Below are 48,179 nucleotides of genomic sequence, written 5' to 3'. Positions count from 1 at the left end.
TAACAACTCTGTAACAGGGCTCCGGTAAGCTTTTGATTAAAGCCAATAGTGCAAAGGAGAGCACCCATGGGTTCCATTCCTACGCTCCTCGGCATCGAGTCCCGCATGGTCCAGACCCCCCGGCTCCACCAGCACGTCCTGCTGAGCGGCCCCGCCGACGGTATCCCGGTACTCTTGATCCACGGCAACGCCTCCTCCGCGACCTTCTGGGAAGAGAGCATGCTGGCCCTGCCGAAGGGTTATCGCGCCATCGCCCCCGACCTGCGCGGCTACGGCGACACCGAGGATAAGCTGATCGACGCTACCCGCGGCTGCATGGACTGGGTAGACGACCTGCTGAGTCTCATGAACGCCCTGGACATCCAGGAATTCCACGTCGCCGGGCACAGCCTGGGTGGGAGCGTGATCTGGGCCATGCTCGCCACCGCGCCCGAGCGGTTGCTGAGCGTGACGGTGTTTTGCCCCGGCTCCCCCTTCGGCTTCGGGGGTACCAAGGACCTGCAGGGCACCCCCTGCGCCCCCGACTTCGCCGGTTCGGGCGGGGGCATCGTCAACCCCGAGTTCGCCCGGCTGATGGGGGAAAAGTACCGAGGCACCGAACACCAGGCTTCGCCGCGCACGGTGATGAACAGCTTTTACTGGAAACCGCCCTTCCGGCACCCCCGCGAGGAGGAGTTGCTCTCGGGCCTGCTCTCCGAGCGGGTCGGGCCAAAGAGGTATCCTGGCGATTTCGAAGCCTCCCCCCACTGGCCGGGTGTGGCCCCCGGAAAATTCGGACCCGCCAACGCCATCTCGCCCAAGTACGTCGGCGACACGGTAGAGCGGATGCTGGCCGCCGAGGCCAAACCCCCCATCCTCTGGGTGCGCGGCTCCGACGACCAGATCGTGAGCGATTTCAGCCTCTTCAACCTGGGCACCTTGGGCAAGCTCGGCGTGGTCCCCGGCTGGCCGGGCGAGGAGGTACACCCGCCCCAGCCCATGGTGGGCCAGACCCGCTGGGTGCTCGAGCGCTACGCTGCTAATGGCGGCTCCTTCCGCGAGGAGGTCATCGCGGATACCGGGCACTCCCCGCACATGGAGAAGCCGGAGGTGGTGAACCCGCTATTTCACGCGCACCTGGAGGGTCGATAGCCGAACGCCCCACGCGAAACGCCTGTCTCCCTCCGCCTGCGAGGCAGGTTCTATCCCCCCAGCCCCCTTGCCAAAGGAGGTGGGGAAAAGGGCATCTTGCGTACGACGTAGGACGTACGGCTGGTGCCGTCAAGCCGACGCCGAGGACCACACCTGTGTGGGGTCCCACGGGTACACGATCCAACCGTCGGTCTCCTGGGCGAAGACATCCGGCCCGTCGCCGGGAAAGTGGCTGTGGCTGGGCTTGTAGTGCAGGGTACAGAGGGTGGGCTTGCCCCCGGCCTGGCGCACGCGCTCCCGCACCGCCACCGCCGTCTTGCCCGAGTCCCACACGTCATCGACGATCAGAATGCGCCTGCCTACCAACAGCGCGTCGCTGGGAAACTGCAAGAAAACGGGCTGCTCGAGGGTCTCCCCCACGTCGGTATAGAACATCACCGCCGCGGTGAGCACGTTGCGTAGGTCCAGGGCTTCGCTGATGAGGCAGGCCGGGACCATGCCGCCCCTGGTCACGCAGAGGATTGCGTCGTAATCGTCGCGGTCGAGCCTGGCCAGCAGCTTGGAAACCAAAGCGCTGATGTCGCCCCAGCTCAGGTAGTGCTTCTCCATGTTCCCTACGCTAACACAGCCAAAGGCAGGCCCTGGCTCAGGCGTTCACCGGCTTGTCCAACTCGAAGGCACTGTGGACCGCTCGCACCGCTGCTTCGGCGAATTGCAGCGGGATGATCACCGAAATCCTGACCTCGCTGGTGGCGATCATCTCGATGTTGGCTCCCACTCCGGCGATGGCACCGAACATGCGGGCCGGGATGCCGGGGGTCGAGGCCAGGGCCACCCCCACGATAGAAACCTTGGCCACGTCCCGACGCAGCCGGGCCTCACCACCGATTTCGGCCAGCACCGGCTCGAGGGCGTCCATGGCGTCGTCGGCGAAGTCCCGGCCCACCGTAAACGCCATCTGCTGGCGCGAGGCGTCGTGGCCGGGCACGCCCTGAATGATCATGTCCACCGCCACGCCCGCTCTGGCCAGGGCTTCAAAGACTCGGCCCGCGATGCCAGGGCGGTCGGGAATGCCCACCAAACCAATCTGCGCGATCTCATCATCCAAAGCCACCCCCGTGACCGGGCGTTCGAGTTCCATGCCGTCCTCCGTAACGATGGTTCCTGGGTTGTAGGAAAAGCTGCTGCGCACGTGGATTTTGACCCCGTAGCGCTTGCCGTAGTAGACCGCGCGGGGGTGCAGCACCCTGGCCCCGAGCGCGGCCATCTCGAGCATCTGGTCGTAGCCGATCTTATTGAGCTTCTGGGCTTCGGGGATGAGGTGGGGGTCGGTGGTGTAGACCCCCTCGGTATCGGTGAAGATCTCGCACTCGTGGGCCCCCAACGCCGCCGCGATGGCTACTGCCGTGGTGTCGGAGCCCCCGCGCCCCAAGGTGGTGAGCTCGCCATCCGGGGTGACGCCCATAAAACCGGCAATCACCGCCACCTCTCCCCGGTTCAGAGCCTCTTGGATCAGCCGGGGTTCGACCCTGAGGATGCGGGCGTCGCCGTAGCGCCCATCGGTGATGATGCCCACCTGGCTCTGGGTGAAGCCCCGCGCCGGGACGCCCATCGCGTTGAGCTGCATCGACAGCAGGGCCACCGATTGCTGCTCCCCGATGGTGGTGAGCATGTCCAGCTCCCGCTGGGGAGGCCGGGGATTGACCCGTCTGGCCAACGCGATCAGCTCGTCGGTCATGCGGCCCATGGCCGAGACCACCACCGCCAGGTGGTGGCCCTTCTCCCGGTAGTGCTGGATGCGCTGGGCCACCTTGTGGATGCGCTCGAGGTCACCCACGCTGGTACCGCCGTATTTCTGTACGACCAAGGCCATAATCCGGTGAATCCTATCATGTTTGGTACACCAAAACCAAGCGGGGCGAGGGGTATGCGCCGTGCCCACCGACGATCCGTCGGCTTCCCCGGATCGCCGGCATTCCCCCGGCAGGGGCTTATACTCGGGCCATGGACCTTTTCCCTGAGTGGTTCAAAGCGTTCAAGCATGTCACCCTCTGGCCTGGAATGGACATGCCCGTGCTCTCGGGACAGGGTGGGCAGATCGGCTTCGGACAGGTAAGCGAGGACACCGAGGTACCCGAGCACGCCCACGGCGGGCAGTGGGGGGTGGTGCTCGAGGGCCGCGTGGAGTTCGTCATCGGCGGTGAACGCAGGGTGTTTACCAAGGGCGACTACTACCACATCCCCGCCGGGGTGCCCCATAGCGCCCGGCTGGCCGCCGGGACCGCGTTCATCGACGTGTGGGAGGGCCAGCGCTTCGGCGAAGAGCGCATGAAGTAGGGGCGATGGGGAGACACTGCGATGAGCGTATTGCTATCCGAGCTCAAAGACGGGGTGCTGACCCTCACCCTCAACCGACCCGAGGCCATCAACGCCTTCAACACCGCCATGCTTCAGGGGCTGGCCCAGGCCATGCGCGAGGCCGCCGAGAACCAGGACGTACGCGTGGTGCTCATCCGGGGAGCCGGACGCGGCTTCTGCTCTGGACAGGATTTGCGCGAGTTCGAAGGCCAGACCATCTCCTACAAGGCCCACCTCAAGAACTACGCCGGGGCCATCGCGGGCATCGCCACGCTGGACAAGCCGGTGATCGCCGCCATCCACGGGGCCGCCGCCGGAGCCGGGCTCTCGCTGGCCCTGGCTTGCGACCTGCGGCTGGCCGCCTCCGACGCGGTGCTCACCACCGGTTTCAGCCGCATCGCCCTCATCCCCGACGCCGGGATGAACTACCACCTGCCGCGCATCGTAGGGCAGGCCAAAGCCTTCGAGCTCATGGCCCTCTCGCCTCGCCTAAACGCCGAGCAGGCCCTCGAGCTGGGCCTGGTGAACCGGGTCATCCCCGGCGAGCGCTTCGCCGAGGAAGTGGAAAAGCTGGCGCTCGAGCTGGCCCAGGGCCCCACCCGCACCTTCGGCCTCATCAAGCAGGCCCTGCGCAAGAGCGCGACCTCGAGCCTGGAGGAGATGCTCGAGGTCGAGGCCGAGTTGCAAGAGCTCGCAGGACAAAGCCAAGACCACAAGGAGGGCATAGCCGCCTTCTACGAAAAGCGTGCCCCACGTTTTATCGGACGATAGACGATTCGCCGTGATCCGCTACCTCAAAGGCACCGTCCTGCGCAAAACCCAAAACACCGCCGTGTTGCTGGTGGGGGGGGTAGGCTTTGAGGCGGGCTGCCCCACCTCGACCCTGGCCGAGCTCACCGAGGGGAAGGAAGCCGTTTTGCACACCAAGCTGGTGGTGCGTGAAGACGACCTCTCACTCTACGGCTTCGCCGATGAGCGCTCACTCGAGCTCTTCGAGCTGTTGCTGGGGGTCTCGGGCGTGGGGCCCAAGGTAGCGCTCAGCATGCTTTCCAGCCTCACCCCCTCGCTGCTGGCTCGAGCCCTGGCCGAGGGCGACCTGCGCCTGCTGACCGGAGCGCAGGGAGTGGGCCGAAAGCTGGCCGAGCGCATCGCCCTGGAGCTGCGCGGCAAGGTTCCGGCTCACCTGATGGGCGAGGGCGGGCCAATCCGGCAAAACCAGAGCGCGGAAGAAGCCGAGCTGGCCCTGGTCACGCTGGGCTTCCGCGAGAGCCAGGTGCGCGGCGTGGTGGCCGACATCGTGCAGAAAAACCCCGAGGCTTCTACCCAGGAGATCATCAAGCTGGCGCTCAAAGCCTTGCGCTAAGCGCCCCACGCAAGGCTTCGCGGCATAGCTGAGTTCGGTCGTCCCGATACGCTTCCCGCGGGAGCCCCAGGTGCGGGAAAATCAAGCGAAGGGCACCTGAGGAAATTGACGCCCCGGCACCGATGCCGCATCATAGAAGGGCGCTGTCCGCAGGAGTACCGTGGACATCCGCCCACAGCGAGTCGGGGACGGTGAGAGCTCGGCGGCAGGGGCCACGGGAAGGGCGGCGGAGATCAGCCGAAGGCAGAGGACCGATCCCCTTGCACCAGGGGGGCGAAGCCCGAAGCTCAGGCCAGCGCGATCGAGAGGGCTCGAGGGCAATCCCTCGGGAACTGGGGTGGAACCGCGAGTAGTGCAACTATTCGTCCCCAGGCATCATGCCGGGGGCGTTTTCTTTGGCTTCCCCGGCGGTCGGGTTAAATCCCCAAGCAGACCCTTGCGTTCTGCGCGACCGAAAGGAGCAAACCATGCCTGCTGAAACGATGGACGAACTGGTTTCCCTCTGCAAGCGCCGAGGCTTCATCTTCCAGGGCTCGGAGATTTACGGGGGCCTTCAGGGAACCTACGACTACGGCCCCTTAGGGGTCGAGCTCAAGAACAACCTCAAAGCCGCCTGGTGGAAGGCCAACGTCTACGAGCGCGACGACATGGAAGGCCTCGACGCCAGCATCCTGACCCACCGACTGGTGCTGCGCTACTCGGGCCACGAGGCCACCTTCGCCGACCCGCTCATCGACAACCGCATCTCTAAAAAGCGCTACCGCCTGGATCACCTGCTCAAAGAGCAAAAGCCCCAGGTGCTCGAGGCCATCGCGGAGGTGATGGGTCTGGGAGACTGGGACATGACCACCCTGGTGGCTGCCCTGATGGCGGATCCGGAGAAAGCCGCCGAAGCCATGACGTCCGCCAAGGTGATCGACCCCACCGACGGAGCCCCTGGCGACTGGACCCCGCCCCGGCCCTTCAACATGATGTTCCGCACCAACATCGGGCCGGTGGTCGATGAGGACTCGTACGGCTATCTGCGCCCCGAGACCGCGCAGGGCATCTTCATCAACTTCAAGAACGTGCTCGACTCCACCGCCCGTCGGCTGCCCTTCGGCATCGCCCAGATCGGCAAGGCTTTCCGCAACGAGATCACCCCGCGCAACTTCATCTTCCGGGTGCGGGAGTTCGAGCAGATGGAGATCGAGTTCTTCGTCAAGCCCGGCACCGACGAGGAGTGGCATCAGAGGTGGCTACAGACGAGGCTGCAGTGGTGGGAAGACCAGGGCATCCCGCGCCAGCAGATTCACGTGTTGGACGTGCCCAAAGCCGACTTAGCGCACTACTCCAAGCGCACCTTCGACCTCATGTACAACTTCCCCACCCTTGGCTTCGAGGAGATCGAGGGCATTGCCAACCGCAGCGATTACGACCTGGGCTCGCACACCAAGGCTCAGGGTGAGCTGGGCATCCAGACCAGGGTCATGGAGAACACCGACTCCACCGCCAAGCTGGCCGTGCAGGACCCCGATACCAAGGCCTGGTTCGTGCCCTACGTCATCGAGCCCTCGGCGGGGGTCGACCGGGGTGTGCTGGCCGTGCTCAGCGAGGCTTACACCAAAGAACAGCTCGATAACGGCGAGGAGCGCATCGTGCTCAAGCTCAAGCCCCACCTCGCACCCATCAAGGTCGCGGTGATCCCCCTGGCCAAGAACAAGGAGGAGATCACCTCCTACGCCAGGGGTCTCAAGGCCAGGTTGCAGGCCCTGGGCATGGGGCGGGTGCTCTACGAGGACACCGGCAATATCGGCAAGGCCTACCGCCGCCACGACGAGGTGGGTACCCCCTTCTGTGTGACCGTCGACTACGACACCATCGGCAAGAGCCACGACGGCAGCACGGCCCTCAAGGACACCGTGACCGTGCGCGACCGCGACACCATGCTGCAAGAGCGCGTCCACGTCAACGAGCTGGCGCAGTACCTGCTCGAGCGGCTACGGTGAGGGGTTTTCACTCGAGCCACCAGCCCTCCAAGGCTGACGGCCCTCCTATTTGGCTTGGTGAATATGCGTATACTTCGCTCATGTTGGCCAAGCGCATCATTCCCTGCTTGGACGTACACGCCGGGCGGGTGGTCAAGGGCATCAACTTCGTTAACCTACGCGACGCGGGCGACCCGGTGGAGTCGGCCAGGGCTTACAACCTAGCCGGGGCCGACGAGCTGGTGTTCCTCGACATCACCGCCACCCACGAGCAGCGCTCGATCATGCTCGATGTCGCGGCACGGGTAGCCGAGCAGGTGTTCATCCCCTTCACGGTAGGCGGGGGCATCAGAAGCCTCGAGGACGCCCGCCAGCTTTTGCTGGCCGGAGCCGACAAGGTCTCGGTCAACTCCTCGGCGGTCAAGCACCCCGAGCTGTTGCGCGAGCTCTCCGAGCACTTTGGTAACCAGGCGGTGGTGCTGGCCATCGACGCCCGCAAGCGCCCCGGCGGCTGGGAGGTCTACGTGGCCGGGGGGCGCATCCCCACCGGCCTCGACGCGGTGGAGTGGGCGGTGCGGGGGGCCGAGCTCGGCGCGGGGGAAATCCTCCTTACCAGCATGGACAAGGACGGCACCAAGGATGGCTACGACCTCGAGCTCACCCGCAGCGTCGCCGAGGCCGTGAGCATCCCGGTGATCGCCTCAGGGGGGGCAGGGCGCAAGGAGCACTTCGCCGAGGTACTCACCGAGGGCGGTGCCGACGCGGCGCTGGCGGCGAGCGTGTTCCACTTCGGGGAGATCGCCGTACAAGAGCTCAAAGGCTACCTCCAGCAGCGGGGTGTCCCCGTGAGAATCGAGGTCGTGGCGTGAATCTCGAGGCCGTGAAGTTCGACGAGAAGGGCTTGGTCCCGGTAATCGTCCAGGATGCGCACTCGGGCAAGGTGCTAACCCTGGCCTACGCCAACCGCGAAGCCCTGACCCAGACCCTGCTCACGGGCTATTCCACCTTCTTTAGCCGCAGCCGGGGCGAGTTGTGGGTCAAGGGGGCTACCTCGGGTAACCGCCAGAAGGTGCTCGAGGTGCTGCTCGATTGCGACCGCGACGCGGTAGTCTACCGGGTTGAACCCCAGGGCCCCGCCTGCCACACCGGGGCGGAGAGCTGTTTCCACAACCCCCTGACCGAGGCCGCCGAGCACCCACCGCTGGGAGAGGTGCTCGAGCAGGTCTACCGCACCATCCAGCAGCGCCTGCGCGAGTTGCCGGAGGGCTCTTACGTCGCCAGGATGCACCAAGAGGGCCTCGACCGCGTGCTCAAAAAGATCGGCGAGGAGGCTGGGGAGCTTATCATCGCCGCCAAGAACGCCAACGGTGAGGAGCTGAGCTGGGAAGCCGCCGACTTGCTGTTCCACCTGCTGTTTACCCTGGCCGAACTGGGCCTCTCGCCCGACGACCTGGCGCGGGTACTGTGGCAGCGCAATGTCGCCAAAGGCCGCTAGCTCCCCGCCCTCAGTCCCTTGGAAACGCTACCGGGCCCGCCGAAGCGCCAGGCTCTGGTAGGCTCAGGGCATGGACATCGTCATGGATATTGAACACCTGATGGTGCTCGAGGTGGTCCGCGTCACCGAGCAGGCTGCGCTCGCGGTGAGCCGTCTGGCGGGAATGGGCGACAAGGAAGCGGTGGACGCGGCCGGCACCGAGGCGATGCGCGAGGTGCTGAACGAGCTACCCATCTCCGGAACGGTGGTGATCGGGGAGGGGGAGATGGACGAGGCCCCCATGCTCTATATCGGTGAGAAGGTGGGCAAGGGTGGCCCCGAGGTGGATATCGCCGTAGACCCGGTGGAGGGCACCAACATCACGGCCAAGGGCCTCCCCAACGCCATCACCGTCATCGCCATCAGCGAGAAGGGCGGCCTGCTGCACGCCCCCGATATGTACATGGAAAAGCTGGTGGTGGGGCCCCCGGCGGCAGGTAAGGTCAACCTGGATTTCCCCGTGGAAGCCAACCTTCGCATCGTGGCCGATGCCCTCAGCCGTAAGGTCGAGGACCTGGTGGTGGTGGTGCTCGACCGCCCGCGCCACGAGAACCTCATTCGTGAAATCCGTCGAGCCGGGGCCAGGGTCAAGCTGATCACCGATGGGGACGTGGTGGCGGCGGTGGCCGTGGCCATCCGGGGCACCGGCGTTCACGTCATGATGGGCAGCGGCGGGGCCCCCGAGGGTGTGCTGGCCGCTGCGGCGCTGAAGTGCATGGGCGGTGAAATCCAGGGCCGCTTCAAACCTTCGAACGAGGCCGAACTCGAGCGCCTCAAAGCCATGGGTGGAGATCCCCATCGGATCTACCGCACCAGCGACCTAGCTCCCGGCAAGCAGATGGTCTTCGCCGCCACCGGCATCACCCACGGGGAATTGCTCGAGGGGGTGCGCTATTTCGGCGGCGGGGCTCGCACCCACTCCATCGTGATGGGCTACGCCACGCACGTGGTGCGCTTCATCGACAGCATTCACCTGCTCGAGAGCGGGGCGAGGGTGAACATTCGGGTCTGACCTGTGACGTTCGACCTCGCGGGAGTTCACCGCAAGAACCAGACGACCGAAGCCCCAGGAGTTCCCGCTCGTTTAGGGCCTCGAGGGTCATCGAGCTTGGCGCTGCGAAAAGCTGAACCCTCCGGTTCTCACCGGAGGGTTTCTTTGGTCCGACCCGCTCAGAAGCCGACGTTCACGCCGAAGGAGCCGCTGATGCCGAAGCCCGTGCTGCTGCCGAAGAAGACCATGGGGTGGGCTTCGATGAAGAAACCGATGCCCGGGAGGCCCAGGTTGAGCCAGGTACCCACCACGCCGCGCAGGCCAAGGTTGCCACTGCCCAGCATCGAGAGGGAGTTGCCATTTCCGAAGAACACCCCACCTCCGGCATAGAGATCGGTCAGGGGGATCTTGGCCAGCAAGTCGGCCCCGCCACCAAACACCAGGGCTCCGCCCGTTCCCACCGGGCCGCCCGAAACGTAGAGACGGCCATCGAGCAACAGGGGTACCAGGCCCAAGCGAATGCCCGCGCTCAGGCCAAAGGGGCCACCAACGCTGCCTTGCAGGCTCTGGGCAAAGGCCGGTGTCAGCAGAAGAACCAACAGCACGAAAAGTTTTTTCACACCATACCTCCTGAGTCAGAGTATATCGGCCATGGCGTGGTAAAGCCGCGGTTTGACCTTCGGTCGCGCTTCCCACCATTGCGCCTCACGCGGCGAGGCCAAACCCGCCGCAGTGGGTATGCGTGGGGACCGCTCAGGAAGCCTCGAGCCCTGCCCTCATGCGCTGTTGGACTTCCCGCAAAGCTCGGGCCCGATCGAGCAGTACTGCCTGGGGCCGACCCGGCTGGTAGCCCAGCACGAGCTGCCGGACACCCAGCAGGCCCAGGGCCACCAAAAAGGCTTCCTTGAGCACCAGGTCCTCCAGCCGCCCCACCTGCATCCCCCTCGAGGCCGGGCTCTGGCGCACGAAGGCTTCGGCCTCCTCCTGCGAGAGCCACAGCGGGGCCAGCTTCTGGCCTACCGACTCCATCACCAGGTGCTCGCCAGGAGCCTGGGGGTCTTCCAGAACGTACCAGGGGGCCTCGAGAATCGCGCGCATAGCTATCTTGCCACGGGCTCGAGCAGCAGCTCGGCGATCTGCACGGCGTTGAGCGCAGCCCCTTTGAGCAGCTGATCGCCTGCGATGAAGAAGTCCAGCCCGTTATCGAAAACCAGGCTCTTACGCAACCGCCCCACCTCGACGTTGAACTTGCCGGTGGCACTGTGGGGCAGCGGGTAACGCTTGTTGGCCGGGTCGTCCACCAGCTCCACGCCGGGGGCCTGAGCCAGCACCTCGCGGGCGGCCTCCGGGGTCACGGGCCGCTCGAACTCCACGGTCACGGCCTCGCTGTGCACCCGCAGGGTGGGCACGCGCACGGCGGTACACGAAACCCTCACCTCGTAGTCGCCCATGATCTTCTGGGTCTCCCACAGCACCTTCATCTCTTCCTTGGTGTAGCCATTGTCCTGGAAGCTATCGATGTGGGGGATGACGTTGAAGGGCAGGGGGTGGGCAAAAATTTGGTTGACGACCGGCTCGTTCTCGAGCCAAGCCCGCGTACCCTCCAGCAGCTCCTGCATCCCGCTGGCCCCGGCTCCCGAGCTCGACTGGTAGGTGCTCACGATCACCCGCTTGGCCTTGAAGGCTTTGTGCAGCGGGTAAAGCCCCATCAGCAGGATGGCGGTGGTGCAGTTGGGGTTGGCAATGAGGTTCTTGTGCCCCTTGATGGCGTGGGCGTTGACCTCGGGCACGATGAGGGGCACCCAGTCCTCGTAGCGCCAGGCCGAGGAGTTGTCGATGACGATGCTCTGCTTCGCCCAGATGGGGGCGTAGTGCTTGGAGAGGCTGCCGCCCGCGCTCGCGAGCACCACGTCTGCCGGCAGGGGGCCTTCGGGCAGGGCTTCGACGGTGTAGGATTTGCCCTGGAATTCCAAGCGCCTGCCCGCCGAGCGGGCCGAGGCGTACAACCTGAGCTCGGTCAGCGGGAAGTTTCGCCGCTCGAGCACCCGCAAAAGCTCCTGTCCAACTGCCCCTGTTGCTCCTACGATAGCGATTTTCACCCAGACCTCCTCACGTGCTAAACAAAAAACCTGCCTGGATAGGCAGGGGCAAGCGACGACTCGGAGGAGTCGCCGCCTAGGTAGTGGTGGTGCGAGCCAAGCTCACGCCAGCACCATAGCATCCCCGGCCCCGGCGATCAAGGGGTGTGTAGTCGGTCGTCTGCGCCTGTGGTTATACAGTTACGCACTGAGGACCTGCTGCATTCATTCAACATACCCAAGGACCTATCGCTGTTGACCCCAGACCCGAGCCCTTCACGAATTGATTAAAACGATGCAAATCCAGAATAGTCATTACCTAGGGATGAACCCAAGGTTGTGGGCTTGTGAAGAACCTACGCTCTAAGCGTGAGTTTGCACCCTTTCTCGATGGGTGCCTTCGCTTCTACCATGGGCCTATGCTTTTGCGAGGGTTCCTATTTGTGATTCTTGGAGGCTGGGGTTTGGCCCAGAGTGTCCCGCTAGGGTATGGGCTCGAAGAGGGTACCCGAATCCTCGTGTTCACCGCCCCCGAGTGTACAGTTTGTGAATCTTTGGCCACAATGAAGGGCTTTCCCCTAACTTTTGTCGGCCGAATCGAAAACCTTCCTTTTCACCCCTATTTGCACGACCGAGGCGACCTCCTAGCCCGTGCGCTGCGGATTCAATCCGCTCCCACGCTGGTGGTTTTAAAGGATGGTTGGGAGGTCAAGCGGCTTACCGGGAAGATCAATCCCTCCGCGAAGGCCCTTGCCTTGCTCGTCGATGCCGCCGAGGCGGGACTACTCAGCCCGGCGTATACCTTGGCAGTATCCCTAGGACAGATCGCGCCCGCACCCTACCAGGACTTCTCTGGCCTGTTGGTCTTCGGTTACGAGCAGTGCCGCTGGTGTGATCTCGAGAAAGAGAGCCGGCCATACTTTGTCAGCAGTCAGTCAGCCTACGGATCATTTATAGCGAAGGGAGGTGGCCGGAAGCCTGCAAAGGTGAGCTGAACACCAAACTCTTCAGCAGGTTTGGCGTACCCGGTACACCAACCCACGTGTACCTCCGGCAAGGCCGAATTGTGTGGATCGATGTGGGCTATCGCAGCGACCTAGAGCAGGTTGTCCAGGCGCTGAAAGCAATAGAGGTGAGGCGATGAAAGGTATTGCGGTTGTGTTTTTCCTTCTGACCATATCCTTGGTCAGCGGCCTTGCCCAGGCCCAAGAAACAGGGAGCTACTGGCAGGAGCCTGCAGATGGCTCGGGTAATCAAATCCAGCGCATTGACGATGGAGATGGGCCTGGAGGTGGGGGTGGTGGAAGCAGTGGCGGAGGTAGTGGAACATGCAGTAACTACACCACTGCTGGAACATGCCCTAAACTTATTTGCGAACCATCGGTAGGTTGCCAGCTTCCCGGAGGATGTGGAATCGGTGTTAGTTGTACAGTAAGGTACGTGCCTGGTACCATATACCACTACTGTCATAGAAGCAGCGTGGTGCTTGCGTATGTGAGAGCGATCGCAGTCCAAATTAGCCTCATCGCTTCGAGACTCGAGATATGACAGCCCCTCAGAAAGATGCATACAATGTGGTGGATGCCATGTTTGACTTCTCTTTTAGGAAGCTCCTACTGACAAAGATAGTCAACAAGCAGACAGTGAAATTGATTTATCTCTTTGTGATAGCAATAATATTCATAACTCAAATAAATAGTCTTATGCAACAAAGTAAGCACGCTGATCCGATGTCTTTTTTCACTGCCCACTTACCAATCTGGTTTCTAGTGATCATGCTTAACATCTTGCTAGTCCGGCTGGCGCTAGAGCTAATTCTTTTGATCGTTTCTTCATTGTCTCATAGTAATCCTGAATAACTGCCTATCTCTTGGGCTTTTGTCGTGTATATTACAGCGTCGTAGAGACACCTGTACCCATCCCACCCTACCCTCCCCTGCTAGGGGAGAGTAGGTGGAGTTTGGCGATGGAAGCTTGGCCCGCAAACTGGTTATCGAACACCACCCCCGTCAGACTATAGCCCTTCTTCCGGATGGCCTCGACTACCTGCTACATCGCTTCACCAATCGCGACTTAACTACGGTTCTTCTTTATGAAAAACTTTTCAGGAGTTGGTCAATCTCTTGATTAAAACGATGTAAATCCTGAATAATGTACGCAAGTCGGGGTAATAGCATGGTCTTCTCTGGAAATGAAACCTTGCGTCTTCATGGTCAAGCCCTTTGTGCTTCTCTACAGCGCGACTCTGACGTCCACCTAGTACTGGACGCACCTTGGGGTTACGCCCTCCTCACACTTGCCAGTTTGCCCCGTCCAGTGGTGGTAGTCACGGGCGTCGGCTCAGCTTCCTACCTCCGTGATTTGTTGGAACTCGAGCCTGAGGGACTTCTGGCCCGCCCAGCAGGACCACAGGACGTTCTCAACGCCCTTGCACGGGTTGCCAGGGGGGAGTGCTTCTACGAAGGTCCATTAGTGGACGACGGCCTTCAACCCTGCGAACGAGCAGTTCTTCGCGAGGTCGCCTTCGGCATGGAAAATAGCGAGATTGCTAAGAAGCTGCATATCAGCCCTCGAACCGTCGAAAACCGGCTCGTGGCCCTTAGGGAAAAGCTGGGGCTTCGCAACCGCGTTGAGCTGGCCCTCTATTACCTGGGGATGAACCCAAGGTTGTGGGTTTGTAGAGAACCTACGCTCTAAGCGTGAGTTTTCACCCTTTCTCGATGGGCACCTTCGCTTCTACCATGGGCCCATGCTTTTGCGAGGGTTCCTATTTGTGATTCTTGGAGGCTGGGGTTTGGCCCAGAGTGTCCCATTAGGGTATGGGCTCGAAGAGTATTTGTGAGAACATCTGTAGCGGGGGTAACTGATGCGTTTCGTGCGGCATCTGCCAGACTTGGCTGTACTGGCTTCATTAGCCCTGGTCCCTTTGATGGCCCATTGGGTATTTCCCAATCGGGGGGGTTTCTGATAAGTCCCTTGTTCTTTTTGGCTTGCCTTTGCTGTTCGGATCGCTTTTAGCAGTCCGTCCGGTAACCTGGCTCGTGACCTCCGTGTGGACCTAGCTTATTTTATTGCTCGCCATCGCTTGGGCAGCAATAACCCTCAGGCAACTATCCACAGCCGATCTGTCCCTGGCGCTGCCTCTATGTGGGCTGGGTTTTGCCGTTGGGCTGGTATGTGGGAAGTACTATAAATCAGTATATTAGACGGTGTCTAGTGATGCTGATTTGGACGGATAGAAGACGGCGAAGCCCGCTGACCTTCTTCCTCTATTTCTCTGGTGAAGAAGCCAGGAGGAGGGTTTTGCGGTACAGGTGGTTACGGCGGAGCAGGAAGTTCTATCACAGTTTGAGGAGAGCTGGAAAGGGCGGCAGGTGGTGGAGGAACGTGCAGAAACATACAATATTTGTCGCCTATCTAGTTTTAGGCTTCCTTCCAAACCCACATAAGTCTAGGTTTTCGTCAAGTACTACAGTGTAAGTCTCCATCCGCATGTTCAGGGCTTGTTAAAGAGGTCGGGGCTGAAGGTGGGGTTGATCTGATAATCCCTGTAAAGCAAGTCGGCGTAGGGAAAGCCCTCGCGGAATTCCAGGGCCTGCACGGGCACGGTGATCCCGTCCACGACCTGGGTTTTCTCGAAAGTGACGACATTCTGCTTGGGGGTGAAATAGCCCGCAAGGGTGCCATCGTCGAAGAACATGAAGCCCTGCAAGACGCCTTTGGTCTTGGTCAGGACCTGGTGGTAGCGCCGGTTCTTGTACATCACGTTTGTCACGTAGCTGGCCTCGTCGCGTTCCTTGCCAAAGCGCAGCCCCGGCCACTCGCCATACAGCAGGTCCCACATGAAGTTCCCCGGCTGGGTGACGTAGATCCCCTCCTCCACCTTGTCGCCGCGCTTGGTGAAGCTGCGCTCCTTGCTGTTGACCCGCACCGCTCCGTCGATCTCGACACGGCTGCGCAGGCCCACGAAGTCGAGGTAAACCTTCAGCACGCTCGCCTTTTCGGTGAAGGGCGGCTTGTACTCGAGGGTATAGCTCAGGCTTTTGAGGTTCCTTAGCGCCTCACCACCATTGGCCTTGAGGCCGAGCTCGAGCCAGTAAGCGGGATCCTTATTGACCTTTTCCTGGGCCAGGCCCAGCAGGGCTCCCATCGCCAGCACCACCAGCAGCAGCCGTTTCATGTGGAGGATTCTCCCATACCCGCAAGGAGAACACATGAGGCGAATGCGCTTCGTCGCGAAGCCTACCCATCAACCAATGCGATAGCGACAACAGCGCCCGCCCGACGCGATGCGCTCTTCCCGTACCACCGGCAGGCCCAGGAGCTGCTGGTAGAGTTCCTGCTCGGTTTGACAAAACTCGTAGTACTCGGTGGAGAGGGCCAGTTTTGGGCAGCGGTTTTGCTCGAGGTACCAGTAGCCATCCTGCTGGTAGCACCTGGCCTGATAGCCCTGTTCGGTGAGGTATTCCGCCAGGCGGCAGAGCTTCTCCCTCAGCGGCAAGCCTTCCAGCATGGGACCAAGGCGGGCCACCAGATCGGCGTTGCGCGAGGAGAGCACCCGGAGCAGCGCGCCCCTGCCGAAGAGGTCGTCGATGTGCTCGAGCAACTCGCTGCACAGCCGGACATACGGGGTCTGCTCGTCCACGGCGCTGAACACCTGGCGAGGACGGCCCCGACCCGCGCACTTCTCCTCCCGGCCCCTGACCAGCCCTTCACGGCTGAGGTCCTCGAGGTGACGGTGCACCGCCACCTTGCTGATGCCCATGCGCTCGGAGAGCTCGGCGACGGTAGCTGGGGATTGCCGCAGGTGCTCGAGAATTCTCAGCTTGGTGTCGCCCAGGCCTATCATCGCTCCTCCCCTTCCCAAAGCCACGACCGCATCTTCAGTCCCATCACGCCATGGGCAGGAGCATGTAGCTTTGTACCGACAGCTGTCCAGCCAGCGCCCGGGCCACCCCGCGCAGGGCCTGGGCTTCGGGGCTATGGGGAGCCGAGAGCACCACCGGAATCCCGGCGTCGCTGGCCTCACGCACGGCTACGGCGATGGGGATCTCACCCAGGAAAGCCGTCTTGTAGGCCTCGGCCATCCTGCGCCCACCCCCCTGGCCAAAGATGTGGATCCGCTCTCCCCCCTGCTCGAAGTAGGACATGTTCTCGATCACGCCCAGCAGTGGCACCTGCACCCGCTTGAACATGTCCGCCGCGCGCTCGGCGTCGATGCGGGCCACGTCCTGTGGCGTGGTCACGATCACCCCGCCCGAGACCTTGGTCAGCTGAGCCAGCGAGAGCTGCACGTCGCCGGTGCCCGGGGGCATGTCCACGATCAGGTAATCGAGCTCGCCCCAGGCTACCTCGTGCAGGAATTGCCTGAGGGTGCCGTGCAGGATGGGGCCACGCCACACCATGGCCTGCCCCGGTGGAACGATGTTGGCGATGGTGACGAGCTTGATGCCATAACGCTCGAGCGGCACGATGCGCTTTTGCTCGTCCACCATGAGCTTCTGGGTCTGCGTGCCGAACATCTGGGCCTGCGAGGGGCCATAGATGTCGGCGTCGAGCAGCCCTACCGCGGCTCCCTCCTGCGCCAAGGCCACCGCCAGGTTGGCGGCTACCGTGCTCTTGCCTACCCCGCCCTTGCCCGAGGCAATCGCCACCACGTGCTTGATGCCCGGCAGGGGCAGGTTCTGCGGGGCGCGCACGCTCGCACCGAAGTGCAGCTCGAGCTCATCCACGCCGATGCGGGCCAGAGCGGCCCGCACCTCGGTCTCAATCTGGCCCTTGAGCGGGCAGGCGGGTGTGGTCAGGTTGATCCTGACCCCTACCCTGTTCCCCTCGACCACCACCTTCTCGACCATCCCGAGGCTGACCAAGTCCTTGTGCAGCTCGGGATCATTTACAGTTCTCAGAGCCTCGAGCACCGAGGCTTCACTCACGCCACTCATCCTTCTAAGGATAGTGAGCAAAGGGACAACCGAAGGCGGGAAAGCTCACATTAGCCTCGATCCCACGCCACAGCCCCCTGGCTCATAGCCGAGGGGCTTCTGACGCTCCCCGGCCACACAAAGCCTCGTGTATACTTGAACCAGACGTTGACCGGGAGGAGTAGGTTTCCCCCGCACTCCCCAGAGAGGACCGCTCATCGGCTGGAAGGCGGTCTGGAGAAGGGAGGCCGAAGGTCGCCCGCGAGTCAGCAGGAAGAACGGCTTAGCGCCCAGTAGAGCCTGCCGGGAGTGCCCGTCACAGCACATCCGAGTGCCTGGCTGTGTGGCCGGGAAGCGCGGTGGTACCGCGGGGATTTTCCTCGTCCGTGCAGAAAGCTTGCATGGGCGTTTTTTGTTTGGCGGCCTAACCTACCGCCACCGCTCCACGCCCATCAAAGACTTTAAGGAGCGACTATGAGTCAAGCCACCAAGGAACTGCCCAAGGCATACGACCCCCAAGCCGTGGAGCCCCGCTGGGCCGAGGAGTGGGCCCAAAACCCCTTGCGGCCCGAGCTCAACGCGGGCAAGGGCAAAGGGCCCTTCACCATCGTGATCCCCCCGCCCAACGTGACCGGCAACCTGCACCTGGGACACGCGCTCGACAACACCATCATCGACACCCTCATCCGCTTCAAGCGCATGCAGGGCTACGAGGCGCTCTACCTCCCCGGCACCGACCACGCCGGCATCACCACCCAGGTGCTCGTCGAGCGCGAGCTGGCCAAGGAGGGCAAAAGCCGCCACGACCTGGGCCGGGAGAAGTTTTTGGAGAGGGTGTGGGACTTCAAGGAGAAGAACGGCGGCACCATCCTCTACCAGCTCCGCCGCATCGGGGCGAGCTGCGACTGGAGCCGCGAGCGCTTCACCATGGACTCTGGCCTCTCCCGCGCGGTGCGGCGCAGCTTCGTAGAGTACTACCACCAGGGCCTGGCCTACCGCGGCAAGCGCATCGTCAACTGGGATCCGGTGGCCCAGACGGTGCTCTCTGACCTCGAGGTCGACCGCGAGGAGCGTCAGAGCCAGCTCTGGGTGCTCGAGTACCCCTTCGAGGACGGCGAGGGAGGTATTCAGATCGCCACCCAGCGCCCCGAGACCATCTTTGCCGACGTGGCGGTGGCGGTGCACCCCGAAGACGAGCGCTACAAAGGCCTGGTGGGCCGTCGGGTGCGCATCCCCCTCACCGACCGCTTCATCCCGATCATCGCCGACGAAGCCGTAGAGCGTGGGTTCGGTACTGGCGCGCTCAAGATCACCCCGGCCCACGACCCCGCTGACTTCGAGATCGGCCTGCGGCACGGTCTCGAGATGCCCAGCGTCATCGACCTAAATGCGCGGCTGACGGGCGAGCTGGTACCCGAGGAGTTCCGCGGCCTCGACCGCTTCGAGGCCCGCGAAAAGGTGGCCCGGCGGCTCGAGGAGGAGGGCTACCTCAAGGGCGTAGAGACCCACACCGTGCAGCTTCCCCTCTCCGAACGCACCAAGGAGCCCATCGAACCGATGCTGCTTGAGCAGTGGTTCGTGCGCATGAAGCCGGTGGCCCAGAAGGTGCTCGAGGGGCTCGAGCGCGGCGAGATGCGCCTGGTTCCCGAGCGCTGGGAGAAGGTCAACCGCGACTGGCTGGAGAACATCCGCGACTGGGCCATCGGGCGGCAGATCTGGTGGGGTCACCAGATCCCGGCCTGGTACGACGAGGAGGGCAATATCTACGTGCCTGACCCCGAAAACCCCGATCTCGACTGCGACCAAGACCCCCGCTACGCAGGGCTCAAGCTCCGGCGCGATCCCGACGTGTTCGACACCTGGTTCTCCTCGGCGCTGTGGCCCTTTTCCACCCTGGGTTGGCCTGACGAGACCCCCGACCTCAAAAAGTTCTACCCCACCGACGTGCTGGTGACGGGCTACGACATCCTCTTCTTCTGGGTGGCCCGCATGCAGATGTCGGGCTATCAGTTCACCGGCAAAGCCCCCTTCCACACCATCGTGCTCCACGGCCTCTACCTCGACGCCAAAGGCCAGAAGATGTCGAAGAGCAAGGGCAACGGCATCGACCCGCTCGAGCTCATCGACAAGTACGGAGCCGACGCCTGCCGCTTCGCCTGGGACTACCTGGCCACCGGCGGACAGGACATCCGCCACGACGAGCGGCGCTACGAGCAGGGGCGTAACTTTGCCAACAAGCTCTACAACGCAGCGCGCTTCGTGCTGATGAACAAGAGCTCCATAGGTCAGACGCAAAGCGCAAAACACGAAAAGCTGACGCTGGCCGACCGCTGGATGAGCTCTCGCCTCAACCGTGGCATCGCTGAGATCACCGAAGCGTACGAGGCCTACGACCTAGGACGCGCGGCCCGCCTGATCTACGAGTTGGTGTGGAGCGAGTTCTGCGACTGGTACCTCGAAGCGGCCAAGCCCGCGTTGCGCGAGGGCAACCAGGCGACGATGAAGACCCTCGAGACCACCCTCGCCACGCTGCTCAAGCTGCTGCACCCCATCATGCCCTTCATCACCTCCGAGCTGTACGAGGCGCTGACCGGCGATCCCAAGCAGCTTGCCCTGCAGGAGTGGCCCACCCCCGGCGGGCGCGACCTCGAGGCCGAGCGGGCCTTCGAGACCCTGCAGCAGAGCATCACCGCGACCCGCAACCTGCGCTCAGAGCTGGGCATAGCGCCCCAACAGGAGATCCGGGTGCACCTGGACGGGCCTGGAGCCAGCTTGGTGATGGAAAATCTGCCCCTGTTCCGCTTTTTGAGCAAGGCCGAAGCCACGCTCGGAACCCCTGATAAAGCCATCGCCCAGGCAACCTCGGCCACAACGGTGTACCTGCGCCCCGAAGGCGACCTCGAGGGCTTCCTCGAGCGCCAGAAAAAGCGGCTTGCCGAGCTGGAAAGGCTGGTAGCCCAGGCCGAAGCCAAGCTCGCCAACCCAGGCTTCGTAGAGCGGGCCAAGCCCGAGGTGGTCGAGGCCGAGCGCGAACGGCTGGCTGAACACAAAGCCCAGCTCGAGCGCATCCGGACCAACCTCGAGCGGTTGGGCTAGCGGAAAAAGGATTCGTGGCGCTTTTTATCCTCGGCAACAGCGGGCGTAAGCGCCTCATCCGGCGCTGGAACGCTCTCATGCACACCCTGAAGGCCCCGGAAGAGATTCACTTCGACCTGCTCAACGACCTGCTGCGGCGCTACGGCGAGCCCCACCGCAGCTATCACAACCTCTCCCATATCGAGTCGCTGCTCAGCCTGCTCGAGCCCCATCCCGTAGCCGAGCAGGCCGCGCTGGAGCTGGCGGTGTGGTTTCACGACGCCGTCTACGACACCACACGCGGCGACAACGAGGAAAAAAGCGCCGAAGTGGCCTGGCGCGCGCTCGAGCCCCTCGACGCCGAACTGGCCCGTCGGGTCGGCGATATGGTGCTGGCCACCAAAGCCCACCTCTCCGACGATCCCACCACCCAGTTGCTCCTCGACGCCGACCTGAGCATCCTGGGGTCTGAGGGCAGGGTGTACCAGAGGTACAGCCGCGCCATCCGCCAGGAATATGCCTGGATGCCGCCAGAGGCTTACCAGGCTGGGCGTCTGAGGGTGCTTCGCTCCTTCCTCTCTCGCCCCAAAATCTACGTCACCCAGGTGTTCCGTGGGCTCGAGGCAGCAGCCAGAGCCAATCTCCGAGGCGAGGCCGAGTGGCTGGAGCGGATACAGCCAGGGCAACTTAATCCCCCCTAACCCCGCGTTCATGAAGCGCCAATAAGGTGAGATCTATGAGGAAATTTCTGGCCATCCCTGCTATGGCAGCGCTGATCAGCGGCTGCGGCATCATCGAAGTGCGGCCCGTGCCCCCCACGATCAGCAACCTAGAAACCCAAGCCACCTTCTGCACCGACCGCGACACCATCGTAGACTTCCGCTTCGATGCCAAGGGCCTGATCACCAAGCTCGAAGTATGGGTCACGGAGCCCGGCGTCAGCGATCCCAGCGCCGATCCGGCCAACAAAGCCGGTGAACTCGATGCCTTCGATCTCTTCTCAAACGGGCCGAAGTTGGTGGGGTTCATCGCGCTCGACACCAACGGGGACAACAAGGTGCAGCGCAAGGGGCAGGCTTTACCCGCCATCGTGGTCACGCCCACCGAAAAGCAGGTGTGGATAAGGGGTTATAACCTCGACCAGACCAACGGCTTCGTGAAAGCGAGCAGCACCATGCTTCCCAGCACTGCCAGCGACTGCGACCCCATCTTCCCCTACGGCCAACCCTGAAGCCCGCCAACTCAAAGCGGATCAGAGCGGGAGCAAGATGTAAGCGGTGCTCTCCCACCAGGGCTCGAGCAGCGCAACCAAGGCGGAGTCCCCGAGCTTCGCCCTTGGTTGCACGGAGGGGGAAGGCTGCTTGCTGGCATAGATCAGGGTACTGGCTTCATAAACCACGGCCTCATTGACGCGCAGACCGTAGGCCTCGAGCAAAGCCGCCGCCTCGGCCTTCTTGCGGCGCACGGTCTGCGGGTTGGGGTCGTAGATTTCGCAGATCACGGCTACGTTGGGATGCCGGGCCAGGGTGCGCTGCATGCCGTGTAGCACCTGGAGCTCCACACCCTCGGCGTCGATCTTGATCAGGTCGGGGGTCAGGTCGTGGCGCTCAAAATAATCGTCGAGCGAAACCATCTCCACCTCGAGGGCCTCCCCCGAAGCCCGCTCCCGCAACAGCGAGTGGATGCCGCAATCGCTGCCCAGGAAAAGCTCGGCCCGCCCTGAGCGGTCGCTCACCGCCATCTGGCATAGCGTCACGTTGCGATGGCCGTTGGCCTCGAGGTTGCGCCGAATGCGCTCACAGTTGTTGGGCTCAGGCTCAAAGGCGATCACCCGGCCCCGTGGCCCCACCGCCCGCGCTGCTGCCAGGGTGTAGAAGCCCACGTTGGCCCCAACGTCCACCACAGTCTGGCCGGGCCTGATCATGGCACAAAACAGCTCGAATGCCTCCTTCTCGTGCGTCCCTACGGCGATGCTGAGTTGGGTGCGGTCGTCGAGGTTGAGCCACATCCTCTGGCCGTGCACCCTCACCCAGGTCTCGCCCTTAGGCAAAAACGCGTTGTAAATGCGCCACATCCAGCGTCCCAGGGCGGTCTTTCCAATGCCGGTCGGCCCGAGCAAAGTTGAAGCGATCCGGGCAATTCCAATCGATACACGCATACACAGCACCTCCGTCGAGTTATCCGGCTGAACTAGGGTTCTCAGGAGCAACCATCGATAGAGAAATATTGGGCTTAATTATAGGTATAGGGTGTGCGGGCCAGCCATGGGTCAAGTTCCACAAAATGGCTTATATTCAGGTTCACCAACTTACGAAGTGCAAGTCAGCGGTTTTGTAAGATCCCACCACGCTTCCAGGGCATCGGCGAGCAATTGGGGGTGGCCATACTGGTAAGCAAAAATCAGATTTTTAGCCAATCCCTCCAGGCCGTAAGCCTGGGCCTCCCGACGCAGGGCCTCCAAGGCTTTCTCGCTTAGGGCTAAGCGAACCCCCTGGTGCACGGAGCTCGCTCCGTCCCGAAGGGGATCGTCCTGTTGGTGCACAGCCATAGGCTGTCCCGATAGGGGATCGTCCTGTTGGTGCACAGCCATAGGCTGTCCCGATAGGGGATCGTCCACCTCCATCCGCACAGGCTCTGCGGGCAGGGCAAACCAGTAGACAGCCTGCGCGGCACTCACCACCGGAACACCCCGATCGACAAACCACCAAGCCCCCTCTGCGCCGACAAAAACGGGGGCTTTGCTTTGCAACACTTCCTGGAGGGCGAGCCTGAAGGGCCGGGGCCGAATCCAGCTTCGAGCCTGTCCCGCCTCGCGGTAGGCCACGGCGCGCAGCTCGAGGCTACGCTCTCCGTTCCAGTCGTTGTGGGTCAGGCTGGCGGCAAGTTCGATCTCTCCGGTGGGCAGACGTTCGCCGTTGTCCTTCCACTTGACCACCCGCAAACCGCCCAGGCGAAACGACAGGTGCTTGCCGCCCTCGCCCATGGTGCGCACGCTCTCGGGCTTGCCGCTGAACAAGAACAACGGCTCAGGGTTACCCTCACCGTAGGGCTCGAGCAGCTGCAAAGCGGCGTAGAGAGCCTCCAGGTCTTCCCCCTCCAACACCCCGTCGAGCTCGATCAGTGGCTGGGGCGGAGGAAACTGGGAGGCGTAGGCATAGATGGCCTCGCGGAAGGCCGGGATGTGCCCTTCGGCGATGGCAAATCCGGCGGCCTGGGCGTGACCGCCGTAGCGCTCGAGGTGGGAAGCGGCAAAGCGCAGCGCCCCGACCGCGCTGATGCCGGGGGTGCTGCGCACGCTACCCTTGCCCCCGGCGATGATGAACACCGGCTTGTAGAAGGCCTCGAGCACCCGGCTGGCCACGATGCCCATCACGCCGGGATGGCCGCTGGCGTCTTCGATGACCAGCGCAGGGGCATCGGGGTCGAGGGTGGGCCAGATACGCTGCAGCATCTCCTCCTCGATGCGCTGGCGTCGGGCGTTGAGCAGGGAGAGGGCATCTGCGAGGGGCCGGGCTTGCAGGGGATCACGGGTAGTGAGCAATTCCAGGGCCAGCTCGGCCTGCCCTAAGCGACTGGCGGCGTTGATGCGGGGAGCGATGCGGAAAGCCACCTCGCTGGCGCTGTAGCTCTTGCAGTGCTCAGCAGCCAGGGCGGCCAGCCCCGGGTGCTGGCTGTGACGAAGCTGCTCGAGGCCCCGCCGCACCAGCGCCCGGTTGAAGCCCCGCAAGGGGGCCACGTCGGCGATGGTGCCGATGCAGGCCAGGTCGGCATACTCGATGGGAGCGGGCTTGCCCAGCATCTCGTAGATCTTCCACAGCAACAAGAAGGCCACACCCGAACCGGTGGGGTGGGGCTGGCCCTCGAGTTCCGGGGTGAGCATGGGGTGGACGAGGATGCCCGGAGGGTGGACCTGCCCCGGGCTGTGGTGGTCGGTGACCAGCACCGAGACCCCGTTCTCGGTGAGCTCGCGCAGCTCGGCATGGTTGGAAATACCGCAATCTACGGTGATAAACAGGTCGCAGGCTTCGATGTGTTCGGGGATGCGGTCCATCAGCACGCCGTAGCCCTCCTCGAGCCGGTGGGGCACGAAGGCGTGGATGTCGGCCCCCAGTCTACCCAGCCCCAGCAACAGTACCGCCGTACCGGTGAGGCCGTCGGCGTCGTAGTCGCCGTGGATACGGATGCGCTCGCCGCGCTCGAGGGCCTGCAGCACGCGCCTGGCAGCTTCCTCCAGGCCCCGCAAGGGTAGCAAGGTGAGGGGAGGATCGAGGTCTTGGGGGGTGCGAAAGCCCCGGTTGTAGCAGATGGCCGCCGCCAAGGGCGGAATGCCCAGCTTCAGCAGGGGCTCGAGCTCGGAGCGTATGGGCCAGGGGCGAAACTTCCAGATCATGGCAAGGAGCTCTTCGGGTTCTGCCGCCTTCAAGGCTGCTGGTCAGGGCTGGGGGCCGCGGGGGCTTCCTGAGCCTGTGGGCGCTTGAGGGCCTCGAGCTCGTTGCGCGCCTGGCGCAGCTCGCGCCCCTGGCGGCCCAGGGTGCGGCGCAGTCCTATCCACCAGGCCAGGGCGTACAAAGCCATCACCAGCACCCCCAGAGCAAAAGAACCCGCCAGCAGGATCCCCACGTGCACCGGCCCCCAGGGCGTACCCAGCAACAGCTCGGGCTGGTAGGTGTATAGCCCCCAGCTCACCACCGCGACGGCCAGGGCGATGAGGAAGGCCAGCCAGTTGAGGACGATCATGGGGATAGTCTTACACATCTCCTAAGATGTCTCTACTCGGCTACGGCGTTGACACCTTTGTCTTCTGGCTCTCCTGGGGGGACTCCTACGATCTCCCAGCATCGTTTCAGGCCGCTCTCGACGCTGCTCTGTCCAATTTTCGCGAGCATGGGGAGGGCCGTTTTCTCGGAATTAACGAGTATCTGCCTCTGTGGAATCCACTGGGGGATGCCTCTCGCGGCGATTATCAGGTTTGCGAGGTTCAGCCCGGCCGCAAATTCCGCTGGCGTCTGATGTTCCAGGGGGGGATGCTGTCTGTTTCTCTTGCTCATCCGCGCCCCACTGTCCGGCGTACCGGACAGGTGCAAGCCTATGTCGAAATTTCGGGTCGCTACATGATGGCTGCTGCCCGTGATGTAGACGCTGTTGTTGCCATGATTGTCCAGGAGTTGTCGGCGCTGGTCGGCGCTCAGCCCGAGCGGGTCCAGGTGTCGCGCGTCGACCTCTTTGCTGACATCCTGGCGCCTGCTCCGCTAGGTCTGGATGATCTGGGCCGCTTCGTTAGCCGCGCTCGCTCCCGCTCCATCTGGTCCAGCCCTGCGGGCGCGCAAGCGCCCCAGGGCGGCCCCCTTATGGGTAACACGGGGGCCGCTATGCACGAGACACCCGCCTATGAAGTCCATCCCGTAGAAATTCACTATCGGGGGCCGTCCTGGTCTGGTTTCCGGTTCGGGGCAGGTGACCTCTTGGCTCGCGTGTACTCCAAAAGTCTCCAGGCTCGTACTGACTATGGCGCTAAGCTCCTGCTGGAGTCTTACGGCAATCCCGAGGGGCACGTTATCCGCGTTGAGTATCAGGTGCGGGCTGACGCCCTTGCGACAATGGATATTGGCGTTGGCCGTGATCTGCGTGACTGGGACATCCTCCGCGGCGCGCTGGGCTCGCTCTGGGCCTATCTCTCGCGTGAGTGGCTGACTCTGCGTGAGTCGCATGGCGACGCAGCTGTGCGCAATCGCGGGCTTGATCCGTTGTGGCTTCACGTGATCGCTGCGTTTGATGCCGGCTCTGCGGGCTCTGTGTCCCGTTCAGTGCGTGCGCCACTGGCTGACGCGGCTCGTTTGCTCACGCAAGCGGTCGGCTGCGTAATTTCTGCCGCGGCATCTCTGGGGCTGTACCACTCGGCTCCAGCTCCGGCGCTGCTGCTGGCGTGGCTGAGACGTGTTCGTTATTTGCTCGGGCTGGATCCCTCGCGTATCGCGGCGCTCTCTACCGACGAGTTCAGCGCTCGCTATCTCTCTGCTCTGGGGCGCTATGGGGGAGTCGCTTCTACGTAGGCAACTACGGCTAAGCCGTTTGCATGGAGGAGATTATGACGTTGATGGTTCTAGGGGCTTCTAGCAGGCTTTCTAAGGATGGCAGGCGTTTTGCTGGCATCGTCGTGGCAACTACCCCGTCTAGCTCGGATTATCGCGGACTAAATGCGCTGGAGTTGGACGCTGACCCTGACGTGGTAGCTGGTATGAACGTTTTTCCAGGGCTCTACGATCTTCAGATCGATCTGCGCGTTAGGGATGGTTTCCGGGAGAAAAACATTGCGCGGCAGTTCGTCACCGCTGCTAGATTTTTGGCCGCCGTCGCTCCTGTCAAGGAAAAGGCCAATGCTTGATCTGGAGATTCTGAAGATCCTCGCGTTTGCTCTTGGGCTCATTGCCGGGGCCATTCTGGGGGATTTCTGATGGATCCACAGGATTGGTTTCTTTGGGTGCTGGCCGCTGTCTCTGCTCCCTACGTCCTTTTGGCCGCATATCGATATGCTGGGAATCTCTACAGGAGATTCTGATGGCTGAAGTTGCCGCTGCGTTTTGGTGGGGGCTCGCGGCGGGGCTCGTTGCGGGCGCGCTGCGCTCTGTTTTGCGTCGGCTCTAACAGGGGAATCCTGTGAGCAATGGAGGTGTTTATGTTCAATCGTCTGCGGCTTTTGGCTCTTTTCTCTCTTGGCGCGTCCCTCGCTCTTGCGGAAACTTCGGGGGGCTTCGACCCTGGCACCGTTGCCAGCAGCGTCAATAGCTACATAACTTCTATCGTTGCGGCTGGGGCGGGCGTTCTGGCGCTGACTATCGGCATTTCTGCCGCTTGGCGCTACGCCAAGAAGTTCCTCAAGGGCTAACATGACCCGGGGGCTGCTATACCTGCTCGTAGGGGCGGCTGTAGCTGCCCCTACTGTTTCATTTGCTCAGTCATCCCCTGCCGCTAACGGAATTAAGGCCGCCGTTCAGGGAATGACCCTTCAGGAGATAATCGCGTGGTCGGATAGCCAATTCCAGAAGGCGGCCTCGTGGGGCTCGCGCGTTCGCTGGGCCGGTGGAATTTTTCTCGGCTCGGTCGCGGTATATGCTGCGTTGGACTATTTCTACAAATCCATCCAGGCCCAAGTGCAGCCTGACCTGGATGCTTGGTACCGCTGGGGCGACAAAATTCCCTTCGGCTCGTGGGATGCGTACATTGACTTGACTTGGTGCGACACCTACTTTAACACACAGGAATACCGTTTCAAACAGCCCAACACCAATAGCTACTGGAAGTATTCCGGGGGCTCCTGCTCTAGCCCAAATCCCACTGCTGCAATGCTCCAGTACGACAATCGATTCCCCCCTCCTCAGGGCTATCAGTGGACGTCTGGCGAGGGCAGGCAATATCAGGCTCAACCTGGCGGCGGGGCATACTCCCCTGCTCCTCTCTACATCCGCTGGACCTCCGGGCGTCCGTCCCTCTCAGATTGGCTGGCAGGCCATCCTGCCGCTGCTCAGGCCCTGCGCGATACTGTCATCCCCGCTTGGCTGGATAAGCGGCTGGCAAATCCTGCTGATTACGCTAACCCCGCTCCGGGAATATCCCTAGACCCGGCTCCCAATCCCAATCAGTGGTGGGACGACCCGTATCGTTGCGGCTGGTGCGATTCAGACCGCGACCGCTGGCCTGACTGGATGGAGGACAAGCTCAGCACTGACCCATCCAACCCTAACAGCGTGCCTGACCCGAATGGCGATGCTGACGGGGACGGTTACACGAATGAAGAAGAGCGGATAGCCGGGACTGACCCCGCCGACCCTGCCAGCCACCCTGAGCCTCAGCCTCAGCCTGACGCCGATCAGGACGGCATTCCTGATTCCGCTGACCCGTGCCCATCTGATCCGCTCAACCAGTGCCAGCCAGAGCCGCAGCCTGACGTGCCCGCTAATCCAGCAGTGCCGTCGCTCCCGCAGCTGTCTACTCCAGCCCTCGACCCTGCCGTGTGGGACGCTCCGCTGGAGCAGATGGCGTCTGATCTCGCCAACCTCCGAGATCAGGCCCTTTCCAAATTTCCGTTTGGGATTATTAGCTGGCTGCCGTCTCCGTCGTTTTCTGCCAGCGGCTGTCCGCCTATATCGCTGTCTCTGCCGGGCATTACGTCTGTCCCGATTAACTATTGTGATAATCCCATCTGGCAGGCTGCCGCGACCTATCTTCGGCCTGTGCTGCTAGTTCTGCTATCTGTTTCGCTGGGCTTCCGTCTCGTCAGGCGGTCGTTGGATGTGCAGCAATGAGCTCGTTTCTCCCTGCCATTTCTCCCCGCCCCCCCTGCTGTTTGCTCCTGGCGGGGTGCCCGAAGCGCAAGGCCGTTAGCCCGAAGGGGGCCGTAGGCCGCCTTGCGCGTAGGGTGGGGCCCCGCCTCCCCTCTATGGGGAAGGGGGCGGGGGTTTAGATAAATCATCCTCTTGCTTTTGGAGGTGAGTGGAATGGGTGCAGTGGTTCAAGCCGTCGCTAACATCGTTCGTTGGTTTGCCGATGCTCTCGCTGCTGTGGGCGCGTGGGTCGTTGGCTGGCTGGGACAAATCTTAGAGTGGCTGGTAGCAGCGGCTCTCTGGCTCGTGTCCGGGCTGCTACACATTGTTGTGGGCCTGCTTAATATTCTTGTGGGGATGTTGCCTGCCATGCCGTCTCCGCCCTCCGGCCTGAGTTATGTTCTTGGGGTTGCTGGGGCCGCCAATCAAATACTGCCTATCTCTGAGGCTCTTACTATGGCTGGAGTGTGGGGGGCTTTCTACTCCGTCATGTCCCTCTGGCGCGTGATCACGTTTATACGGGGGGGCAGATGATTGAGGCATACGTTGGCATTCCGGGCTCGGGCAAAAGTTACATGCTCGTCCACCGGGGCCTGCGCGCTCTGGTCCGGGGTCGTCGTCTCTACGCGAATTTTGCGTTTGTTCGGGAGAACGTCTATCACTGGCTCCGCCTCAGGGCCAGATTCGGACATCGTGAGGCGGTCCTGGCTGCCGACTCCATCGGGGAGATACGCGGCTATGATGAGCTGCTGAACGTTTATGACGGCCTCCTCCTGTTCGATGAGGCGCATATGTGGCTGCCGTCGCGACAGTTTGATTTGATCCCAGTTGAGGTCATCGCATTCTGGAGCCAGCACCGCAAGGCTGGCGTCGACGTCCTGTTGGCCACGCAACGCTACGGCTCGGTGGACGCTATCGTCCGTGATCTCGTGGCGTTCGTTTACTGGGCACGTCCGGCTCCGTTCTGGCTGCGACTGCTCACGTTCCCCTGGACTCGTGGTCGCCGACTCCTCCGCTATACGGCAATCATGGATGAGTCCATCGGCATGATGCAGCGTACTAGTCATGGCATTTGGGAAGGCGTAGCCCGTAACGATATCGTCGCGCTCGACCCGCTGGCGGCTTCCTGCTACGACACGCACGCGATTTTCGAGCCTCCCATTGTGCGTTTGCAGCGAGAGTTAGATCCCAAGCGCCGGGCTGTTGTCGATCGTATGGGGCTGGCCTGGGATGCATCGAAGGTGCGCGGGGGCCGCGCTGCTCCGTCTGACGGCCTCCCGTCGCTGTCCATTGCTGATCTGGCTACTGCATATCGTGAGGGCAAACGACCGCATGAGCTGCTCCGTGAGCGGCTAGAATCGCTCCGTGAACCTTCTAGCTCTGCTCCTGCTCCTACTGGTGATCGGCTGGACGGCCTGGATGCTGCGCTCTCTGAGTGGCCCTGGGCGCTCCCGGCAACCTGATACCCGCGTCCGCTGCGCCCGTTGTCGTGAGCCTCTGAATACTCTTGAGGTGGCTGCTCTGCGTGAGGGGCGGCGGGTGTGCCGCTATCCCAGCCCCTGCCCCTATCAGCCCAAGTTGCGCCCTAGGGGCTACAGGCGCTAACCTATGTCGGGCGCGGGTGTGGCCGTGGATAGTCTTGGCCTTCGTGGTCGTGCGTTAGCGTGGCCCTAGCCCACTAATCGGCGTTTGGGATGTTGGCCTTCGTGGTCGCGTGTAAGGGTGCCGTAGGGCTCCCGCGCTCTCTCTATGAACGTTGGCGTTGACATCTCCCGCTCTCGCCTAGATGTGGCCGTGGGCGATGATCTCTCCCAGTGGCCCAACACCCCCGAGGGCATAGCCGCCCTGATTGCCCGCTTACCCTCCAGCTCGTCGGTGGTTATGGAGGCTACCGGGGTCTATTACCGCCCCCTGGCCTATGCCCTGCACCGAGCCGGGTTCGCGGTCTACGTGGTCAACCCTTTGCAGGTGCGCTCTTACGCCAGATCGCTCCTCACCCGCAACAAGACCGATAAGGCTGACGCTCGCCTACTTGCCCGCTTCCTGGCTCAATATCGGGCTGATCTCACCCCCTATGAGCCGTTGCCTGAGGCCCTGTATCTGGCCTCTCTCCTGGTGCGCTTCGCCGAGGGCCTGACCACCCAGCGCACTGCTAGCCTCAACCGCCTGCACGCCTGGGCCTACGCCCATCCACGTGTCCACGGCCTCGCCCAGGCGGTGCCGCAAGTCCTTCAGGATTACCGTGAATCGCTCTATTCCGAGGCGCGTGCGGTGGTCGAGGCGTACCCAGTGGGCGCTTCCTGGCTCACCTCCCTGCAAACCTTGCCGGGGGTTGGCCCAACCCTGGCCCTCAAGTTGCTGGCCTACTCGGGGGACTTCCGCCGCTTCCGCTCGGCGAGGGCCTACGCGGCTTACACGGGGCTTACTCCGCGCGTTTATCAGTCGGGTGAGCTGGACACTGTGGCCCGCATCTCGCGTATCGGGCCGCCTGCGCTGCGCTCGTCCTATTACCTTGCTGCCGTCAGTGCGACCCGCACCGACACCGCGCAGGCTGCTTTCTATCGTCGTCTTGTGGGTTCGGGCAAGCCCAAGAAGCTGGCGATTGTTGCTGTTGCTCATCGCTTAGCGCGTGCGGCTTGGGCAGTTTGCGTTCGCTAGGGCTTGACAAAAGTTTTGGGATGTCTAACGCCAAAAGCAAAAGGCCGGGGGACGGGAAGGAAGGCCTTTCTCATACCCACCGGCTCAGGTCAATCCGACCCTCGTAAAGGGCTTTGCCGGTGATGGCCCCCTCTACCCCTAGGCGCTGCAGGCCCTCGAGGTCGGCGTCGGAGGCGATTCCACCCCCGGCAATGAGAAAAGCGGGCCAGGCCTCGCGCACCCTGGCAATGGTCTCGAGGTCGAGCCCCTGCAAGGTACCGTCGCGGCGCACGTCGGTGTAGATGAGGGCCCGCACGCCCGACTGGTGCATCCGGCGGGCCAGCTCGCGCACGTCCTGTGCGGTGCCCTCGGCCCAGCCCGACACCACCACCTCCAGTCCCCGTGCATCCAGGCTGACTACCACCCGCTCAGGGCCTAAAGCCTCGAGCATCGCCATAAACACCTCAGGCTGCTTGACCGCCACCGTGCCCACCACCACCCGCTCCGCGCCCAGCTCGAGCAGCTCCTGGGCCGCCCCTAAGCTCCGCACCCCACCCCCCACCTCGAAGGGCACCCCCAGCCGCTCGGCGATGCGGCGGATCGCTGCGCGGTTCTCCCCGCGTCCCGTGGCCGCATCAAGGTCTACGAGGTGCAATAATCTGGCCCCCTGGGCCTGCCAGTGCAGGGCAGCCTCCAGGGGGTCTTCGAAGTAGACGGTCTCGAGCTCGGGCTTACCTTCAAACAGCCGCACGGCGCGGCCTTGTTGGATATCTACCGCAGGGATCACCAACACGGAGGTGATTGTACCGCCCCTGCACGCGGGGAGGGGACATTTACCGGCGTTCAGCGTTTGGCCTTCGACTCATGCTTGAATCGCAGAGCGCTGGATTAGGGCTTCACCGGCTTGAACCTGGGCTGCACCCTGCTGAAGGCCGATGAGGAAGCCCAGCTTCATCAGGTTGATGATCTGCTCGGTCTGGCCGGACTGCACCAGCTCTTGCACATACTCGGCCATGCCGGGAGGGAAAGGCATCTGCCGCAAAGCTTCGCGGTTAGCTTCCAGCATGTGTTGGATCCACTCGAGGGGTGTCATACCTAACACTATAGCACTCAACTTACCTGACATCCGGTATTCAGACACTTTCGGGCTCGAGATCATCGCGCGAAAGATCGCTCTGTAGCCAGGCCAGGATGGCCTCGGCGGCGGCCAGGTTGCTGGCTAAGGGCACGTTATGCACGTCGCAAACGCGCATGAGGGCCTGCACATCGGGCTCGTGGGGCTGGGCGGCCAAGGGGTCGCGCAGGAAGATCACGGCGGCCACCTTTCCCTCGGCCACCCGCCCTCCGATCTGCTGGTCACCGCCCATCGGCCCCGAGAGCAGGGCTTCGACCTCGAGCCCCGCCTTCTGCCTGAGTAGCCTGCCAGTGGTTCCGGTGGCGATGAGCTTGTAGCGCGAGAGGAGTTCGCGATGGTCCTTGGCGAAGGAAACCATGTCGGCCTTCTTGCCGTCATGGGCGATCAGGGCCAGAGACTTGCTCATGCCCTTTAGCTTAATGCCCTTTGGGCTTACTTCACCCCCAGCACCTCGAGCGCCTTCTCCAGCATAGGGTCGCGCCCGGTGCGGGCGATGACCTCGGGCTCGTAGGGCATCTCGACGTCGGGGGTGACGAACTCAGGGAGCGGCTCACCGCCGGCTTTGAGGGTGCGTACGTAGGTGATGGCGATGGCGGAGCCGTCGGGGAGAGGCCAGAACTCGGTGGCGGTGTTCATCACCCCTGCGGTGCGCTGGCCGATGAGGGGCACCTGGCCGAACTCCTTGAGCACGTAGGCCATGATCTCGCCACACGAAGCGGTGGAGCCGTCGATGAGCACCGCGACCTTGCCGCCGAAGCGGGCGGGCTGCTCGAGGCGGTAGGGGGGGTTGGGGTCCTTGGGATCGTTGCCCAGCACCGCGCCGTCGGCGTAGCCGAAGGGCACCGTGGCGGTCTTGCTGCGCATCTCGAAGCTGAAAGCATCCACAAAGGCGCCGGGTGCGCTCTCGCATTCGGTCTCCTCGCCGCCGGAGTTGCCCCGCAGGTCGACCACGATGGCCTTGGCCCCCTTGCCCTCAGCCTCGCGCACCAGGGCGTGAACCCTGGGCCCTACCTGCTTGTAGGCGGCGAAATCGGGGATGCGCAGCACGAAGACCCCCTGGGGCGCATCGCTGGGAGCGTAGAGAAGGGGCAGTACCGGTAAGCTGTAGGGCTGGCGGCGCAAGGTCAGTTCCAAGCGCTGCTCGGCACCCTGGACCCCGCGCAGCAGGCTCAGGCGCACCGGCTGATCGGTGTTGATGCGGTTGCGGAAGTCCTCGAGGCTCTTCAGGCTCTCGCCACCCACCGCCACGACCCGATCGAAGGGCCTGACCCCCGCCACGTCGGCAGCGCTCTGGGGCCTCACGTCGCCAATCAGAACACGCCCATCGAAGAAGCCGACCATGCTGATGCCGTAGATGGGCGTAGGGTCAACCCGGCCCGCGAAGCGATCGAGGCTCTGCTTGTAACGCTCGGGGCTGAGGAAATAGGTGTGCCCATCGCCGATGTCGCGCACCAGCCGTGCGACCACGCTGCGCCCAACCTCGAAGCCGCACTCGAGGTTCGAGGCACACAGCCGCTCGAGCTCGCGCCCATAGCGCTCCCCCAGGACCTTGAAATCGGGCTGGGCGTAGCCGAAGTAGTGGGTCTCGAGCAGCCTCAGGGCTTCTTGCAGCAGATCGCCGGCGGGGTGGGTAAGGCCCGTGCCCAGCGCCAGCAAGGCTGCGAGGATCAGGGCACGCAGGCGCATGAGGCCAATCTAGCACGAGGTCGATGGTCGGTGGCTTAAAGGCACCAAGCAGGGGCGAAGCTGGGCTTATACTCCCCTACGATGAGTAGCGCCAGTGCTTACACTGCCCTCTTGAAAACCCTACAGGCGCTGGCCGGGCAACGCGAGAAAGAACTCTGGCCCTCCTTGCTGCGTTCTGCCGTGGAGGTGGTCCCAGGCGCCGAGGGCGGGGCAATCATCGCCCGACACGAGCACTGCTATCGGGTCATCGCCGTCCACAATTACCCGCCACAAGCCCTGGGGTTAAACTTCAGCGAAGCCAGCATCATCGCCTGGCACGGCAACGAGGAAGCCTGTCGACGCGGCGAACCCCGCATCGCCAATGGGGTCACGCTCAAGAAGCTCATGGGCGCAGCCCTCGAGCAGCCCAACACCCGCGCGGCCAAGGCCGCGCTGCACCACGAGCACCTGCAGAGCATCCGCGCCAGCCTCTTCCTGCCCCTGCCCATCGGCCACGAGGTAGCCGCTTACATCCAGCTCGACAACCGTTCGCGGGAAGACGCCTTCACCTCGGAGTCACTCGAGGCCATCCGGCTTTATGCCCTGCAAGCCACCACCCTGCTGGCCGCCCAAAACCAGCGCAGCGCGCTCGAGGCCCGGCTGCGCGAGTTCGAGATCATCGAGGGCCTGACCCAGACCCTCAACCGTGCCAGCCGCCAAGAAGAGATCATGGCCCTGCTGGTACAGGAGATATCGCGCTTGATGAGCTCTCCCCACGTCCACGTGCTGCTGTATGACCCCGAAAGCGACTGGCTCGAGAGCGCCGGATGGCTGGGACTATTCGAGCGCCACGCCCACGTGCGCGTCCCTAGGGGCATGGGCCTGAGCTGGGCTAGCCTCGAGCACAAGCGGGTACTGCGGGTGGAGAACGCCCCCCGCGACCCCCGCAACTTCAACCCCGGCCCCCCCTCCCCCCCTCACGCCCAGCTCACCGCCCCCATGTTCGATGTCAACGGTGAGCCCCTGGGTGTGCTGCACTCCGCCCGCGACCTGCCTGCCAACTATACCCCGTTCGAGGAACGGCTGCTGGGGCTGATCGCCAACGTGGCGGCCACCGCGCTCGAGCGCAGCCGCAAGAGCGCCCACCTCGAGCGTCAGTTACGCGAGAGTCGGGGCCTGCTGCACACCGTAACCGCGTTGGCGGTGGGCTCGAGCGACCAAGCCTGGAGCGAATTGCTGCGCTGCGCAGTGGAGATGGTGCCAGGGGCCGAAGGTGGCAGTATCTTCGTGCGCGAGGGCAAGGCCTACAGGCTCGTGGCCCAGATGGGCTACGACGACCGCCTGCTGGGCGCTAAGGTAATGATGCCCATCCACCGCTATTGGCACCCCCAACCCCACGCCTGGCTCGCCGGCGAACCCCGCATCGCCAAGCAGGATTTCCTGCGCCAGGCAGTGGGATTTCAGGATCAGTTCATGGACGTGGCCTCGGCCAGGCTGTTCGAGCAATGGGGACGCCTGAAGGAAATCCGCTGTAGCCTGTGCCTGCCGGTGGTGCTAGCAGGCGAGGTCCAGGGCTTCATCAACCTCGATAACTTCAGCAACGAGCAAGCCCTCGACGAGCGCTCTATCCGGGCGGCCCGCAATTACGCCCTGCAGATCACCGCGCTGCTAGCGGCCCGACGCGAGCGCGAGGAGCGCGAAGCTGCCTACGAGGGCGCGCTGCGGGCCATCGGGGTGGCCCTCGAGGCCCGCGACCTCGAGACCGCCGGGCACACCGACCGGGTGGCCCGGCTGGCCGAACTGCTGGGCCAGGAATTGGGGCTGGACCCCAGCGAGCTGCGCGAGTTGCGCTGGGGAGCCTATCTGCACGACCTGGGCAAGCTGACCGTGCCCGACAGCATCCTCGCCAAGCCCACCGGGCTCGACAGCGAGCAGCGGCAGGTCATGCAGTCCCACACCACGCTGGGCTACCGCCTCACCCGCCACCTGCCCTTCCTGCCCGAGACCGCACGGCTGGTGGTGCTGCATCACCACGAGCGCTGGGACGGCACCGGCTACCCCTCGGGCCTGAAGGGTCAGGACATCCCCCTGGCGGCCCGCATCTTCGCGGTGTGCGACGTGTTCGACGCTTTGGTCTCACCCCGCCCCTACAAAGAAGCCTGGAGCATTGAGCAGGCCCTGGCCGAAGTGCGCTCCGGCGCGGGCAGCCAGTTCGATCCGGCAGTGGTTGCCGCCTTCGACCGCGTGGTGCAAAAGTACCCCGAGGCCCTGCGGCTCGAGTGCCTCGAGCCGGAAGGGAGCCATACGCGCTGAGCAATCGGCCTGCAGCAAGGGCTTATCCTTTAGATTTAGATCATGATCGTCGATGCCCACCTCGATCTCGCCCACAACGTCTTGGACCTTGGCCGCGACCTGACGCTACCCCTGGCCGAATTGCGTGAGCGCGACGGTCATAAGGACATCCCCGTAGTGACGCTCCCTGCCCTGCGCGAGGGCGGTGTAGGGCTGTGCTTCGCCACGCTGTGGGCAGACCCCAAGAAGCACACCGATCCTGAGGCGGCTCATGCGGCAGCCCGCGCTCAGCTCGAGGTTTACCGGCGTTGGGAGGATGCGGGCCTGGTGCGGATCATCCGCAATACCGACGATCTGCGCTCCCACCAGCAGCGCTGGCCCACCGACCGCGTCCCGGGGCTGCTGATCCTCATCGAGGGCGGGGAGTGCATCCGCGAGCCCGGCGAGGTGGGCTTCTGGAAGACCGAAGGCGTGCGACTCGTGGGCCCGGCCTGGAACCGCACGCGCTACTGTGGCGGCACCCGTGAGCCCGGCGGTCTCACCCCCCTTGGAGTCGAGTTGCTGCACGCCCTGGACGAGACCGGGCTGGCGCTGGACTTCGCCCACATGGACGAGCAGGCCTTCTGGGAGAGCTTAGAGGTTTTCCACGGCCCCGTCTGCGCCACCCACGCCAACCCCCGCAGCCTGCTGGGCGGCGCCGACACTCCCTTCGCCAACCGCCACCTCTCCGACGCGATGATCTCAGCCATCGGGGAGCGGGATGGGATGGTGGGGGTAGTGCTGTTCAACTTCTTCCTCGAGCACACCTGGAGCCGGGGCATGCAGCGGCTAAGCCTGCACACCGTGCAGAAGCACCTCTACCACGTCGCTGGTCTCATCGGCTGGGACAGGGTGGGCCTGGGCTCGGATTTCGACGGCGGCTTCGGCATGAACGAAAACCCCGAAGGCCTGGATCAGCCAGGCGATCTCGCTAAAATCGGCGACCTGGTGCCAGCAGAAGCCCGCGAGGGGGTGCTGGGGAGCAATTGGCTCAGGTGGCTCGAGAGATGGCTATAGAGCCCCTCACGCGGTGCGGCGCAAATGTCGGAACGCGATAGGTCAGTACCCCACGCTGGCGAACACCCCGATGGCGCCTTAGTCCAAGCGAATTTTTGGATTCAAAATCTCATGGTATAACCCTGTTGTGAAACTCTCGAGTCTATGGATCGGGCTGGCGAGCGGGGCCTTTGGCGGGCTGGTGGGCCTGGGCGGCGGGGTCATCGCCGTACCCCTGATGGTCAGCTTTCTCAAGCTAAGTCAGCACAAAGCCGTCGCCACCAGCTTGGTTATGGTGGTCTTCACCGGCCTCACCGGAGCCCTCACCTACGCCACTCAGGGCTCGGTGGACTGGCTAGCCGCGCTGTTGATCTTTCCCACCGCGATGATCACGGCCAACCTGGGGGCTCGCTACGCCAACGCCCTGCCGGAGTGGAGGCTCAAGCGGGTATTCGGCTGGTATCTGGTGGTGATCGCCCTCAGTCTGATCCTCAAGCCCTACATCCCCCACGTCGAGGAACCCTTGCAGGGCTGGGTACGGGTGATCCCGCTGGTGTTGACGGGAATGGCGGCGGGCTTCGCCTCGGGGCTGATGGGGGTTGGGGGAGGAACCATCATCGTGCCCATCATGGTCTTGCTGGTGGGCCTCGAGCAGCACACCGCACAGGGCACCTCGCTGCTGGCGATGGTTCCCTCGGCCATCGTGGGTTCAATCACCCACTACCGCTACGGCAACGTAGACCAGCCGACACTGCCGGGCCTGATCGCGGGAATTCTAATCGGAGCCTTCGTGAGCAGCCTCATCGCCAATCACCTACCCGAGTTCTGGCTACGCATGGTCTTCGCCGCAGTGCTGATCTGGACGGCAACCCGCTATGTTGGGGCCAGACCCAAGAAAGCGGAAAAACTGGAGGCTATGGCCCCGGAGGGCAAGGATAAGCTTTAATGGCACGCGCAGAAGTCACCGAGCAGATGGCCGGTAGTCGATAGCCAGGGCGCCTCGCGGGTTGGTGACTCACGCTTACCCCTCCCCACCGGCGGAGAGGGAGCACCCCTGAGTCTTGGACGCGAGGCCCTCAAGCTCGATCAAGCTTACTGCTCCTCGTCTTCATCGTCGTAATCGTCATATTCATCCTCTTCGACCTCTTCCACGTCGTCGAGGCTGTAATCGATGATGGAGGCGCCGTCGGCTACAACCTCGCCAGCCGCCATGAACTGGATGCGGCCTTCTTCGTCGAGCTCGAGGGTAAGGTCGTCGAGGTCGGTATCGTCGGGTAGTTCCAGGCGCAGGGTGATCATGGCTTCGATTTCCATAGGCGTAAGGCTAAGAATAGCCGGTCACGCCAGCGTCAGCAAGCTCAGCACCTCGACGTGGTGGGTATAGGGGTAAAAGTCGTAGGGGCGTGCGAAGCGGAGCCGGTAGCCCCCCCGCACCAGGCGCCCCACGTCCCGCGCCCAGGTGGCAGGGTCGCAGGAGATATAGAGCAGGCGGGCAGGGCGGGTCTCGAGCAGTGCCTGCAGGGTCTGGGGCGAGAGTCCGGCCCTGGGGGGGTCCACAGCGACGAGGTCGGCGGCCCCCAGCTTGGCAAGTTCGCTGGCATCGCCCCGGTGGAAGCGCAGGTTGGCAGTTCCCAGCCGGGCCTTGTCGGCTTCCCCCCGCCTCACCGCGTCCTTGCTGATCTCCACCGCCAGCACCTCCCCAAAACCCTGCGCTAGGTGAAAGCTCAGCACCCCGCTTCCAGCGTAGAGTTCTACGGCTCTTTCCCCTTTACCCGCGAGCCGGGCGGCCTCGAGGTACATCTGCCCCGCCGCCTCGGGATTCACCTGGGCAAAGCTCTGCACGCTGACGCTACAGAGCACGCCCCCGAAGTCCTCCAAAAGCGTTCCCGCCCCCGCGAGGGCCTGCACCCGCCCGCGGAAGCGCCCTGCGGGGTGGTCCTCAGCCCAGACCACGCCCACGATGTCCGGACTCGAGCCCAGCAGCTCACGGGCCACCGACTGCAGGCGCTTGGGGTCACCCCCGATGAACCCCAGCAGCACCTTACCCCCGCGCAGGCTGCCGCGCAGGGCGAGCTCGAGGCAGGCCAACTGCAGCGGCTTAACCTGCTCGAAGGCCCGCGCCAACGGTGGGGCCAGCAGGGGGTCGTGCTCGAGCAGCAGCAGGTTGTGGGTCCCCGGCAAGCGGTAGGCCAGCCCCCCACCCGGCATCACCGCGTACTGCGCCGCCGCCCGGTAGCCCAGGGGCCGGGGCGAGGGCTGGATGGGCTCGAGCCCCGCCTCCAGCTTGGCGATGCGCTCGAGTGCCTCCTGCACGAAAGCGGCCTTGATGGGTAGCTGGGCTTCATAGGCCAGGGGAAGGTCTACCGAAGGGGGCCAGGGGCCTCCTTCCCGCTGGGGGTGGGGCTCGAGCACCTCCTTCACCTCTCCTTCCCAGTGGTTCTTGCGCCGCTCGAGGGATGCTTCCACCACCTCCCCCGGCAACCCGCCCCGCACCAGGGCCACCCCCTCGGGCGTGCGGGCCAAGCCCAAGCCGCCGGGAATCAGTTTTTCGATGGTCAGTCGCATTGGGTTACTTTAGACGAGGTTGCGAGCAAGGGCTAGGACCCCTCGAGGGGCTGCTATGCTAGCGGGGGGTTCGCCGGGGTCCGTCGCCCTGTCTTCGAACCCGCCCCCAACCCAATCCTTCGCTGGCCCGGTGTACCGGGAAGCCAGAGGACACTTCGAGGGAGTGAACATGCAAGCAAATATCGGCGTGATCGGTCTGGCGGTGATGGGGGAAAACCTCATCCTCAACATGGCGTCCAAGGGCTTCACCGTGGCCGCGTACAACCGCACCACCCAGAAGGTGCGGGAGTTCGTCGAAGGCCGAGCCGCGGGGAAGAGCATCCTGGGCGCATACTCGCTGGAGGAGTTCGTGGGGATGCTCGAGCGCCCGCGTAAGGTCATGCTCATGATCAAAGCGGGCAGCGCCGTGGACGCCACCATCGAGCAATTGCTGCCCCTCTTGGAGCCCGGCGACATCGTCATCGACGGGGGCAACAGCCACTACGCCGACACCAACCGCCGCACCCGCTACCTGGCCGAGCGGGGCCTGCTCTTCGTGGGCGCCGGGGTCTCGGGGGGGGAAGAGGGTGCGCTGCACGGCCCCTCGATCATGCCGGGGGGCAATCCGGCGGCCTGGGAGCACGTCAAGCCCATCTTCCAGGCCATCGCGGCCAAGGTGGCCGATGGCTCCCCTTGCTGCGACTGGGTGGGACCGGACGGGGCAGGCCACTTCGTCAAGATGGTGCACAACGGCATCGAGTACGGCGACATGCAGATGATCGCCGAAGCCTACAGCCTGCTGCGCGCGGTGCTGGGCTTCTCCAACGCCGAGATCGCCGAGATCTTCGCCCGGTGGAACGAAGGCGAGCTCGACAGCTACCTCATCGAGATCACCGCCGACATCCTCACCAAGAAGGACCAGGAGACCGGCAAAGACCTGGTGGACGTGATCCTCGACGCCGCCGGCCAGAAGGGCACGGGCAAGTGGACCAGCGTTACCGCGCTCGACATCGGCAGCCCCAGCAGCACCATCGCCGAGGCGGTGTTCGCCCGCTGCCTCAGTGCCCTCAAGGACGAGCGGGTAGCCGCCTCGAGGATCTTCGAGGGGCCCAAGGCCGAGTTCCACGGCGACCGGCAGGCCTTCGTCGAGCAGGTGCGGCAAGCGCTCTACGCCTCCAAAATCTGCTCCTACGCCCAGGGCTACCAGCTCATGCGCATGGCCGCGGAGGAGTTCGGCTGGGAGCTCGATTACGGCTCCATCGCCCTGATGTGGCGCGAGGGTTGCATCATCCGCGCGCGCTTCCTCGAGAACATCAAGGGGGCCTACGACAAAAACCCCCACTTGCAAAACCTGCTGCTCGACGACTACTTCGCCCGGATCATCCAGAGCTCGCAGGCCGCCTGGCGACAGGTGGTGGCGACCGCCGTGCTGCACGGGGTCTGGACCCCGGCCTTCAGCAGCGCGCTGGCCTACTTCGACGGCTACCGCAGCGCCACCCTCCCCACCAACTTGGTCCAGGCCCAGCGCGACTACTTCGGCGCCCACACCTACGAGCGCACCGACAAGCCGCGCGGGCAGTTCTTCCACAGCAACTGGACCGGGCGGGGCGGGAAAACCAGCAGCAGCAGCTATAACGTTTGAAGGCTGGGCGCCGAACGTGGGTCGTACGCCCTGGCCCCCGACGAAGCACTGAAGGCCGACGACCGACCCCTACCCCCTCCCCACCCTGCGCTAGACTGAAGCCATGGTCAGGCCGGTACTCAAGCCTCTTTCGGTCGAGGAATACCTCGAGACCGAAGCGCAAAGCCCCTTCAAGCGCGAGTACGTGGGGGGGCAGGTCTACGCCACGGCGGGGGCCAGCCAGCAGCACTCGCTGATCTCGCTCAACATCGCCGTAGCGCTGCGCCGAATGGCCGAGGGCCGGCCCTGCCGAGTGCACATGGCCGAGATGAAATTGCTCATCGGCAGCCCGAAAACCTCCGACTTCGAGAAGGCATTCTACTACCCCGACGTGATGGCAGTTTGCGGCAAGCCGGCGCCCCACGACTATTACGAAACCGAACCCTGCATCCTGGTCGAGGTACTTTCCCCCAGCACCCGCGGTGTGGACCTGCGCGAAAAGGTGCTGGCTTACCAGAGCATCCCCAGCCTGCAAACCTACCTGATCGTCGACAGCGAGACGATGACCGTACGTCACTTCTGGCGCGACACGGAAGGCCGCTGGCAGCAGCAAGACCTCACCGGCAGTGCCGAGGTACCGCTTCCTTGCCTCGAGGGGACCCTTGGCTTCACCGACATCTACCGGGGCACTTTTGCCTGAATGACCGACCTTCCCATCTACCAGGCCCTCCCAGCCCTCCGCGAAGCCCTCGCCCGGCACACCACCGTCCTGCTGCAGGCCCCTCCCGGCGCAGGCAAGAGCACGGTGGCGCCGCTCGAGCTCCTGCAAGAGCCCTGGCTAGCAAGACAGAAGATCCTCATGCTCGAGCCCCGCCGCCTGGCCGCCCGCAGCGTAGCCCAGCGCATGGCTTCCCTGCTGGGCGAGGAGCCGGGCCAGACGGTGGGCTACCGGGTGCGCTTCGAGAGCCGGGTGAGCAACAGGACGCGCCTCGAGGTACTCACCGAGGGCATCCTCACCCGCCAGTTGCAGCGCGACCCCACCCTCGAGGGCGTGGGGCTGGTGATCTTCGACGAGTTCCACGAGCGCTCGCTACAGGCCGACCTGGGACTGGTGCTCACCCGCGAGGTGCAGGCCGCGCTGCGCGAGGACCTGCGCGTGCTGCTGATGTCGGCCACGCTCGACGGCGATGGACTGAGCCGCCTGCTCCTCGCCCCGGTCGTCACGGCGCAGGGGCGGCAGTACCCCGTCGAGCGCGTCTACCTCCCCCGTGACCCCGAGGGGCCGATCTCCGGCACGGTGGCGGGGGCGGTCTCGAGAGCCCTCGCCGCCCACGAGGGCGACGTGCTGGCCTTCCTGCCCGGCGTCGCCGAGATCCGTCGTACCCAGCGCCTGCTGGAGGAGCGTCACCCCGAAGTGCGCGTGCTGCCCCTTTACGGCGACCTATCGCTCGAGGCCCAGCAACAGGCCCTGCTCCCCGACCCCTCAGGGCGACGCAAGGTGGTACTGGCGACCTCCATCGCCGAGACCAGCCTGACCATCGAGGGCGTGCGGGTGGTGGTGGACTCGGGCTACTCCAGGGTCCCCCGCTTCGACTCGAGGAGCGGCCTGACCCGCCTCGAGACCGTGCGCCTCACCCAAGACTCCGCCGATCAGCGGGCCGGGCGGGCCGGGCGGCTGGGGCCGGGCGTCGCCTACCGGCTGTGGAGCGAGGCCACCCACGCCACCTTGCAACCCCAGCGGAAGCCGGAGATCCTCGAGGCCGACCTCGCCCCGCTGCTGCTCGAGCTGGCCGGTTGGGGCGTGCAGGAGACCTCCGGCCTGGGCTGGGTCACGCCACCCCCGCCCGGCGCCCTGCGGCAGGCTCGGGCCCTGTTGGAGGCGCTGGGAGCGCTCGAGGAAGGCCGCCTCACCGAGCGGGGCCGCGCGATGCTGGAGTGGCCCACCCACCCCCGCCTGGCCCACCTGCTGCTCGAGTCGCAGCGCCTGGGCCTCGAGGCCCTCGCCGCCGACGTGGCCGCGCTGCTCGAGGAGCGCGACCCCCTCCCCCGCGGCGCCGGGGCCGACCTAAGCCTGCGGGTCGAGGCCCTGCGGCAGTGGCGGGGCAAGGGCTCGAGCCCCCACCGCGCCGAGGCGGCCCTGCTCGCCCGCATCGAGCGCCTGAGCCAGCAGTGGCGGCGGATGCTGGGCGTCGCCGCCGACGACGCCCCCCCCGACCCCCATAGCGTCGGACTGCTGCTGGCCCTGGCCTACCCCGACCGCCTGGCCCGCCAGCGCGAGGGCGACCCCCACCGCTACCGCCTCTCCGCGGGCCGGGGGGTGCGGCTGGAGGAGGGCGACCCTCTGCTGGGCTCCGCGTGGCTCAGCGTGGCCCACCTCGACGCCGGGAGCGACGAAGGCCGCATCTTCCTGGCCGCTCCCGTACACCCCAAAGACCTCGAGCCCTTCGCCCGCGAGACTGGGGTGGTGGAGTGGAATTACCGGGCAGGAGCCCTGGTCGCCCGTCGCGAGCGCCGCATCGGCGAGGTAACGCTGAGCAGCGAGCCCTTGCGGGAGATCCCCGAAGGCAAGCGGGTCGAAATCCTGCTGGAGGTGGTGCGCTCTGAAGGACTGGGGCTGCTGCCCTGGACCGAGCAGCTGCGCCAGTGGCAAGCCCGCGTGCTCAGCCTGCGTCGCTGGAACGGCGAGGAGTGGCCCGACGTTTCCGATGAGCACCTGCTTCAGACCCTCGAGCACTGGCTGGCCCCCTGGCTGGGCCGGGTCTCGCGCCGCGAGGACTTCGCCCGGCTCGAGCTGGCCTCCATCCTCACCGGCCTGCTGCCCTGGCCCCTGCCCGCTCGGCTCGACGAGCTGGCCCCCACGCGGCTCGAGGTGCCCAGCGGTTCGCTGGTGCGCCTCACCTACTCCCCCGACGGCAGCCCCCCCGTCCTGGCGGTCAAGCTCCAGGAACTCTTCGGCCTCGCCGACACCCCTCGCATCAACGCGGGCCGCACCCCCGTGATGCTCCACTTGCTCTCCCCCGCCCAGCGCCCCATCCAGGTGACGCAGGACCTGCGCAGCTTCTGGAACACCACCTACCCCGAAGTTCGCAAGGAGTTGCGAGGCCGCTACAACAAGCACCCCTGGCCCGAAGACCCCTGGAGCGCCAAGCCCACCCACAAGACCAAGCGGGCGCAGAGTGGCTGATGAGTATCTTTTTGAATCCGGTATAAGCCGTCCCGGTGCGGGCTCGAGCGCTAGGGCTCGTCAGCCCTTGAGCCTCGAGGCCTCCTGGCCACTGGCACTTTGAAAAAGCCCCGCTGTAGAGGGCTTTGACGGTAAGGCCTTTATCGCCGCACGCGGTGCAACGTAAATTAGCGCCTACAGCAAGGGGGCGCTGTAGGCGGTATTGGTGGGAACCACTCTAGCTGTTGGGGTTGACCCGAATGCTGGGGCCCATGGTGGTGGTGATGTAGACGGTGCGCAGGTAGGTACCCTTGGCCCCTTCGGGCTTCACGCCCTCCACCGCCTTGAGGAAGGCCCGCACGTTCTCGGCGATCTGGTTGGGAGTGAAGCTGGCCTTGCCCACGGGGCCGTGAACCACGCCGGTCTTGTCGTTGCGGAACTCAATACGGCCGGCCTTGATGGCCTTGACCATCTCGCCGATGTTAAAGCCCACGGTACCGGCCTTGGGGTTGGGCAGCAGACCCTTAGGACCGAGCACGCGACCCAGCTTGGAACCCACCGCACCCATCACATCGGGGGTGGCGACCACGGCGTCGAAGTCGGAGCGGCCATCGAGGATCTCTTGGATGATCTCCTCGCCGGCGGCAATGTCGGCCCCGGCCTCGCGGGCCTCCGTGATCTTCTCGCCCTTGGCAATGGCGAGCACCCGCACGCTGCGGCCCGTGCCGTGGGGCAGAGCCACGGTGGAACGGACGTTCTGGTCGGACTTCTTGGCATCAATCCCCAGCTTGATGTGCACCTCGACGGTTTCGTCGAAGCGGGCTGACTTGATCTGGGGAATCAGGGCGGCGGCTTCCTCGATGGTGTAGGTCTTGTTGAGGTCCACCTTCTCGAGCAAAGCGCGGTAACGCTTCCCGTGCTTAGGCATTGGGCACCCCCACGACTTCCAAGCCCATGCTGCGGGCTGAACCGGCGATTTGGTGTGCGGCGGCCTCCAGGTCAGTGGCGTTCATGTCGGCCATCTTCTGCTTGGCAATGGCCAGGCACTGCTCCCAAGTGATCTTACCCACCTTCTCGCGACCCGGCTTCTGGCTGCCTTTCTCGATGCCGGCAGCCTTGCGGATGAGGTAGGAAGCGGGCGGGGTCTTGGTGATGAAGGTGAAGGAACGGTCGGAGTAGATGGTGATCTCCACCGGTACGATGGCATCGCCCATGTTGGCCGAGGCCGCGTTGAAGGCCTTGACGAACTCCATGATGTTGGCGCCGTGTTGACCCAGCGCAGGGCCTACGGGCGGTGCGGGGGTTGCTTTTCCAGCGGGAAGCTGGAGTTTGACGACTGCTTGTACCTTCTTCATTTGTTTCTCCTTTGGCTCCCTCGAAATTCGAGGTGTTATCGCCTGCGCCACGAAGGCGCTGGGGATCGGAGGCTAAGGGCTCCTTAGGAGCGAACCACCTGGGCAAAGTCGAGTTCCACAGGGGTCTCGCGCCCAAAGATGGAGACCAGCACCTTGACCTTGTTGCGCTCAGGGTTGATCTCGCTGACCACTCCCGTAAAGTCGGCGAAGGGTCCGCTGATGACCCGCACCACCTCGCCTTCCTTGAAGGAAACCTGAGGTTTGGGGGTCTCTTTCTTGCCAGCCAACCCGCTGACTTCCAGCAGGTGCTGCACCTCGTCGGGGCTCAGCGGCACCGGATGAGTCGCTGTACCCACGAATCCGGTGACTCCGGGGGTACCCCGCACCACTTCGTAGGCTTCGTTGACTTCACCAGCCTCATCCCCGAGGTCGACCTGGACATAGACGTAGCCAGGGTAGAGCTTGCGGCGGACCACTTCCTTCTTGCCGCCCTCGCGGTGCTCCACCACCTCTTCCGTCGGGATAAGCACCTGAAAGATCTTGTCCTGCATGTTCAGGGCTTTGATCCGCTTCTCGAGGTTCTGCTTGACTTTGTCTTCGTAGCCCACGTAGGTGTGGACCGCATACCATTCGATGCTCATCGGTTGATCAGCCCCGTCAGGAAGCGGAAGACCAGGTCGTAGAGGCCCAGGATGACCATGGCGAAGAACGCGAAGAGCAAGATGGCCTGGGTAGATTGGATGATCTCCTCGCGGGTAGGCCAAGTCACCCTGGCCAGCTCCGCACGGGCCTCGCGGAAGTAGTTGACGATCCGCTGAAAGAAAGGACGGCGAGGGGTATCGGTACGTTCTGCCACGAGAACCTCCCGACCCCTCAAACCTTGACTTCTTTGTGCGGCAGGTGCTTGTTGCACCAGGGACAGAACTTCTTGAGCTCGAGCTTGCCTGTGGTGTTACGCCGGTTCTTCTCGGTCGCGTAGTTACGGCGCTTGCACTCGGTGCACTCGAGCAGGAGCTTGATCCTTACATCGCTAGCCATCTTCTCTCACCTTCTTTGCCCCACAGGCTGATGAGAATGCCCGCGGAGCACTTCTCAGGGCGGTTGCCCAGCCAACGCCATGCCCCGGCAACTGGCTGGGCTCACCCGCAAGCACTCAGTTTACTCGATGATCTTGGCGACGACCCCGGCACCGACGGTGCGACCACCCTCCCGGATGGCGAAGCGCAGCCCCTCCTCCATGGCGATGGGCTTGATCAGCTCGACGGTGAAGGTCACGTTGTCCCCGGGCATCACCATCTCCACCCCCTTGGGCAACTCCACCACCCCCGTCACGTCCGTCGTGCGGAAGTAGAACTGCGGCCGGTAGTTGGTGAAAAAGCCCGTGTGCCGCCCCCCTTCCTCCCGCTTCAGCACGTACACCGACGCCTCGAACTTGGTGTGCGGTGTCACGCTCCCCGGCTTGGCCAGTACCTGACCCCGCTCCACCTCTTCCCGGCCTACGCCCCGCAGCAGCAGACCTACGTTGTCCCCCGCCAAGCCCTCGCTCAGGGTCTTGCGGTGCATCTCCACCCCGGTCACCACCGTCTTCTTGGTCTCCCCAAGCCCTACGATCTCTACCTCGTCGCCCACCTTGACCTTCCCACGTTCCACCCGTCCCGTGGCCACCGTCCCACGTCCCGTGATCGTGAACACGTCCTCCACCGGCATCAAGAACGGCTTATCCACATCCCGCTGCGGCGTGGGTATGTACGAGTCGATCGCATCCAGCAGCTCCCAGATCCGATCCACCCACTCGTTCTCCCCTCGCTGGGTCTTGGGGTTCTTGTGCATCTGTTCCAGCGCCAACAGCGCCGATCCCCGGATGATCGGTGTGTCGTCCCCAGGAAACTCGTACTGGCTCAGCAGATCCCGTACCTCCATCTCCACCAAGTCCAAGAGCTCCGCGTCGTCGACCATGTCCACTTTGTTCAAAAACACCACGATGTACGGCACCCCT

Annotated in this window: 48 protein-coding genes; 25 read left to right on the top strand and 23 right to left on the bottom strand. The window is 63.9% G+C overall.

The features are described 5' to 3' along the window. Nucleotides 1-66: 66 nt before the first annotated feature. Entirely contained in the window at nucleotides 67-1,131 is a 1,065-nt protein-coding gene (locus tag B047_RS0115850; protein WP_018467958.1) for an alpha/beta hydrolase, read from the top strand. Nucleotides 1,132-1,260: 129 nt separating this feature from the next. On the opposite strand, the gene B047_RS0115845 is transcribed toward B047_RS0115850, so the two are convergent. Both B047_RS0115845 and B047_RS0115840 read right to left on the bottom strand, forming a co-directional pair. After that, a complete protein-coding gene (locus B047_RS0115845) occupies nucleotides 1,261-1,740 on the bottom strand; it encodes a phosphoribosyltransferase (RefSeq protein WP_018467957.1) in 480 nt (159 codons plus the stop codon). Nucleotides 1,741-1,777: 37 nt separating this feature from the next. Then, nucleotides 1,778-3,004, bottom strand: a complete 1,227-nt coding sequence (locus B047_RS0115840; protein ID WP_018467956.1) for an aspartate kinase — start codon at nucleotides 3,002-3,004, stop codon at nucleotides 1,778-1,780. 131 nt (nucleotides 3,005-3,135) lie between these two features. On the opposite strand from B047_RS0115840, the gene B047_RS0115835 reads away from it, so the two are divergent. From B047_RS0115835 to glpX, 7 genes are all read left to right on the top strand, one after another. Next, nucleotides 3,136-3,468, top strand: a complete 333-nt coding sequence (locus B047_RS0115835) for a cupin domain-containing protein (protein WP_018467955.1) — start codon at nucleotides 3,136-3,138, stop codon at nucleotides 3,466-3,468. Between the two features lie 21 nt (nucleotides 3,469-3,489). Then, on the top strand, nucleotides 3,490-4,260 hold the full coding sequence (locus B047_RS0115830) for an enoyl-CoA hydratase-related protein (RefSeq protein WP_018467954.1): 771 nt from the start codon (nucleotides 3,490-3,492) through the stop codon (nucleotides 4,258-4,260). Between the two features lie 10 nt (nucleotides 4,261-4,270). Further along, nucleotides 4,271-4,852, top strand: coding sequence for a Holliday junction branch migration protein RuvA (gene ruvA, locus B047_RS0115825; RefSeq protein WP_018467953.1), 582 nt, complete (start codon nucleotides 4,271-4,273; stop codon nucleotides 4,850-4,852). A gap of 467 nt (nucleotides 4,853-5,319) precedes the next feature. Next, nucleotides 5,320-6,840 carry a glycine--tRNA ligase gene (locus B047_RS0115820; protein ID WP_026234974.1) on the top strand — a complete coding sequence of 507 codons (1,521 nt, stop codon included), beginning with the start codon at nucleotides 5,320-5,322 and terminating at the stop codon, nucleotides 6,838-6,840. Nucleotides 6,841-6,920: 80 nt separating this feature from the next. Then, a complete protein-coding gene (gene hisF / locus B047_RS0115815; RefSeq protein ID WP_018467951.1) occupies nucleotides 6,921-7,688 on the top strand; it encodes an imidazole glycerol phosphate synthase subunit HisF in 768 nt (255 codons plus the stop codon). Then, on the top strand, nucleotides 7,685-8,314 hold the full coding sequence (gene hisIE / locus B047_RS0115810; RefSeq protein WP_018467950.1) for a bifunctional phosphoribosyl-AMP cyclohydrolase/phosphoribosyl-ATP diphosphatase HisIE: 630 nt from the start codon (nucleotides 7,685-7,687) through the stop codon (nucleotides 8,312-8,314). The genes hisF and hisIE overlap by 4 nt, the downstream gene beginning before the upstream one ends. An 82-nt stretch (nucleotides 8,315-8,396) precedes the next feature. Further along, nucleotides 8,397-9,365: a class II fructose-bisphosphatase gene (gene glpX / locus B047_RS0115805; protein WP_026234973.1), complete on the top strand. Its 969-nt coding sequence runs from the start codon at nucleotides 8,397-8,399 to the stop codon at nucleotides 9,363-9,365. Nucleotides 9,366-9,523: 158 nt separating this feature from the next. Here glpX and B047_RS0115800 read toward each other — a convergent pair whose 3' ends face one another. The 3 genes from B047_RS0115800 to B047_RS0115790 all read right to left on the bottom strand — a co-directional run bounded on the left by B047_RS0115800 (nucleotide 9,524) and on the right by B047_RS0115790 (nucleotide 11,443). Further along, nucleotides 9,524-9,964, bottom strand: a complete 441-nt coding sequence (locus tag B047_RS0115800; RefSeq protein WP_018467948.1) for a hypothetical protein — start codon at nucleotides 9,962-9,964, stop codon at nucleotides 9,524-9,526. Between the two features lie 133 nt (nucleotides 9,965-10,097). Then, on the bottom strand, nucleotides 10,098-10,442 hold the full coding sequence (locus B047_RS0115795) for a DUF3234 domain-containing protein (RefSeq protein WP_018467947.1): 345 nt from the start codon (nucleotides 10,440-10,442) through the stop codon (nucleotides 10,098-10,100). A gap of 2 nt (nucleotides 10,443-10,444) precedes the next feature. After that, the gene (locus tag B047_RS0115790; RefSeq protein WP_026234972.1) at nucleotides 10,445-11,443 is read right to left on the bottom strand and encodes an aspartate-semialdehyde dehydrogenase; all 999 of its coding nucleotides are present in this window, start codon (nucleotides 11,441-11,443) and stop codon (nucleotides 10,445-10,447) included. 533 nt (nucleotides 11,444-11,976) lie between these two features. Here B047_RS0115790 and B047_RS0115785 point away from each other — a divergent pair. Together B047_RS0115785 and B047_RS18585 are read left to right on the top strand one after the other, a co-directional pair. Continuing rightward, nucleotides 11,977-12,417, top strand: a complete 441-nt coding sequence (locus B047_RS0115785) for a YbbN family protein (RefSeq protein WP_157205973.1) — start codon at nucleotides 11,977-11,979, stop codon at nucleotides 12,415-12,417. Nucleotides 12,418-13,573: 1,156 nt separating this feature from the next. Then, nucleotides 13,574-14,119 (top strand): helix-turn-helix transcriptional regulator, encoded by a 546-nt coding sequence (locus B047_RS18585; RefSeq protein WP_338025052.1) that lies wholly within the window; start codon nucleotides 13,574-13,576, stop codon nucleotides 14,117-14,119. A 799-nt stretch (nucleotides 14,120-14,918) separates the two neighbouring features. On the opposite strand, the gene B047_RS0115770 is transcribed toward B047_RS18585, so the two are convergent. The 3 genes from B047_RS0115770 to B047_RS0115760 form a co-directional block, all read right to left on the bottom strand. Further along, nucleotides 14,919-15,602: a hypothetical protein gene (locus B047_RS0115770; protein WP_018467942.1), complete on the bottom strand. Its 684-nt coding sequence runs from the start codon at nucleotides 15,600-15,602 to the stop codon at nucleotides 14,919-14,921. Between the two features lie 69 nt (nucleotides 15,603-15,671). Beyond that, on the bottom strand, nucleotides 15,672-16,271 hold the full coding sequence (locus B047_RS0115765) for a helix-turn-helix transcriptional regulator (RefSeq protein ID WP_018467941.1): 600 nt from the start codon (nucleotides 16,269-16,271) through the stop codon (nucleotides 15,672-15,674). Nucleotides 16,272-16,314: 43 nt separating this feature from the next. Then, complete coding sequence (locus B047_RS0115760) at nucleotides 16,315-17,364, bottom strand: Mrp/NBP35 family ATP-binding protein (protein WP_018467940.1); 1,050 nt, start codon at nucleotides 17,362-17,364, stop codon at nucleotides 16,315-16,317. Between the two features lie 453 nt (nucleotides 17,365-17,817). Between B047_RS0115760 and B047_RS0115755 the strand changes: the two genes are divergently transcribed. The 3 genes from B047_RS0115755 to B047_RS17070 are packed head-to-tail and all read left to right on the top strand — an operon-like array spanning nucleotide 17,818 to nucleotide 21,649. Then, on the top strand, nucleotides 17,818-20,439 hold the full coding sequence (locus tag B047_RS0115755; protein WP_018467939.1) for a valine--tRNA ligase: 2,622 nt from the start codon (nucleotides 17,818-17,820) through the stop codon (nucleotides 20,437-20,439). A 14-nt stretch (nucleotides 20,440-20,453) separates the two neighbouring features. Beyond that, the gene (locus B047_RS0115750; protein ID WP_018467938.1) at nucleotides 20,454-21,119 is read left to right on the top strand and encodes an HD domain-containing protein; all 666 of its coding nucleotides are present in this window, start codon (nucleotides 20,454-20,456) and stop codon (nucleotides 21,117-21,119) included. Nucleotides 21,120-21,154: 35 nt separating this feature from the next. Further along, a complete protein-coding gene (locus tag B047_RS17070; RefSeq protein WP_018467937.1) occupies nucleotides 21,155-21,649 on the top strand; it encodes a hypothetical protein in 495 nt (164 codons plus the stop codon). Between the two features lie 21 nt (nucleotides 21,650-21,670). Here the strand turns inward: B047_RS17070 and B047_RS17365 are convergent, their stop codons facing one another. The 3 genes from B047_RS17365 to B047_RS0115730 all read right to left on the bottom strand — a co-directional run bounded on the left by B047_RS17365 (nucleotide 21,671) and on the right by B047_RS0115730 (nucleotide 25,173). Beyond that, nucleotides 21,671-22,576 (bottom strand): FkbM family methyltransferase, encoded by a 906-nt coding sequence (locus tag B047_RS17365; protein WP_084785028.1) that lies wholly within the window; start codon nucleotides 22,574-22,576, stop codon nucleotides 21,671-21,673. 150 nt (nucleotides 22,577-22,726) lie between these two features. Then, the gene (locus B047_RS0115735; protein WP_018467935.1) at nucleotides 22,727-24,808 is read right to left on the bottom strand and encodes a single-stranded-DNA-specific exonuclease RecJ; all 2,082 of its coding nucleotides are present in this window, start codon (nucleotides 24,806-24,808) and stop codon (nucleotides 22,727-22,729) included. A gap of 29 nt (nucleotides 24,809-24,837) precedes the next feature. Then, nucleotides 24,838-25,173, bottom strand: coding sequence for a LapA family protein (locus B047_RS0115730; protein ID WP_245533759.1), 336 nt, complete (start codon nucleotides 25,171-25,173; stop codon nucleotides 24,838-24,840). 8 nt (nucleotides 25,174-25,181) lie between these two features. Between B047_RS0115730 and B047_RS0115725 the strand changes: the two genes are divergently transcribed. The 6 genes from B047_RS0115725 (at nucleotide 25,182) to B047_RS0115700 (ending at nucleotide 31,394) form a co-directional block, all read left to right on the top strand. Continuing rightward, a complete protein-coding gene (locus tag B047_RS0115725) occupies nucleotides 25,182-26,468 on the top strand; it encodes a hypothetical protein (protein WP_018467933.1) in 1,287 nt (428 codons plus the stop codon). A gap of 35 nt (nucleotides 26,469-26,503) precedes the next feature. Further along, the gene (locus tag B047_RS0115720; RefSeq protein ID WP_157205972.1) at nucleotides 26,504-26,800 is read left to right on the top strand and encodes a hypothetical protein; all 297 of its coding nucleotides are present in this window, start codon (nucleotides 26,504-26,506) and stop codon (nucleotides 26,798-26,800) included. A gap of 291 nt (nucleotides 26,801-27,091) precedes the next feature. After that, nucleotides 27,092-27,301, top strand: a complete 210-nt coding sequence (locus B047_RS0115715; protein ID WP_157205971.1) for a major capsid protein — start codon at nucleotides 27,092-27,094, stop codon at nucleotides 27,299-27,301. Nucleotides 27,302-27,413: 112 nt separating this feature from the next. After that, nucleotides 27,414-28,718, top strand: a complete 1,305-nt coding sequence (locus B047_RS18060; protein WP_157205970.1) for a thrombospondin type 3 repeat-containing protein — start codon at nucleotides 27,414-27,416, stop codon at nucleotides 28,716-28,718. Nucleotides 28,719-29,266: 548 nt separating this feature from the next. Beyond that, complete coding sequence (locus B047_RS0115705) at nucleotides 29,267-30,199, top strand: zonular occludens toxin domain-containing protein (protein ID WP_018467929.1); 933 nt, start codon at nucleotides 29,267-29,269, stop codon at nucleotides 30,197-30,199. Between the two features lie 286 nt (nucleotides 30,200-30,485). Next, nucleotides 30,486-31,394, top strand: a complete 909-nt coding sequence (locus tag B047_RS0115700) for an IS110 family RNA-guided transposase (RefSeq protein ID WP_018467928.1) — start codon at nucleotides 30,486-30,488, stop codon at nucleotides 31,392-31,394. A 70-nt stretch (nucleotides 31,395-31,464) separates the two neighbouring features. On the opposite strand, the gene hisA is transcribed toward B047_RS0115700, so the two are convergent. From hisA to B047_RS0115680, 4 genes are all read right to left on the bottom strand, one after another. Beyond that, entirely contained in the window at nucleotides 31,465-32,166 is a 702-nt protein-coding gene (gene hisA / locus B047_RS0115695) for a 1-(5-phosphoribosyl)-5-[(5-phosphoribosylamino)methylideneamino]imidazole-4-carboxamide isomerase (protein WP_018467927.1), read from the bottom strand. Between the two features lie 69 nt (nucleotides 32,167-32,235). After that, nucleotides 32,236-32,466 (bottom strand): hypothetical protein, encoded by a 231-nt coding sequence (locus B047_RS0115690; RefSeq protein WP_018467926.1) that lies wholly within the window; start codon nucleotides 32,464-32,466, stop codon nucleotides 32,236-32,238. A 40-nt stretch (nucleotides 32,467-32,506) separates the two neighbouring features. Continuing rightward, complete coding sequence (gene mgsA / locus B047_RS0115685; protein ID WP_018467925.1) at nucleotides 32,507-32,914, bottom strand: methylglyoxal synthase; 408 nt, start codon at nucleotides 32,912-32,914, stop codon at nucleotides 32,507-32,509. 26 nt (nucleotides 32,915-32,940) lie between these two features. Further along, the gene (locus tag B047_RS0115680; protein WP_018467924.1) at nucleotides 32,941-34,194 is read right to left on the bottom strand and encodes a S41 family peptidase; all 1,254 of its coding nucleotides are present in this window, start codon (nucleotides 34,192-34,194) and stop codon (nucleotides 32,941-32,943) included. A gap of 81 nt (nucleotides 34,195-34,275) precedes the next feature. On the opposite strand from B047_RS0115680, the gene B047_RS17360 reads away from it, so the two are divergent. The 3 genes from B047_RS17360 (at nucleotide 34,276) to B047_RS0115665 (ending at nucleotide 38,446) form a co-directional block, all read left to right on the top strand. Continuing rightward, nucleotides 34,276-36,486 (top strand): HD domain-containing phosphohydrolase, encoded by a 2,211-nt coding sequence (locus B047_RS17360; RefSeq protein WP_018467923.1) that lies wholly within the window; start codon nucleotides 34,276-34,278, stop codon nucleotides 36,484-36,486. Nucleotides 36,487-36,528: 42 nt separating this feature from the next. Beyond that, entirely contained in the window at nucleotides 36,529-37,521 is a 993-nt protein-coding gene (locus B047_RS0115670) for a dipeptidase (protein ID WP_018467922.1), read from the top strand. Between the two features lie 127 nt (nucleotides 37,522-37,648). Next, nucleotides 37,649-38,446, top strand: coding sequence for a sulfite exporter TauE/SafE family protein (locus tag B047_RS0115665; protein WP_018467921.1), 798 nt, complete (start codon nucleotides 37,649-37,651; stop codon nucleotides 38,444-38,446). A gap of 146 nt (nucleotides 38,447-38,592) precedes the next feature. Here B047_RS0115665 and B047_RS0115660 read toward each other — a convergent pair whose 3' ends face one another. Both B047_RS0115660 and B047_RS0115655 read right to left on the bottom strand, forming a co-directional pair. After that, on the bottom strand, nucleotides 38,593-38,814 hold the full coding sequence (locus B047_RS0115660; protein ID WP_018467920.1) for a hypothetical protein: 222 nt from the start codon (nucleotides 38,812-38,814) through the stop codon (nucleotides 38,593-38,595). A gap of 24 nt (nucleotides 38,815-38,838) precedes the next feature. After that, nucleotides 38,839-40,065, bottom strand: a complete 1,227-nt coding sequence (locus tag B047_RS0115655; protein WP_018467919.1) for a class I SAM-dependent RNA methyltransferase — start codon at nucleotides 40,063-40,065, stop codon at nucleotides 38,839-38,841. 169 nt (nucleotides 40,066-40,234) lie between these two features. On the opposite strand from B047_RS0115655, the gene gnd reads away from it, so the two are divergent. The 3 genes from gnd (at nucleotide 40,235) to hrpB (ending at nucleotide 44,849) form a co-directional block, all read left to right on the top strand. Continuing rightward, nucleotides 40,235-41,686 (top strand): decarboxylating NADP(+)-dependent phosphogluconate dehydrogenase, encoded by a 1,452-nt coding sequence (gene gnd / locus B047_RS0115650; protein ID WP_040780100.1) that lies wholly within the window; start codon nucleotides 40,235-40,237, stop codon nucleotides 41,684-41,686. 103 nt (nucleotides 41,687-41,789) lie between these two features. Next, nucleotides 41,790-42,365, top strand: a complete 576-nt coding sequence (locus B047_RS0115645) for a Uma2 family endonuclease (RefSeq protein ID WP_018467917.1) — start codon at nucleotides 41,790-41,792, stop codon at nucleotides 42,363-42,365. Beyond that, nucleotides 42,366-44,849 (top strand): ATP-dependent helicase HrpB, encoded by a 2,484-nt coding sequence (gene hrpB / locus B047_RS0115640; RefSeq protein ID WP_018467916.1) that lies wholly within the window; start codon nucleotides 42,366-42,368, stop codon nucleotides 44,847-44,849. Between the two features lie 217 nt (nucleotides 44,850-45,066). Here the strand turns inward: hrpB and rplA are convergent, their stop codons facing one another. The 6 genes from rplA to B047_RS0115610 form a co-directional block, all read right to left on the bottom strand. Further along, complete coding sequence (gene rplA, locus B047_RS0115635; protein ID WP_018467915.1) at nucleotides 45,067-45,756, bottom strand: 50S ribosomal protein L1; 690 nt, start codon at nucleotides 45,754-45,756, stop codon at nucleotides 45,067-45,069. Further along, complete coding sequence (rplK, locus tag B047_RS0115630) at nucleotides 45,749-46,183, bottom strand: 50S ribosomal protein L11 (RefSeq protein ID WP_018467914.1); 435 nt, start codon at nucleotides 46,181-46,183, stop codon at nucleotides 45,749-45,751. Before rplK ends, rplA begins: the two co-directional genes overlap by 8 nt. A gap of 83 nt (nucleotides 46,184-46,266) precedes the next feature. Then, nucleotides 46,267-46,824 (bottom strand): transcription termination/antitermination protein NusG, encoded by a 558-nt coding sequence (gene nusG, locus B047_RS0115625; RefSeq protein ID WP_018467913.1) that lies wholly within the window; start codon nucleotides 46,822-46,824, stop codon nucleotides 46,267-46,269. Further along, entirely contained in the window at nucleotides 46,821-47,039 is a 219-nt protein-coding gene (secE, locus tag B047_RS0115620) for a preprotein translocase subunit SecE (protein ID WP_018467912.1), read from the bottom strand. Before secE ends, nusG begins: the two co-directional genes overlap by 4 nt. A 17-nt stretch (nucleotides 47,040-47,056) precedes the next feature. Then, complete coding sequence (gene rpmG / locus B047_RS0115615) at nucleotides 47,057-47,221, bottom strand: 50S ribosomal protein L33 (protein WP_018467911.1); 165 nt, start codon at nucleotides 47,219-47,221, stop codon at nucleotides 47,057-47,059. Nucleotides 47,222-47,341: 120 nt separating this feature from the next. Beyond that, a partial coding sequence (locus tag B047_RS0115610; RefSeq protein ID WP_018466911.1) for an elongation factor Tu occupies nucleotides 47,342-48,179 on the bottom strand: 838 nt, incomplete at its 5' end.

Source organism: Calidithermus timidus DSM 17022 (assembly GCF_000373205.1).
Lineage (GTDB): Bacteria > Deinococcota > Deinococci > Deinococcales > Thermaceae > Calidithermus > Calidithermus timidus.
Note: the sequence above shows the minus strand (reverse complement) of the source record. Positions and strands in the feature narration are given on the sequence as shown.

Coding starts and splice junctions, on each gene's coding strand:
- B047_RS0115850 (WP_018467958.1), top strand. CDS start 67: ATGGGTTCCATTCCTACGCTCCTCGGCATCGAGTCCCGCATGGTCCAG.
- B047_RS0115655 (WP_018467919.1), bottom strand. CDS start 40,065: ATGCGACTGACCATCGAAAAACTGATTCCCGGCGGCTTGGGCTTGGCC.
- B047_RS0115760 (WP_018467940.1), bottom strand. CDS start 17,364: ATGAGTGGCGTGAGTGAAGCCTCGGTGCTCGAGGCTCTGAGAACTGTA.
- B047_RS0115820 (WP_026234974.1), top strand. CDS start 5,320: ATGCCTGCTGAAACGATGGACGAACTGGTTTCCCTCTGCAAGCGCCGA.
- B047_RS0115690 (WP_018467926.1), bottom strand. CDS start 32,466: ATGACACCCCTCGAGTGGATCCAACACATGCTGGAAGCTAACCGCGAA.
- B047_RS18060 (WP_157205970.1), top strand. CDS start 27,414: ATGACCCTTCAGGAGATAATCGCGTGGTCGGATAGCCAATTCCAGAAG.
- B047_RS17360 (WP_018467923.1), top strand. CDS start 34,276: ATGAGTAGCGCCAGTGCTTACACTGCCCTCTTGAAAACCCTACAGGCG.
- B047_RS0115770 (WP_018467942.1), bottom strand. CDS start 15,602: ATGAAACGGCTGCTGCTGGTGGTGCTGGCGATGGGAGCCCTGCTGGGC.
- glpX (WP_026234973.1), top strand. CDS start 8,397: ATGGATATTGAACACCTGATGGTGCTCGAGGTGGTCCGCGTCACCGAG.
- B047_RS0115705 (WP_018467929.1), top strand. CDS start 29,267: ATGATTGAGGCATACGTTGGCATTCCGGGCTCGGGCAAAAGTTACATG.
- mgsA (WP_018467925.1), bottom strand. CDS start 32,914: ATGAGCAAGTCTCTGGCCCTGATCGCCCATGACGGCAAGAAGGCCGAC.
- B047_RS0115700 (WP_018467928.1), top strand. CDS start 30,486: ATGAACGTTGGCGTTGACATCTCCCGCTCTCGCCTAGATGTGGCCGTG.
- B047_RS0115730 (WP_245533759.1), bottom strand. CDS start 25,173: ATGTGTAAGACTATCCCCATGATCGTCCTCAACTGGCTGGCCTTCCTC.
- B047_RS0115735 (WP_018467935.1), bottom strand. CDS start 24,808: ATGATCTGGAAGTTTCGCCCCTGGCCCATACGCTCCGAGCTCGAGCCC.
- B047_RS0115840 (WP_018467956.1), bottom strand. CDS start 3,004: ATGGCCTTGGTCGTACAGAAATACGGCGGTACCAGCGTGGGTGACCTC.
- B047_RS0115830 (WP_018467954.1), top strand. CDS start 3,490: ATGAGCGTATTGCTATCCGAGCTCAAAGACGGGGTGCTGACCCTCACC.
- nusG (WP_018467913.1), bottom strand. CDS start 46,824: ATGAGCATCGAATGGTATGCGGTCCACACCTACGTGGGCTACGAAGAC.
- rplK (WP_018467914.1), bottom strand. CDS start 46,183: ATGAAGAAGGTACAAGCAGTCGTCAAACTCCAGCTTCCCGCTGGAAAA.
- B047_RS0115845 (WP_018467957.1), bottom strand. CDS start 1,740: ATGGAGAAGCACTACCTGAGCTGGGGCGACATCAGCGCTTTGGTTTCC.
- B047_RS17365 (WP_084785028.1), bottom strand. CDS start 22,576: ATGCGTGTATCGATTGGAATTGCCCGGATCGCTTCAACTTTGCTCGGG.
- B047_RS0115720 (WP_157205972.1), top strand. CDS start 26,504: ATGACGTTGATGGTTCTAGGGGCTTCTAGCAGGCTTTCTAAGGATGGC.
- hisF (WP_018467951.1), top strand. CDS start 6,921: ATGTTGGCCAAGCGCATCATTCCCTGCTTGGACGTACACGCCGGGCGG.
- B047_RS0115680 (WP_018467924.1), bottom strand. CDS start 34,194: ATGCGCCTGCGTGCCCTGATCCTCGCAGCCTTGCTGGCGCTGGGCACG.
- B047_RS0115835 (WP_018467955.1), top strand. CDS start 3,136: ATGGACCTTTTCCCTGAGTGGTTCAAAGCGTTCAAGCATGTCACCCTC.
- B047_RS0115755 (WP_018467939.1), top strand. CDS start 17,818: ATGAGTCAAGCCACCAAGGAACTGCCCAAGGCATACGACCCCCAAGCC.
- B047_RS17070 (WP_018467937.1), top strand. CDS start 21,155: ATGAGGAAATTTCTGGCCATCCCTGCTATGGCAGCGCTGATCAGCGGC.
- B047_RS18585 (WP_338025052.1), top strand. CDS start 13,574: ATGTACGCAAGTCGGGGTAATAGCATGGTCTTCTCTGGAAATGAAACC.
- B047_RS0115715 (WP_157205971.1), top strand. CDS start 27,092: ATGTTCAATCGTCTGCGGCTTTTGGCTCTTTTCTCTCTTGGCGCGTCC.
- rpmG (WP_018467911.1), bottom strand. CDS start 47,221: ATGGCTAGCGATGTAAGGATCAAGCTCCTGCTCGAGTGCACCGAGTGC.
- rplA (WP_018467915.1), bottom strand. CDS start 45,756: ATGCCTAAGCACGGGAAGCGTTACCGCGCTTTGCTCGAGAAGGTGGAC.
- B047_RS0115725 (WP_018467933.1), top strand. CDS start 25,182: ATGTCTCTACTCGGCTACGGCGTTGACACCTTTGTCTTCTGGCTCTCC.
- B047_RS0115765 (WP_018467941.1), bottom strand. CDS start 16,271: ATGATAGGCCTGGGCGACACCAAGCTGAGAATTCTCGAGCACCTGCGG.
- B047_RS0115660 (WP_018467920.1), bottom strand. CDS start 38,814: ATGGAAATCGAAGCCATGATCACCCTGCGCCTGGAACTACCCGACGAT.
- B047_RS0115795 (WP_018467947.1), bottom strand. CDS start 10,442: ATGCGCGCGATTCTCGAGGCCCCCTGGTACGTTCTGGAAGACCCCCAG.
- gnd (WP_040780100.1), top strand. CDS start 40,235: ATGCAAGCAAATATCGGCGTGATCGGTCTGGCGGTGATGGGGGAAAAC.
- hrpB (WP_018467916.1), top strand. CDS start 42,366: ATGACCGACCTTCCCATCTACCAGGCCCTCCCAGCCCTCCGCGAAGCC.
- B047_RS0115670 (WP_018467922.1), top strand. CDS start 36,529: ATGATCGTCGATGCCCACCTCGATCTCGCCCACAACGTCTTGGACCTT.
- B047_RS0115645 (WP_018467917.1), top strand. CDS start 41,790: ATGGTCAGGCCGGTACTCAAGCCTCTTTCGGTCGAGGAATACCTCGAG.